Raw genomic sequence first — 57,671 nt, 5'->3', positions numbered from 1 at the left:
TTAAATCCGCGTCAACTATACATTTTGCAAACGTTAGTCAATGCTGAGGACGGATTGAAAATTCATGCTAACGGCGGCTATCCGAATGCAGAACAACAACGAGCGCTCATTTTTCCGGATTATTACACACCCCAAATTGATGATTTTGAGTTACAGTTATTGGAAATCATCTATCCAACCAAATTTGCTAAATTGCATCATTCTGACATCTTGGGTACACTAGCGAATCTTGGGATTGACACGAGTATTTTCGGTGATATTATCACGGATGGTGGCATTTGGCAGGTCATAGTGGCGGCCTCAATGACCGCGTTTTTTAAAACTCAAGTGGAACGGATTGGCAAAATTAAGGTTCATTTGAGTGAACGTTCGTTAACAGATGCTTTATTGCCACAAGTTGACTGGGAGCAGCTACCGGAATTGGTGACGTCATTACGTTTAGATACAGTCGTCGCTGCGGCCTTTAATCTTTCACGTAATCGGGCCAAGGGACTAGTCGAAGCAGGAAATGTGCGGTTAAATTGGATGACCAATACGCATGCTGATACTGTACTAGAGGCTGATGATATGATTTCGGTTCGGCACTTTGGTCGGGTTCGGTTGGATACATTAAATGGTAAAACTCGTAAAGATAAACTAAAAATCGACTTGTCAGTCGTGCGTCGTTAACTTATGCTTAGAGGTGTATGAAAACGTAAGTTAATTACGGATTTCGTTTCGGATGGAGGAAATCATTATGGCATTAAGCCCAATGGATATTCATAATAAGGAATTCACACGCAAGGGCCGCAACGGCTATGCCGCTCAGGAGGTTGATGACTTTCTGGACGAAGTGATTGCCAGCTATCAACAAGTCTTGAATCAAAATAAAGATCTGCAGGATCAACTGGATAAGGCGAACCATAATTTGAGCCAGTATGACGAGATGAAGAACTCGTTGAACCAATCAATTTTGGTCGCGCAAGAAGCTGCGGATAAGGTTAAGCAGGAAGCTAATAATCAGGCCACAAATGTATCTCGTGAAGCCCAACAACAGGCGCAAGCGGTGGTCGCTGAAGCCCAGGCGAAAGCGGGTCAGATTACTGCTGAAGCCGCCAATAATGCGACGCGGTTGAATAATGAAAGCAATGCACTTCGGGCTGAAACCAAGACCTTCCAGCAACGACTGGCGGCGATGGTCCAAGCACAATTAGATCTGGTTAATTCTGATGACTGGAACCAATTACTTGAACCAACTGGTCTGCAAAGTTATCCTGAATTGCAAGCGGCTATTAACCATAGTCAGCCGACTCATTTGGCGCCAAGCACACCAAGTGAACCAGAGACGCCTGCTGCTCAATCACAGACAGTGGTCATTTTCCCTGATAGTGATCAAGACAGCAACAATTCGGCGGCCAATGATTCGGCGCCGGATTCAGATGCGCCCCAAGCATAATGTCATTGTAGCCACTAAGAACAGCGATTAGCGGGTGTCCGTACAGCGAGCAACCATCTGGTGAGAGGTTAGCCGGCACCATCCGTATAATTGATCCTCTTAGTGTTAGTGTTGACTGAACTCTCAGTAGATGGGAAAGTAGGTGAACCCGGCTCCGACCGTTATCCGGACGATTAAGGAGTTTTGCTGCATTGAATGGCCGGATTTAGCCGACTGTCAAGGCGTTAGCGAAGCTTAAATTTAGGTGGTACCACGTTAACTCGTCCTGAACAGGGACGAGTTTTTTGTTGTTGCGATGAATTTTCAGTCATGATGTCATGAGGAAAGGAAGTTTGTGCATGCGGATTAAGGAAACGCTCAATTTAAATAAGACCGGTTTTCCGATGCGGGGAAATCTTCCCGTTACCGAGCAAGAACGGCAAAACGTCTGGGCAGAAAACAAAGTTTATGAACAACGTCAGAAGTTAAATGAAGGGAAACCCTCGTTTGTGCTGCATGATGGTCCGCCATATGCGAATGGCGATATTCATATTGGTCATGCTTTGAACAAAATTAGTAAAGATATTATCGTTCGTTTCAAGTCAATGAATGGTTTTCGGGCGCCTTACGTTCCTGGTTGGGACACGCATGGATTACCAACGGAACAAGCCTTGACCAACCAGGGTGTGGACCGAAAGTCGATGACGACGGCTCAATTTCGAGAATTATGTCGACAATTTGTTTTAAAGGAAATTGATAAGCAGCGAACTGGTTTTAAACGTCTGGGGGTCGCTGGTGATTGGGATCATCCATACATTACGTTGCAACCCGAATACGAGGCCGCGCAAGTGCGCGTCTTTGGTGAATTTGTTAAAAAGGGCTACATTTTCCGCGGCCAAAAGCCCGTCTATTGGTCATGGTCCTCAGAATCTGCATTAGCAGAGGCTGAAGTCGAGTATCATGATGTGGAGTCACCATCGATCTTCTTTGCGGAACAGGTTAAAGATGGTCACGGCTTGCTAGATAATGACACGTATTTTGTGGTCTGGACGACAACCCCATGGACGATTCCGGCCTCTGAAGGGATTACAGTCTCAGCTTCGTTTGACTACTCAGTCGTTCAGCCAGCTGGTGAAACGCGCAAATTCGTGGTGGCGACGCAATTAGTCAATGATGTGGCGGAAACACTTGGCTGGGAAAACGTGAAAACTTTACAGACGCTCAAGGGTAGCCAATTAGATCAGATGACGGCTAACCATCCATATTACGATCGTGAATTGATGGTCATGAACGGTGGCTTCGTTACTTTAGATGCTGGTTCTGGATTGGTCCACACGGCACCTGGTTTTGGGGAAGATGATTTCAATATTGGAACCAAGTATGGTTTACCAGTTTTTGCTCCCGTCGATGCGCAAGGCAAGATGACCGATGAAGCACCTGGCTTTGAAGGGGTCTTTTATGAGGATGCTAATCAGCTGAGCATGGATAAGTTAGCGGCTAATAACCTGTTGCTGAAGCATATTCCATACGTCCATAGTTATCCATTTGACTGGCGAACGAAAAAGCCAATTATTTTCCGGGCCACACCACAGTGGTTTGCCAGTGTTTCTTCGTTTAGAGATCAAATTCTAGATGCATTAGATGGTGTTAAATTCCAGCCAGAATGGGGCAAACGGCGGTTGTACAACATGATTAAGGATCGTGGTGACTGGGTCATCTCCCGTCAACGAGCTTGGGGGGTACCATTGCCAATCTTTTATGCTGAAGATGGTACGCCGATTATGACCGAAGAAACGATTAACCATGTTGCGGATTTGTTTGGCGAGCACGGTTCTAATTATTGGTTTGAGCATGATGCTAAAGAGTTGCTCCCGGCAGGATTCACATCACCACATTCACCTAATGGCGAATTCACGAAAGAAACTGACATTATGGATGTCTGGTTTGATTCTGGCTCTAGCCATCAGGCCGTTTTGGCTGCCCGACCAGAATTAACGTACCCTGCTGATCTTTATTTAGAGGGTTCTGACCAGTTCCGTGGTTGGTTTAACTCCAGCCTGATCACATCAGTGGCTGTTTCCGGACAAGCCCCATATCGAGGTGTGGTCAGTCAAGGATTTACTTTAGACAAAGATGGTAAAAAGATGAGTAAGTCCATCGGTAATACCATTGCCCCAGCAGACGTTGTCGATAAGATGGGGGCCGAGATTTTACGTCTGTGGGTGGCATCTGTCGATTCTTCTGCCGATGTCCGCGTGTCAATGGATAGCTTTAGTCAAATCTCCGAAAGCTACCGAAAATTACGTAATACCATGCGCTTCATGCTGGCGAACGTGACGGACTTTGACCCAGATCATAACGCGGTGCCGTATGCCGAATTAGCTGGTGCCGATCGCTATTTGCTTAGCCGTTTAAATGAACTTGTGGAAACGATCAAAGCAGATTACGATCGCTATGATTTCATTGCTGTTTACAAGGGTTTATTGGCTTTTGTAACCAATGATCTATCGGCCTTTTATCTGGATTTTGCCAAAGACATTCTTTATATTGACGCGGCTGATTCTCGGACAAGGCGCAGCATGCAAACAGTGTTGTATCAAGTACTAGTGCGGTTGACCAAATTAATGACGCCGATCTTGCCGCATACTAGTGAAGAAATCTGGGGCTTCTTGCATGAGTCAGAGCCTTTTGTGCAATTAGCTGAGATGCCAGCAGTAGAACCTGAATGGCAAGATGAGGCGCTAATTGGTCGTTGGGCAGATTTCATGGCCTTACGTAACGATGTCTTGAAATCCTTAGAGACAGCGCGGGATCAAAAGCTGATTGGCCGACCAATGGAAGCAGCCTTGACGTTATATGTCAGTGAGCATAACGAAAAGATGCTGGCCAATTTGCATAGTAACGTGGCTCAATTGTTGATTGTGTCGCAATTAGATATCAAGCCGTTGGAAGAAGCTACGAGCCAAGCAGATCAGTACGAAGATGTTGCTGTGGTTGTGGAACATGCTGATGGTGAGGTATGTCAACGGTGTCGGATGATTAAAAAAGATGTTGGCAGCGACGACGCTTATCCAATGTTGTGTGCGCGTTGTGCTCACATTGTGCGGACCGAATTCCCAGAGAGCATTAATGACGGACTGGAAAAGTAATCTGATGATGCGTTAAACCGAAGTTAAAAAAAATCCCTCATTTGCCGGTTTGTTCGGCAAATGAGGGATTTTTGAGTACAACCACGATTAGGATTCACTGATGCGCATGGCTGAGCGATGTTGTTCGACAAACGTTTTAGTATAGGCAGTCAAGTCAATGTCAAAAAAATCGGCAATGAAGAAGAGGTTACCCATGGAAACGTTCGTGCCGTTTTCATAACGCGACAACATACCGGCTGACAAATTTAATTGATACCGGTCGTTTAACGCCGCGGCTAACTGGCGTAATGTCAGGTGCTGTTTAAGCCGTTGTTCTCGAAGCATGTCGCTTAACAAGTCAGCCACCTCCAAAAATTCATTGATTATCTGAGTAATGTTTCCAGCGACATATGCATTATACCGACTCCTTTAAAAAACGCAAACGGGCGTGTAGTAAAAGGTTTTATTGGAATAAGTTTTACGAGCAGCCCATGCACTTGGAATACTAGTAGTACCAAGTTGTTATTCATTTATGTGCATAAAACGAGCGCCGCCTTATTATTAGGCTGAACAAAACTAATAGGTGTGGCCCAATCCGGTTACAACCGGTTGTTTTTAAAATAGACGCGCTATTTTTAAATTTTTTCAAAAGATCCTCAAATTGAAGCCGACGCGAATGATCATTAAACGGTTACGACTGGAAAAAAGTTGGGGTTTTGCCTATACTAAAACTCAAGTCACATGTGGAAAGAAGAACAACATGGCAAAGTTAACGGATGGCCGTGAACACGGCATCGTCAAAACATTTGATCAAGAGAAAGGCTTTGGCTTCATCGCAGTAGCAGGCAACCCAGATGTATTTGTCCATTTTTCAGCGATTGAAACACCAGGCTTTAAGACATTAACGCCGGGTGAAACAGTAGAATTTGTTGTTGTGGAAGGGACCCGTGGCCCGCAAGCTGCTAAGGTGACCAAAGTCGAAAATGGCGACCAGTAGGGCAGCCCAGCTACTTACTGTAAAAAATGAGGAGGATTGCAATGGATTTTGAAGAGACAGTCATTGGTGTCTCGCCTAAGTATCATGGGGCGATCATTGACGTTGAGAATCAAACCGTACAACTGCCAAACGGTGAAACGGCTCACCGAGATGTCGTGCACCATGCCGCGGCCGTGGCTATGTTAGCACTAACTGAAACAGGTAAGGGGCTGTTTGAGGAACAATGGCGTGCACCAATTGAACAAGTCACCATTGAAATTCCGGCAGGGAAACTTGACGATCGTGATCGAGATAATCCTGAAGCAGCGGCCATTCGTGAGCTTAATGAAGAGACTCGCTATGCAGCAGGTGCGATTGCCCAGGTCAGTCAATTTTACACATCAGTCGGGTTTAGCGACGAATTTATGACATTGTATCTCGCCACTAAATTAACACCGGTAACGACCGCCCTCCCACAAGATGCGGATGAAAATATTACCTTGCACGAATATACGTTAAGTGAAGCTAAACAACTTTTAACCGATGGCAAGATCGTGGATCAAAAGACCGTCACAGCAATCTACTATTGGCAACTATTAGATGCTGGTTTAGTCACACCGGGACAATCGTTAATTTAGAAAATTGCTTGACTCAAAGTCTTTACGAAGCAAGTGAACTGTTCAAAAAGCAAGAGGAGAGATAGATGAGTGAACAACCCCAAGACTCACAGGCGCCGTTGACTCGCGAGCAATATCGACAGCAAGAGACTAGGCAACCTACGTCAGAAACCAGCTCACTAAGTGGCGAGTCGCGGCAGGAAAAACGAGTCACGCGAGCGAAACGACGTTGGTGGCCCTTTGGTCAAAAAAATGCTGTCCCTCATGTAGCTAGCGAGGGGGAGCCTGAGGCACAGCGGGCCGCCACTCAGTCATTGACTGGGGAACAGAAGCGTCAGCGGCTCGCCCATCGTTTGAATGTTACGATTATGATATTAATTGGCTTGATTTTATTGGTTTACATCATTTTACGATTTGTCGGTTAGTTATCGGAAATTGGCAGACGAAACAAGAATTAAGAGGGAGTAATCGATTCATGAAATTTGGGATTTTATGTGCGATGGATGAAGAAATTAAGAGTTTGCTCGCGCATCTAACGGATCAACAAACGACCGCTATTGGTCAAGTTGACTTTTATACTGGCACGATCAGTGGGCATGATGTGGTGTTGGTTCGTTCTGGAATTGGTAAAGTAGCGGCCGGCTTGACAACCGCCTTGTTGATCACTAACTTCGGGGTTGATATCGTGATTAATAGCGGTTCAGCGGGGGGCATTGGAAGTGATTTAGCCGTTGGCGATGTTGTGATCGCTGATCAGACTGCCTATTGGGATGTTGACGCGACTGCGTTTGACTATGTTTATGGGCAATTGCCCCAGCAACCGGCTCGTTTTGATGCGTCAACGAAGTGGGGTACCGCGATTGAGGCGGCTGCCAAAGCAACCGGTTTGGCCACCAAGCGTGGCTTGATCGTGACAGGGGACTCCTTTGTGGCTAGTGAACAAACGATCAGCCAAATCAAACAGCATTTTCCAGAAGCTTTGAGCTGTGAGATGGAGGGGGCCGCAGTTGGTCAGGTCGCCCATCAATTTAATGTGGCTTACTTGGTTATTCGCGCTATGAGTGATACTGCGGATGGCAACGCAGGGGTCTCGTTTGACGAGTTTATTATTGAAGCTGGTCAAAAATCCGCCGCGATGCTGTTAAATTTTTTTGAGCACGTCTCGGCCAACTAGGCGTAACGTTATGCAAAAAATGTAGGAGGACTAGTTGTGAAGCAAATTTATTTAGATAATGCGGCGACGACCCCGATGAGCGATGAAGTCATTGAAACGATGATGGACCAAATGAAGAATGACTTTGGCAACGCCAGTTCCGTGCATTCTTTCGGTCGGGCAGCACGGGCCGTGTTAGATGATGCTCGCCACGTCATGGCACAAAGTATTAATGCGGATGATAATGAAATTGTGTTTACGGCGGGTGGTACGGAAAGCAACAACACCGCCATCACCCAAACGGCGCTGGCTCGTCAGAAATTAGGTAAACGCATCATTACGACGGCCATTGAGCATGAGTCAGTGATGAAAACCACTGCTTGGCTAGCGACTCAAGGATTCGATATTGTCTATTTACCTGTGAATGCGGCAGGAGAAATTAACATGGCCGATTTGAAGGCCGCCTTAAATGAAGACACGATCCTTGTGTCGATTATGATGGGAAATAATGAAGTTGGCTCGACCATGCCGATCCATGAAATTGGTGAATTATTGAAGGACCATCAGGCTTGGTTTCATACGGATGCAGTTCAAACCTTTGGCCTACTGGATATTGATGTGAAACGTGATCATATTGATTTGCTATCTACTTCGGCGCATAAAATCAATGGTCCCAAGCAGATGGGCTTCTTGTATCGTCGTGAAGACCTTAATTTTCCTAGTTTTATGAAGGGTGGCGACCAAGAAGATAAGCGCCGAGCCGGTACAGAGAATATTCCAGCAATTGCTGGATTTGCCACGGCAGTCAAGGCGATTACATCGACAGAGAAGGCGGCGCGTCAGGCTAAATATGCCGGTTTTAAACAGACGGTTATCGACGGTTTAACAAACGCCGGCGTTGATTTTGAAGTTAACGGTAGTTTGCAACCGGAGAATTTACAACACGTCTTGAATTTATGGATCAAAGGTGTCGAAAATGACGTGACGTTAACTAACCTTGATTTAGCGGGAATTGCTGTCTCGGCGGGTTCTGCTTGTACGGCGGGGTCTATCGATCCCAGTCATGTTTTAGTTGCGATGTATGGCGAAGATCAGCCGCGGGTCATGCAATCCATTCGTTTGAGCTTTGGCCGCTATACAACCAATGAGGATTTACAAGCCTTTGTTCAAGCCATTGTGATGATGACTAAACGTTTGCAGGCGCACAATGTAACGATTCATGATTAATTTTAGGAGATGAGACCTCGATGGCTTTCCAACAAGAAGTACAAGTGGCTGGTGATCCTCAAGTTTATGCATTAAGTACTGAATTAAAGCGGTATACGTTACGCGATTTAGGCTTTCGCGAAACCAACGCTGGTGGATTTTTGCTTGAACGGCCGCTGGACGCAAGTGTGGCTTTAGCACGCGCGATCAAACTTAGAATGTTAGTTAATAAGGATCTTTCTGGGTTTAAACTCAGTACGGTAAATCCCAGTGGAACCGGCAACGTGAACATTTTTACGAATGCAAACGCCGCTGTGTTGACAGAACAATATCAATTTCAAATTAATGACCTAATTGAACGAAAAGTGTTGCAAAAAGTTGCAGTCGATGCTTAAATGGGTCGTTTAAAACGTGGTAACCTGATGTGGGTTGGCACGTTTTTTGGGTTCAAGTTGGCCAGCGGTGAACCACGTTATACAAGTCCAATCTGACTTTGGTGCAATGACACCCCTAAAAGTTGCCGTCATCATGGTTCGCGCTCTTGCGTAAACGTGCTCACTAGGCCTGAGTCTTGTGCACAACCAACAACCACAACCGGGCAAACATCGCCCAATTGTGATTGTCCGTTGTTGCTCAGACTCAAAACGGCCTGGTTCGCGCTCTTGCGTAAACGCGCTCACCAGGCCTGAGTCTTGTGCACAACCAACAAGCACAACCGGGCAACCACCGCCCAATTGCGATTGTCCGTTGTTGCTCAGACTCAAACCGACCTGGTTCACGCTCTGACTTGAAAATAGTAAGTACACCGCGGTATACTGGTGGAACTGATAATTGCGACCTTCAAATCGTTGATTCTCAGAATCTATTTGAAATGATGGTGAGACCATGGTTGATCAGACTATTGATCATTCGCACACGCGTGTTGTCGTCGGCATGAGTGGTGGGGTGGATTCGTCAGTGACAGCACTACTGCTAAAGCAGCAGGGCTACGATGTTGTCGGTGTTTTCATGAAAAATTGGGACGATACCGATGATAATGGCGTTTGTACGGCGACCGAAGATTATAAGGATGTAGCGCGGGTTGCTAATGAAATTGGCATTCCATACTACTCAGTCAACTTTGAAAAGGAATACTGGGACCGCGTCTTTACGTATTTCTTAGATGAGTACAAAAAGGGCCGAACACCAAATCCAGACGTTGTTTGTAACAAGGAAATCAAGTTTAAAGCGTTCTTAGATTATGCGTTGGAGTTAGGCGCTGATTACATCGCGACTGGTCATTATGCACGCGTGACGCATGATGTGGATGGTCACAGTCATTTATTGCGTGGCTTAGATAGCAACAAGGATCAAACGTACTTTTTGAGCCAGTTATCTTCTGAACAGTTGGACCGTGTATTATTTCCATTGGGTGATTATGAAAAGCCACAGGTGCGTCAAATTGCCGAAGAAGCTGGTTTGGCAACGGCTGAAAAGAAGGACTCTGTGGGGATTTGCTTTATTGGTGAGAAGAACTGGAAAGGCTTTTTGAATCAGTATTTACCAGCCCAAGAAGGTCAAATGATGACCTTAGATGGCGAGGTAAAGGGGACTCATTATGGCCTGATGAACTACACCATTGGTCAACGCAAGGGCCTGGGGATTGGTGGCCAAAAGGAAGGCGACGAGCCTTGGTTTGTGATTGGTAAGGACTTGAGTCAAAACATTCTGTATGTTGGTCAAGGTTTCAATAATCCCCACCTCTTGGCCACGAGCTTAAGTGCCTCTGATCTGAACTGGGTCAATGACGTGACCGACAACGATTTTCATGTCACCGCGAAATTCCGTTACCGGCAAAAAGATACTGGTGTCACAGTTCATCTAAATGAGGACCAAACGACTGTTACGGTGACATTTGATCAACCAGTTCGGGCGATTACGCCAGGACAAGCCGTCGTATTTTACAATGGCGACGAGTGCTTAGGTAGTGGCATTATTGATGCAGCCTATAATCAGGTTAAGCAACTCCAATATGTATAAGGCATGTTAGGCCAACAGTCACCAGCTTTCGGGAAATCGAAAGTGGTGGCTGCTTTTTTTGGATTGACAATGGACTTTAGGGTCACAGTAGTGCTAGCGCAACGGGTTTGATTTCCTCGTTAAAAATGGCATAATAAAAGCATTCAAACGCGAAGGGACGGGGCTGACATGACACGCATTTTTTTCATTCGTCACGGTAAAACGCAGTGGAATTTAGAAGGGCGCTATCAGGGCGCTAATGGTGATTCACCGCTATTACGGCGCAGTTATGAAGAAATTGCGTTACTAGCTGATTATTTAGCGGATGTAAAGTTTGCTCACGTGTATGCCAGTCCAATTAAACGAGCTCGTCTCACTGCCATCCACTTAATCAAGGGGCTCGCTCAACCATTGTCGCCCACTTTAGATTCTGGGTTACGCGAGTTTGAGTTGGGCAAGTTAGAAGGCATGTATTTTGAGGACGTGAAGGAACAATATCCCAAGCAGTACGATGGGTTTCGGTATCATGCCGATCGTTATGATCCAACGGTTATCGGTGGTGAAACATTTGCGCAGGTGATTGCGCGGATGGATCAAGTGATTTCTCGGGCTGTTGCCGCGCATCCTCAGGATGATGCCAATCTATTAGTGGTTTCTCACGGTGCGGCTTTGAATGCGGGAATCAATGGTTTATTGAATATTCCAATGTCACAAATGCGAGCCGCTGGTGGCTTGGCAAACACGAGTACGACAATTTTAGAATCAACTGATGGTGGCCAAACTTTCACCCAATTAGCACGTAATCTGACAGCTTATTTAGCAGAGCAACCAGATGCGACAAGTACCATTTAAGTAATGAAGCCATTTTTAAGAAAGGATGGGTGAGATGAGCGAGAAAGATGGGCAACAGGCGCAAGCAGCCGCCAGTGCCACGGTAAAGAAGCTAGTCAAAGCCATTGATGCCAATCCCCAGGATGCCCAGTTGATTTACCAACTAGCAACTGTATTAACAGAAATGCAAGATTACGAACAGGCCGAAGAGCTGTTAATGAAGATGTTAGGGCAATTTCACAGTGACCTAGCTGCCACTGATTTGCTCACGTATGGGTTAGGCAATGTGTATTATCAGGCTGCGGCTTATGACCAAGCGGCACAGATGTTTGCGAAAGTACAGACGGATCAACGTAAATTAGATGCCTATTTAATGTTGGCCGAAACCTACATGCAACAAAAAGACTACCAAAAAGCTTTTGCCTTTGCCTTGACTGTGCATGACCAACGGGCAACGGATCCAGCGGTAAATGCGTTATTAGGTGACATTCTGTTAGCAATGGGCAATTTTCATCAGGCGGCAGATTTTTACGATCAAGCGCTGGCGAAGCAGGCATCTGATGGGCAGTTGAACTTTAATCGTGGCTTAGTTGCGATGGCGTTAGGGCAAGATGAGCAACCATTTATGGCGCAGGCTAAAAAGTTAGATCCAGCGTATGTGGCCCAATCAGCCCAACGCATTAACGATATTGCGACGCTCATCCACAAGCATGAACCTGCAGATCATGATGAAGAACAGTAGGTGATCAATATGGCCACACAAGGGACACTTTTTGAGGAAAATTCAACTTTTGAACCAGATTACGTGGTCGGCAAAGTTGCCGCCATTTTTTTTAGCAGTCCTGACTCCTTTTATAAAGTTTTATTGGTGAGAGTGGATCACAGCAGTCTGGACTGGACGGATGACGAGGTTGTCGTGACCGGCTCTTTTGGGGATGTAGCAGAAGAGACGACATATCGATTTATCGGTAAAATGATTGAACATCCTAAGTATGGTAAACAATTTGCCGCCAGCAATTATGAAAATGAAACGCCGACGACGAAAACCGGTCTCGTCAAATATCTATCTTCGGACCAATTTCCAGGACTGGGCAAGAAGACTGCAGAACGGTTAGTAGATACATTAGGAACAGACCTAATTGACAAGATTATTGCGGACCCAGCAGTCTTAACATCACTGGGATTAAAGGCCGAGGTACGCGAACATTTGGTCTCGGTGCTGACGGAAAATCATGGGACTGATCAGATCATTATCGGATTGAATGGTTTAGGTTTCGGTAGTCAGTTAGCAGCGACGATTTTTGAAGCGTATCGACAGGATACGATGCGCGTTATTCAAGAAAATCCGTATCGACTGGCTGAAGATATCAATGGTGTCAGCTTCAAACGAGCGGATCAGATTGCCGAACAACTGGGTTTTGATGCAGATGCCCCTGGACGGTTACGAGCGGCCCTGCTGGAAACCATTACAAACCTGTGCTTTTCCGCTGGTGATACTTACGCGGCATTAACGCCGGTATTAAACGGGGCCACTTCGTTACTAGAGCAGGCACGTCCCGTGCAAATTTCACCTAATGATTTGGCAGATCAACTCTTAGCCTTAGCCAAAGATCAAAAAATTGTTGGGACCAAGCAACAGGTTTATTTAAAGTCGTTATACGATAGTGAATGGGGCGCCGCTGAGCAATTGGTTCGGCTCCATCAGCAGCAAGTAACCGTCGTTGATGACGACACGGATTGGAATCACGAGATTCGTTGGGTCCAAAAGCAATTAGATATTGATTACGACGCAGATCAAGTGGACGCTTTGAAGACGGCAATCACCGCACCTATTTCGCTACTGACCGGTGGTCCGGGGACTGGTAAAACGACCATTATCAACGGACTAGTGGCGCTTTTTGCACATTTACATGATGTTTCCTTGGATGTGAATGAATATGAGTCTGGCACTTTTCCCATTTTATTGGCGGCCCCGACCGGTCGAGCGGCCAAACGAATGAGCGAGGTAACTGATTTGCCAGCTAGCACGATTCATCGATTGTTAGGCTTGACGGGTCGCGAAACCAGCGATGCGGAAACGAGTGGACATGAATTAAGTGGCGGGCTGTTAATTGTCGATGAGATGTCGATGGTCGATACCTTCTTATTTAAGACGCTGATGGCGGCCATTCCAGACGGGATGCAAGTTGTTTTGGTCGGAGATCGCGATCAATTGCCATCAGTTGGGCCAGGGCAAGTGTTTGCCGATTTATTAAATTCCGCTTGCTTGCCGGCAACACAACTAACGACGATCTACCGACAGGCGGATGCCTCATCAATCATTCCACTGGCGCACGCCATTAAGGCCGGTCATTTACCTGCTGACTTTACCGTCAATCAAGCCGACCGAAGTTTTTTTGCGGCCGATCCCAACCAGGTTGTGCCGCTGATTAGTCAGGTGGTAGAACGAGCGAAAGCACGCGGATTTGCTAAAAGTGACATTCAGGTACTAGCTCCTATGTATCGCGGCGCTGCCGGAATTAATGCGCTCAATGCCGCTTTACAGACGATCCTTAATCCGCCGCGATCGGCGAAAACGAAACAATTAACGGCTCACGGTGAGCAATTTCGGATCGGTGATAAAGTTCTTCATTTGGTTAATAGCCCCGAACATAATGTATTTAATGGTGACATGGGCGAAATCGTGGGCATTGACTTAGCAAGTGATAAAACTAATGAAGACAAAGTCGATAAGCTAACCCTAGCTTTTGAACAGACGGAAGTTGAGTACACGCGCCAACAATTTGATCGGATCACACTAGCTTATTGTGTCTCGATTCATAAGGCGCAAGGGTCACAATTCAAATTAGTGATCTTGCCGCTGGTGCCTCAATTTCGGCGAATGTTACAACGTAATTTGTTATATACAGCGGTGACACGCGCCCAGCAATGGCTGATTTTGGTTGGCGACGAGCATTCCTTTAGTGAAGCGGCCCACAACGAATCCGCCAACCGCCATACGACATTACCTGAACGATTACGTCAAGTATTTGGTCAGTCGACGGAAACTGCAACAGAAAATCAGGCAACATCGAAAACGCCGAAGCGGGTTCAACTTGCTAATTCTGCTCCAATAATTCATGACGAACCAGCTGAGCGGGCGGGGACAGTTTTAACAACTGCATTAGTCTTGAGTGGTACAGTGGATCCAATGATTGGCATGGCGGGGATTACGCCAGCTTCATTTGCCGGGTCACGGACTGATACGCAGTCAGTGGACAATTAAAAACCGAGGGGAGAGGCAGATGGCACAGAATGCAACAACCGCAGCACAACAAGATACCGCCATTGCTGAGCACTGGCGGGTGAATACCGGTTTATTTTTAGCGGCGCAAAACTTTTTTCTGTTTGGTTCCTCTTCAGTTTTCTTTGCAATCCTGTGGTACATTGCCTTGAAGGCTTCATCAGGAACGTGGATGATGTTGGCTACATTGGCCCAGAGTTTACCGCAAATTTTGGTCTCTTTGTGGGCCGGCGTGTGGGCTGATCGTTGTAATCGACGTAATTTATTAATGTGGGCAACTGGCATGGTTACGGTGGTGACGTTGGGCATCGCTTTGATGTTTTATTTTGGGTGGCGCGATTTGTGGTTGTTGCTTCTAATTGCAGCCGTTCGTTCGTTAGGCACCGGGGTTGAGATGCCGGTTGGGAACGCTTTATTACCGCAGTTAGCGCCGCGAGCTCAACTGACGCGGATGAATGGGTTAAATCAGTTAATCAACGCCGGCTTACTACTCATTACTCCAATTGTGTCGGGGCTTATTTTAAGTCGTTTGGGGATTATCTTCATTTTCGTCGTCGATGTTGTCACGGCCTCGATTGGTTTACTGCTACTAGCTGGAATTCGAATTGCGCCCAGTGTGGTGGCCTTTCAGAAAAATAGCGCAGGGATGGTAACATCTACCTTGGCTGAAATTGGCAGCGGCCTACGCTTCACGTTTGCACATGGTTTCATGCGCTGGTTTATGATCCTAATCGCCTTATCCTTTGTGTTGATTGCGCCAAGTTCACAGTTATCGACATTATTTGTGAAGCAAACCTTTGGCAGCAAGGTCATGTTGCTGACGTTAAACGAATTGTTATGGACGGCAGGAGCCACGCTTGGGGGTATTTGGATCAGTAGCCACCACCAATTACCCCATAAAATTCGAATCATTGCCGTCGCATTAGGCGTTTCTGGCGTAGCCTTTGCGGCAATGGGCATTGCACGACCATTCGCTTGGTATCTGTTCTTCATGTTTATCAGTGGCATTGCGATGCCGATTATCACTGCCACTAGCAATATCCTGATTCAAGAAGCGGTCACACCCAACATGATGGGCCGGGTTTTCTCAATTTTTCAAATTGTCTCGACAGGCATTTATCCTATTGCCATGTTATTCTTTGGTCCCTTAGCGGACGTGGTTGCGATCAAATGGATCTTCATGGCTAGTGGACTGGTCTTAATCGTCGTCGCCTGGTACTTCAACAGGGTCCTCCAACGAATTGGCGCACCGGGTCGTGAGGATTAATCGGTGAGCTCGGGCGCAGGTGGCGTGACTCACGCTCTAATGTAAACGTGTTCGCCATCACTGAAGACTGTGCACAACTAGCAATCACTACCGGGTGAAGCCCACTCGTCCATGATTTCCAGTTGTTGCTCGGACTCAAACCAGTCTTACTCACGCTCTGGGGGGGTGTTCACCCTCGGTTTTTTTTGCGATAATAGGCATATTGAACAAAAGCAGTGGAGGCAATCATGAGCGAACAACACACCAATGGTGATATTAAACTATTTGCATTAAACACAAACCGCGCGTTGGCTGAAAAAATTGCAGCCTCAATCGATATTCCGTTAAGCCCTGCGACGATCAGCACATTTGCCGATGGTGAAATTGCGATCAGTATTGACGAAAGTGTTAGAGGTTGTGAAGCGTACGTCATCCAATCCGTTAGTGATCCAGTCAACAGTTCCTTTATGCAAGTAATGATCATGGTGGATGCATTACGTCGGGCTAGTGCAGGACAAATTAATGTGGTCTTGCCTTATTATGGTTATGCACGCGCCGATCGCAAGGCTCGCTCTCGAGAACCAATTACGGCTAAGTTGGTCGCTAATTTTTTGGAAATCGATGGCGTAGATCGCGTGTTGACCCTTGATCTACATGCCGAACAGGTCCAAGGCTTCTTTAACATTCCGGTGGACCATTTGTTAGCAGCACCATTATTGGCAAAATATTTCTATACTCATGATTTATTAGATAATGTGGTGGTTGTCGCCCCTGATCATGCCGGCGTGTCACGGGCTCGCAATTTTGCAGAATTGTTAAAGGCTCCCATTGCGATCATTGATAATCGCTCTGAAGATAAATTTGATCCAGAACCTGACTCTATTATTGGTGATGTCCAAGACAAAAATGCGATTATCATCGATGACATGATCGATACGGCGGATCGGATGGCTTTGTCCGCCAATATTTTAAAATCCGGCGGTGCTAAACACACATATGCGGTGGCCACACACCCGATCTTTTCAGGCAATGCGGCGGCCACTTTGGCTAATTCACAGCTAGATCGAGTGATTGTGACGGATTCAATTGGGGTGCCAGTTGAAAAGGCGTTTGATAAGCTTGTTGTGATTTCAGTCGCTGATCTGATGGGGGAAGCCATTATGCGGATCCATAATAATCAGCCCGTTGACGAACTTTTTATCAGTAAACAAAATCCCGATGTGAAATTACGGTGAGGGTTGTGATTTACATCGGTAATTGAAGAGATTCGCGCAAATCCAATCAGGATTTAGCGCGTTTTTTTTATTGGAGTTTCAAAAAAACGTTATAAACATTTTTTTACCTTAACTTGTCTAAATAAATCCCTACGCGCCTGATAACCCATCGGCGCGGAAATCAACCACTCGTTTTCATCTTTAAAATGAGCTAAAATAAATAATTGAATTGATTAGTTAAGATTTTGTCAGCAATTGACAGCACAGTGGCGAAGGGGGAGTAATAAGATGTATCAAGCAGATGAACAACGTTATAACAAAATGCCCGTTCGACGGGTTGCAGATACTGGGTTTATGTTGCCTGCCATCAGTTTTGGACTTTGGCGTAACTTAGGCGATCAACAACCATATGCCAATAGTCGAGAATTGATTTTGTCGGCTTTTGATCAAGGCATTTTTAGCTTTGATAACGCCTCAAACTACGGACCCAGTAATGGATCAGCTGAAGAAACGTTTGGCCGAGTTTTTGAGCAAGATTTGAAGCCTTATCGAAATGAGTTGGTCATTACAACCAAAGCTGGTTTCCACATGTGGCCTGGACCGTATGGTGAATTTTCATCACGGAAAACGCTGATGAACGCGTTGGATCTTTCATTGAAACGCATGCATCTGGACTACGTCGATGTCTTTTATATGCATCGTTTCGATCCCAAGACTTCATTAGAGGAACAGGTTGAAACATTGGATCTGATGGTACGGCAAGGTAAAACATTGTATGTCGGCATCTCTAATTTTGATGCAAAACAAACCGCGGCGATCACGAAGTTGTTTAAGGCTCATCACACACCATTTGTGGTGAATCAGAGCAGTTACAATATGATCAACCGAACTGTTGAAACAGACGGCTTATTAGATGTGTTACGAAATGATCAACGGGGCTTGGTTGCGTATGGTCCGCTTGCGGAAGGATTGCTCACGGATCGATACTTGCAAGGAATTCCTGATGACATGCCGATTCATTGGAGTAATCAATGGGCCTTGGATCAAGGCACGGATAGGTTAGTAAAGAAGCTCAATGATTTGAATCAAGTTGCTAGCGACCGGGGGCAAACCCTTGCGCAAATGGCGTTGGCCTGGTTATTGCATGACGATGTCGTGGCCAGCGTTGTGATCGGGGCTAGTCACATCGACCATTTATTGAACAATCTGAAAGCAGTCGATCAAATGAGCTTTACAGATGATGAATTAGCCCAGATCAATACAATTCTTGACCGATAAAAATAATTATTTTAATGAGAAACCAAAAATTAGTCTCATGATTTTCTCAACTTTCTCATTGACAGGTGATTTTCAATGCGCTACTATCTTAGTTAATTTCATGAAACCGAAACAATACGAACAGGAGAGTAGCCTTTGTAAAGCTATCCAGAAAGCCTGAGTTGCTGAAAACAGGCGAGTGGCGCAAAGACGAACATGGCCTGTGATTGGTTTCATCGAGCGCGTTGCGTAAGATGAAAATGACTTGGCGCCCATTATCGCGCACACCTTAACCAACTGGGGAGTTCTAGACCCCCAGGAGGCGTCGGTTGGTGAGAGACTAAATGTGAATTTAGTCTGAATTTAGAATGGTAACGCGGGCTGCTCGCTTCTAATCAATTTGATTAGAAGCGAGCTTTTTTAGTCGGCAAGTCATCATCGGTTGTCTTAATGAAGTGGTCATTAACGTCATGATTGATTTTAATTTAAGTGAAAATTGAGGAGGAACAGTGTGATGAATAAAAAGGCAAAACGGGTATTATTAAGTTTAACAGCGGTTTTTGCACTTATTTTGGTTCTAGCTGGTTGTGGGAAATCAACTAGTAAGCAAACGACGACCATTAAAGTGGGCATCGTCGGAACTGACGATGAAAAGATTTGGAAGCCGATTGCCAGCAAAGTTAAAAAGGATGGGATTAATTTAAAAATTGTGACATTCACAGATTACACCCAGCCCAACCAAGCCCTAAATGACAAGCAAATTGATATTAATGCCTTTCAGCACTACTATTTCTTGGATCAATGGAACAAGGCGCACAAGACAGACATTACCTCAGTGGGCAAGACTGTTGTTGCACCTTTAGGCTTGTTTAGCAAAAAGATTAAGAAGATCAGTGCGTTTAAAAAAGGCGATTCAATTGTGATCCCGAATGACGCAACGAATGAAGGCCGGGCCTTAAACCTATTGAAGAATGCCGGCTTGATCAAGTTAAACCACACAAAACTACCAACGACTAAAGATATTACTAGTAATCCTAAGTCATTAAAAATCACGGCGGTTGCTGCTGATCAAACACCGCGTTCATTAGATTCCGTCACTGCCGCCGTTGTCAACAATACATTTGCGGTTGATGCAGGATTGAACATCAAGCATGCGGTTTACGCTGAAAAGATTGATCAGAACGTTAAGCCTTACATCAATATCATTGCTGCGCGCAAAGCAGATAAAAATAAGCGAGCAATTAAAGAAATCGTTAAGGCTTACCAGAGCGAACGGAATGCTAAGCTTATTCAAAAAGACTTCCATGGCACCGAGTTGCCAGCATGGAATTTGAAGATTGCCAAATAATTTTTAATTAATCGCCAAGCCGGACCTACGATATCGGTTTGGCCTACATAGAACAAGCGAAAAACTTTTTAAATTAGTGTTTGTTTAACGAGAAAGGATATGAATTATGGCAGAAGCAACCCCGATGATCGAACTAAGCGGGATCGATGTGACATTTAAAGAGGCTGATCGAACGGTTTCAGCCGTTAAGCAGGTTGACCTGACCGTTAATAAGGGCGATATTTACGGTATTGTGGGCTATTCAGGCGCTGGTAAAAGTACGTTGGTCCGTGTGATCAATCAACTTCAACTACAGACCAATGGCACGGTCACTGTTAATGGCCAGCGGCTTGACCAGTTGCATGGCAAGGCTTTACGTCAAGCGCGGACGAAGATTGGCATGATCTTTCAACATTTTAATTTGATGAATGAAAGAACGATTGGCGACAATGTCCGTTTTCCACTATTGTTGGGAACGACGTTAAGCAAACAGCAGCAACTGGATAAAGTTGATGAATTATTGGCGTTAGTAGGTTTGTCTGATAAGAAGAATGACTATCCGGCACAGTTGTCTGGTGGTCAAAAGCAACGGGTCGCCATTGCACGTGCTTTGGCAAATGATCCAGAAATTTTAATTTCTGACGAGGCAACTTCTGCGTTGGATCCCAAAACTACCGGTTCTATTTTAGCTTTATTAAAGCGGCTAAATGAAACCTTAGGCTTAACAGTAGTGCTAATTACACATGAAATGCAGGCAGTGAAAGCTATCTGTAATCGAGTCGCGGTGATGCAAAGTGGTGAAATTATTGAGCGTGGCGATTTATTGACGATTTTTTCAAATCCGAAAGAACAGCTAACGCAAGAATTTATCGAAACATCAACGCAGGTTGATTCGGCACTGGCAAATGTCGTCTCACAACCACGGATTCAGCAACTGGGCGTTGATGAACGATTAGTTGTCCTTTCATATGCTGGGGCTTCGACTGATGATCCCTTAATTGCGCAGTTGTACGAGCAATTTAAAGTCACCCCGAATATCCTTTTTGGAAACGTCGAGATTCTACAGAAAACGCCGGTCGGTACGTTAGGCTTAGTCTTAAGCGGGACTGCAGTTGACGATGCGTTGGCTTATGTTAAAGGGCAAGGCGTTCACGTTCGTGTCATTGATGTGCCGAAATATCGAGCGGAATTGGCTAACAAAGCGGCCAAAGCAAATCGCGGGGAGGGTGACGCATGAATACATTAATTGCAAGCGGGTTCTGGACGTCATTGATGCCAAATGTGATCGCAAATAAAGACGTTTTCATTCAATCGACTTGGGAAACTATTTACATGACGTTGGTTTCCGGTCTAGTTGCTGGCATTTTAGGATTATTGATGGGAATTATTCTAGTTGTGACTGCTCCAGGAGGCATCCTTGCTAATCCCAGCATTTACTGGATTCTCGATAAATTGGTCAATATTTTTCGATCCATTCCATTCATTATTTTGTTAGCAGTGATTGCACCGTTTACACGACTGATTGTCGGGACATCAATTGGAACCACTGCGGCGCTCGTTCCACTAACGATTGGGTGTGCGCCATTTTATGCTCGGCAAGTTCAAAATGCTTTATTTGATGTTGATCGAGGGATTATTGAAGCGGCTGAAGCAGTGGGTGCTTCGCCCATGCAAATTATCTTTCGCGTGTATCTGCGCGAGGCATTGCCAGATCTCATTCGGACTTCTGTCGTGACAATTATTTCGCTGATTGGACTGACTGCCATGGCAGGTGCCATCGGCGGCGGTGGTTTAGGGAACACGGCAATTAGCATTGGTTATGACCGATTTGAAAATGATATTACCGTTATGGCCATGATCATCATTTTGGTCATCGTTTTCTTAGTTCAAATCGTGGGTGACTGGTTTGCCCGGCGGACAGATCATCGTTAAACTTCGCTCAGTTACAAGACTCAGCCATTTTTAGTCTGCTTTGGATCAATCTTGATGCTTTAACCGAGTGAATCGACAAGACCAGTCGCTGAAACTTCGATGAACGGATTTATTCGAACTTGATTGTAAATTATCTTTTAGTGAGTGACGTTGACAACAGGAAATTGCCAAATTGTGCGCAAACAGTTGGTTGTACTCGGCCATCATGGTAGACTGGCCATAAGTAACCCGCAAAGGGATGAGGCATTTAAAAACGAAGTGGTCGCGGGCAATTGAAGCTCACCACAATAAGGAGTCTTTTAAATGAACTGGAATTCAACGCGTCGAATGTTCGACTGGTACAGTTTTGCTTTAGGGATCTTGTTCGTCATTGCCGGCTTGATGACCTTTTTTAATCCGGCTTCAAGCTTATTAGCCATCGTTGTCATGTTTGGAATCGTTGCACTCGTGGCGGGTATTTATCAAGTGTGGTTTCATGATGATGTTCGTCGATTACTGGGTCGCGCACCCATCTGGCTGCTGGTTAGTGGCATTATTGATATTGTGATTGGGGCTTTTTTAATCCTTCACTTAGGTATTGGTATGCGCATATTGCCATACTTTTTCGCCGTTTGGTTTATTTTCGACTCGTTAGCTGGACTGATTACGGCCAGTCTCTTACGAACTTTTGACAAGAATTACTTTTGGATTAGCGTGATCCTCGACATAGTTGGGATCATTTTGGGCTTTCTATTGTTATTCAAACCGGTAGTTTCCGCTTTAACATTGGCCACATTAGTTAGTCTATATCTGTTGGTCTATGGGGCCTATCACATTATGCGGGCATTTTAGAAAAATAATTAGTTGAGCGCCTGACTTATTTTAAAGTCAGGTTTTTTTGTACATCGTCGACGTAATTAATGTTTGTCATATATTTGTAAACATAGTTAAATATTTGCTGGTAAATCGATATAATTAGGCATCTTGTGGCATACAAAAACTATTCTGATGCTGACAGTCACCTGCAAAGTGAGTCCTTCTTTGGCATAATAAACAACAGAGTGCTAAACACTCAACTAGATTCTGGAGGGAATTTATGATGTTTAAACAACAAGCAAGGGGTTGGCAGCATTACATATCTCTGGTGCTAGTCGCCATGATTGGTATGTTAATGGTGGTTGGGACGACTAACGCACAGGCAAAGCACCACAAAAAGGCTGACGCAACTTCAGCAAAATCATTTTGGCAGGATAAAAATTATCGAGGTACGTTTAAACGGACGAGTACCCTAGGCAAACATAAAGTTTTGACCAACCGGTTAAGCATTACCTTCTCGAAAGATGGTCGCTATGTACAGCGCGTGACGACACCTTTAGGTATTTCTGGAATTCAAGAGCAAGTGACTGATGGGACCGTGAGCTTGAAGAAAGGGAATCAGTTGGAATTAACGCCACTGACCACCGCCACGATCGTTTATAAAACCAAAGCGGATCAAGCGGCCCACAAACCCGCAAACTATCACCAAAGTGGGAAAGACTTTAATAGCAAGCTCGTTTTTGCTCCTGATGGTCAGCCGCAACGCTATCAAGTTAATCGTAAAGTGAAAACAATCAAAGGGAGTGATGTTAAGCCTATGATTGCGATGAAAGTAGCTCATGATCAGCTTGTGTCTGCCAAAACGGCGATTGATCAATTACAAAAATAGGTGTTGAGACTAGTATTATGCCCCCGATAGCGGTTACAATATCACTGAAGGAGTTGTGATAGGAATGGCAGAACATGATCAGCAACACCCGAAAAAAATTGAGGGCAAGGTTTACGATTACAAACGGATTTTGGTGGGGGTCGATGACTCACCAGATGCGCAGCTTGCATACCAGTACGCAGTTAAACAAGCCAAGGAGGACAAGTCTGAATTGGTAATTGTTAGTATCTTGGAGGAACAAGACGTCAATGTCTTTACAGCACTGAGCAAAGAAATGTTGGATCAGCAACGTTCCGGAATTCAAGAGCGGCTGGAGTCTTATCGCAAGACAGCAAAAAATTCAGGGGTTAAATCCGTTAAAACCATTATTGCGGAGGGCGATCCTGGTGAGACGATTGTTAAACAAGTGATCCCACAAGTTGATCCGGATTTAGTCATTGTCGGTTCTTTATCGCGACAAGGCGTGGCAAAATACTTTGGTAGCCAGGCTGCCTATGTTGCGAAATATTCACCGGTTTCTGTATTGGTGGTTCGCTAGAACTGAATTTAAAAAATTCACATAAAAAAAGCGGAGCAATTTTGCTCCGTTTTTTTAACGCCATTATTTATTTAGGCTTTATCAACAGCGTGACCGCCGAAACCATTACGTAGAGAAGAAACAACCTTACCAGTAAAAGTATCATTCTCTAATGACCGATAACGCATCAATAGGGACATCGCAATAACTGGTGTCGCAACTTGCTGGTTCATTGCTTCTTCTAGCGTCCATTTACCTTCGCCAGAAGAGTGCATCGTTCCTTTAATGTTATCGAGTTTAGCATCGTTAGCAAAGGCTTCTTCTGCAAGTTCCATGAGCCATGAACGAACCACTGAACCACTGTTCCAAAGCCGAGCAACAGCTTCATTGTCATAGTCGAAGTCACTGTGTTCAAGGACTTCAAAGCCTTCACCGATCGCTTCCATCATCCCATATTCGATCCCGTTGTGGACCATCTTCAAGTAATGACCAGAACCGGCCTTACCGGTGTAAAGATAGCCGTTCTTTTGCGCGATTCCTTCATATAGTGGCCGTAAAGTTTCGAAGGCAGCAGCGTCGTTACCACCAATCATAAAGTTTCCATCATGGCGGGCGCCTGACTGGCCACCTGAAGTACCACAATCAAAGAAATTGATTCCTTTAGCTTCAGCCTTTTGCGCATCAGCAACGGAGTCTTTCCAGAAGGAGTTCCCACCATCAATGATAAAGTCACCGGCATCTAACAAATCGAGTAAGCCATCAATCGTTGTTTCCGTTGGTTTGCCAGCAGGTACCATGACCCAAACAATCTTTGGTGACGGTAATTTAGCAACCATGTCTGCCAAGGAGTCAGCGCCTTGCGCGCCAGCCGAAACAGCTTGATCAACAAATTCCTTGTTTAAATCAAAACCAACCACTTCGTTATCGTGGTCCATCATGTTTTCCGCAAGGTTTAAGCCCATTTTTCCTAAACCGATTAACCCTAATTTCATAAATGAAATCCCTCTTCCTTATCTGAATGAACGTTACGAGCTTAAGTATATGAAAAAAGTTTGCAAAAATCAATAATAATTCTGAAAATCAATTTCAAAAACATTTTTTCACAAGTTTCTTGGTTGGATCAGTTAAAGCCGCCTTATTACAGCATATTGGCAGATCCAAATGTTTTGATTGCTATGACCAATTAATTGATTGTGAATAAAAGTTTGAGAGTTCTTTAAGGTGATTAGACTTTGCTGTAATCATCTTGTCATTTGATTGTCACATGCGTAGACTAACGATATATACATGGGGGAGAACAGAAAGTTTGGAGGCGGTTCGATGCAGAGTGCCGGCGAGCGATCGCTTGAATATTACATGGGACTGAGCTACCAGATTGTCATTAACTCCGTGGAAGAGGGTTCTGGTAGACATTATTTTGCGCTTAGTGTGCCCGATCTGACTGGACTTGGTGTTGCGGCTGACACCATTTCTGAGGGAATTCGGGAATTAAATGAAGCAAAGCGCATGTGGTTTGCAACCAACTTAAAGTTGGAACGGCCGATCCCAGAACCTAGTCCTGATCCACAATAAGGGATCTATTCTAAAATTGGTTTCACTCCTAAGGCGACCGTGGCTGGCCGCTTTTTTTGTTGTATAAATTTGTTTTCCACTAATACTTATAACCCTCAGTTTATTTTACTTCGATTATTTAAACCCGTTGTTTGCCATTTTTTTGCAGTTATGGCGTTTGTTACTTTAGCAATTAATCGTGAATAAATTTGCTTTCTTGAACCTGCCGGCATGATCTTAAACGAGATTAGATAAATTTGGAGGCTGGATGATGTTAATTAGACAGGCATTCATCAATAATGCGAAGTCTGCTCAGGATTTACGGGTTGAAGATGGTGTGTTTACGGAAATTGCAACACATTTGTCAGCAAAAGATCATGAGACGGTGATTGATGCCACTGGCAAATTACTTTTACCACCGTTAGTCGATCCCCACGTTCATTTAGATGCCACGCAAACCGCGGGTGATCCAGAATGGAACCAGACAGGAACCTTGTTTGATGGTATTCGGATTTGGTCTGAGCGTAAAAAGACGTTATCCATTGAGGATGTTAAGCAACGCGCCAAGGTCACACTGCGCAAGCAGATCGGGAATGGTATTCAGGTTGTGCGTTCACATGTGGATGTAACAGACCCCAATTTAACCGCACTTAAAGCCTTGCTAGAAGTCAAAGCTGAATTGGCTGATGAAATTGAACTCCAGTTGGTGGCTTTTCCGCAAGAAGGAATTTTGTCATTTCCTCAAGGTAAAGCGTTGATGGAAGAAGCTGTCAAATTAGGCGCAGATGTCATTGGCGGCATTCCTCACTTTGAATTTACGCGCGAATATGGGATTGAGTCGCTACATTTCATCGGTGATTTAGCGCAGAAATACGATCGCCTCATTGATGTCCATTGTGATGAAATTGATGATCCCGCATCCCGTCATTTGGAAACCCTTGCCACAATTGCCTATGAGACTGGTCTAGGTGATCGAGTAACGGCCAGTCACACGACGGCACTTGGTTCTTACAATAATGCTTATGCATATAAATTGTTTCGACTCCTCAAAATGGCCGATATTAATATGATCGCAAATCCATTGGTTAACACAAATTTGGGTGGTCGTTTCGACACTTATCCCAAACGTCGCGGGATGACGCGAGTCAAAGAACTGGATGCTGATGGGATCAATGTTGCTTTTGGTGAAGACGATGTTCGTGATCCTTGGTATCCAATGGGTAACGGGAATATGCTGGATCCGGTTTCAATGGGGCTGCATGTTGGTCATCTGATGGGGTATGACGAGATTAACAACAGTTATCAATTTGTCACCACACATGCGGCCAAAGCTCTCCATATCTTGGACCACTATGGGATTGAGATCGGTAAGCCCGCCAACTTCATCATTTATAATCAGGCTGATTTTTATAACACACTAAATGAACATGCAGAAGTTTTATATAGTGTTCGACAAGGGCGAATTATCGCGCAGACGACGCCTAAAGTGACAAAGTTGAATTTTTAAAGTAACGAATTAGCCGCAGTTGACGCGGTGGTCAAAATTTCACAAGCACTTTGATACCTTTGTGAAATTATTTTTTTAAAAAATGAAACAGGCTTGTCAATATGTCAACACCAGGCATCAGCAATGATTAAATTGCTGATGCTTTTTTCACTAATTTTAATTCAACAAGTGAAAGTGTGCTAAAATAAGCGCATTACACGGTTAAGAGAGGCTAAGACATGACAGAAGAGAAAGCACAACGATTTGGCGCGGATGCAGTGGTCGAAAGTTTGATTAATCATAACGTCAAGTACGTCTTTGGCGTACCTGGAGCCAAAATTGATCGATTATTTGAACGTTTAGCGCATCCTAATAACGCGAAGGCGCCCAAATTGATCGTGACCCGCCATGAACAAAATGCTGCCTTTATTGCGGCTGGCATTGGTCGTTTAACAGGCGAACCTGGTGTTGCAATCACGACGTCCGGCCCCGGGGCTAGCAATTTGGCAACAGGGCTTGTAACCGCAACAGCTGAAGGAGATCCCGTCGTTGCCATTGGCGGTCAGGTGCCACGACGCGATTTGCTACGCTTGACGCATCAAAGTATGGCTAATGCGGCTTTATTCAAACCAATTACGAAGTTTTCAGCTGAAATTCAAGACCCTGAGAACATTTCAGAAGTTATCGGTAATGCGTTTGAGGCTGCCACGGCTGGCAAACAAGGTGCCAGCTTCGTTTCTTTACCCCAGGATGTTGATGATGCACCAGTTATGACTCCAGCACTTGAACCTATGCAAGCACCCGTGTTGGGACCTGCTAGTCCTGCTGATGTGAACTTATTAGCGCAAGAAATTCGTGCTGCCAAGTTACCAGTAATTTTGGCCGGGATGCGGGCATCTTCCGCACAGGTTACGAACGCGATTCGTAAATTGGTAAAAGCTGCTAATTTACCAGTTGTTGAAACATTTCAGGCAGCTGGTGTCATTTCGCGTGAGTTAGAGGAAAAACATTATTTTGGACGTGTGGGTTTATTCCGCAACCAACCTGGTGACCGGTTGCTAAAACAAGCAGATTTAGTTATTGCGGTTGGGTATGATGCCGTTGAGTATGAACCACGAAATTGGAATGCAGAGAAGCAAGCACGGATCGTCACTATCGATGCCACGGCTGCGCAATTAGATCAAAATTATCAACCTGAAACTCAACTGGTCGGTGATATTGCCCAAAGTTTGGCAATTTTGCAGGCGAACATCAAGGGCTACCAACCTAACGAGGCTGGTCAAAAAGTCTTAGCTCAGTTACACGATGAGTTGACGCAACGTGATCGAGATTACGTGCAGGCGCCAGATGCAACTAAAGTCGAGCCGCTGGCACTGGTGGCTGCGCTTCAGGACCATGTCAGTGATGAAATGACAGTCTCCGTGGATGTTGGCAGTCACTATATTTGGATGGCACGCCACTTTCGTAGTTATCAACCACGTCATCTACTCTTTAGTAATGGCATGCAAACACTTGGCGTGGCCTTGCCATGGGCCATTGCGGCGGCATTGACGCGACCTGACGCACAGGCAGTTTCAGTTTCTGGAGACGGCGGCTTCTTGTTCTCTGGTCAGGAATTGGAGACCGCAGTTCGTTTGGGATTGAATATTGTTCATATTATCTGGAACGACGGTCATTACGACATGGTTAAATTCCAAGAAGAGATGAAATATAAAGTGGATGCGGGAGTTGACTTTGGCTCGGTTGACTATGTCAAATATGCGGAAGCTTTTGGGGCAACCGGTCTACGAGTAACCAAGCCAGCTGATTTACAAGCCGTGCTTGATCAGGCATTTGCGACTAAAGGACCAGTGATCGTCGATGTTCCAGTGGATTATTCACACAATCGGGCATTAGGCGAAAGTCTGTTACCAGATCAATTCTAAGGTTTCTTTAAATTCACACGAGGGGGAAATGAAATGAAAGAGACGACGACCTTGTTTCAACATGGGACGTTAGCACTACTCATTCCGGGATTGTTTGCCGGTACGTTGTCAGCTGGCGACTTAGTCAAGCACGGTGATACTGGAATCGGTACTTTGGATGCGCTAAACGGCGAGGTGATTGTCATCGATGGGCAAGTGTATCAGGCCGCTGAAGATGGTCACGTTTATTCGGTGCCGGATACGGCAATGATGCCATTTGCTTCCGTTCACTTTAGTGATATCAACCAACCTAAGATATCGCTTGAGGGGTTAAATCAAGACCAATTTTCGAATTGGTTAATCGAGGATCGGCATTTGAAAAATGCTTTTGCAGCGATTACGCTTCATGGTCAATTTTCCATGGTTCACGTGCGAGTTGCGCCAAAACAAACCGTGCCATTTCCACCGTTAACGGCGGCAACCGCGCACCAGCCAGAATTCACGCGTGAACAGGTGAGTGGCACAGTGGTTGGTTATTTTGCTCCAGACTTGTATGCGGGTGCCACAGTTGCCGGGTGTCACTTGCACTTTATTAGCGATGATCGTCAATTTGCCGGCCATTTACTTGATTTCCAGTTAATTGGTGGCGAAGGTGGCGTGCAACTTTTGCCAAACCTATTGCTCCATTTGCCGACTGACAATGCGACGTTTATGAACGCCGATATTGAACTTAACGGTTTAAATGACGCCATTAACCAGGCTGAACATTAATTAGCGTTTATAAAATTAGTCATCAAAATGCCCATCCTTTACGCACAAGGATGGGCATTTTGTCGTGGCATAATTCTAATCTAATTTTCCGGCGATAATTTGATCAATGACATTTAAAACGCCATCATCATTGTTTGAGTCAGTTCGGCGCGGTGCTTGTGCTAACACATCCGCGTGTGCATTGGCCATTGCGTAACCGTGTTCGGTCATGAGCAACATATCCAAATCGTTTTCATTATCACCAAAAGTGACAATTTCATTATTAGTAATGCCATAACGTTCTTGTAAATGTACCAAACCGGTTGCTTTAGTGATCCCGGCCACCCCGATATCCTCAGTATTGAAGCCGGAGTTCATGGCTGCTAAGCTATCATCGAGGTGGGCAACCAAAGCAGAAATTTGTTGACTTGGATCGATCTCTTGATCAAAGCTGACAGCGACTTTGACGAGTTGATCATCGAGCGAGCGCGGATCTAACTCATAAAGATGGTCAATACGTTGCAGGTCGTTATAATAACGTTTGATAAGTTCAAAGATTGGTTGAGGAACACTAGCATCCACGTAGGCACGGTTAACACCTGACAGGGTCGTCAACGCCGTTTGCGTACCAAATAATTGCTTGATCACACTCAATGTATCCGTAATTTGGTGATCAGGGATTTTGCTTGCAAACAACAATTCATCGCGAGCGTGAACAATGGCGCCGTTGTCAGAGATAAAGTCCATCTCATCTTTAAATGGCGTAAATCGTTCAACTAACCGTTGATACTGGGACCCACTGGCAGCAGCGAAATGAATACCTCGCTGACGTAAAGCCACAAACTGCGTGGCAAACCGATCGCGATCATAGTCGTTGTCATCGTTTAAAAATGTACCGTCCATGTCTACGGCAATGAGTTTTATCGGCATGAGGAACTCCTTTAATGGTGAATTTAATAATAAATTGATGATTAAACAAGGAAATCAGTCACGATTTTCTGATAAATCAAGCCTAAATGCAAGTAGTCACTTAAGTCAACAGATTCATTGACTTGATGAGCCGCCTCCCAACGTCCGGGGCCTAGCACAATAATGGGGAAGTGGTGATCGGCTTTCGTATATTCAGAGGCATCTGTAGCACCGTGAATGACATTTAGTTTGGCGGGTTGACCTGTGATTGCGGTAACCGCGGTTTTGGCTAATTCAACCAACGAAGACTGTTGATCAGAAATGACGGGGAAGAAACTAAAATCGATGGTTAGGTGCAAGTTGATCAGGGGGTCTTGGTTGAGCTGATCCACGACACTTTGCAATCGTGTGATTACTTTGTGGTTGTCGAAATCTGGAATTGGCCGGATGTTGCCTTCCAAGTGAGCATGGCCCGGAATAGAGTTCACTTGATCGCCACCGCTAATCACCGTCACTGAGTGCACAACTGGGCCGAGCACATCACTCACTGGCACATCATCAAAGGCATGTGCTTCGGCGTTGATGAAGGCATTGAGAGCCGAAATCGCGTTAATGCCTTTTTCTGGCATTGAAGAATGCACGGATTTACCGTCTGCGTCCACAGCATAATCAATTGAGCCGTTATGGGCAAAAATAATTTGATCACTCGTGGGTTCACCAACAATCATGGCATCAACGTGATCCACATAGCCAGCTTCGGTCAGCATCCGTGAACCAGGAGCGCCATATTCTTCGCCAACGGTCGCTAGGAATTGAAGTTGTCCTCGTTTAGGTAGCCCGGCATCGTGAAGCTCGATCAACGTGGTTACCATGGCAGCGAGGCCGCTTTTCATATCAGCAGTACCTCGACCAAACATTTTTCCATCAGTAATTTGGGCCGAAAGCGGATCAGCCTGCCAGCCGTCAGACGCATTGGCGGCCACGGTATCTAAATGGCCTGTTAACATGATGGTTTTGCCAGGTTGAGGACCCTTTAATGAAACAAACAGGTTTACTCGGCCATCCTGATATGGAATCTTCTTGGCATTAAGCCCGTGAGCTGCTAAAACTTCAATGATTTTATCGGCAACTGCTTCTTCATGTCCATTGCGCGAATCAATTTTAACAAGTTCAGCTAATAAATTAATTTGTTCGGCCGCTTCCATCACATTTCCCCCTTGTATATTGACATTAGTCTATTTATAGCACTTATGTTGAGTCTGGGTAACCTTTGGCTAGCAAAAATGAAACAAAACGCTTGGGGCAATCTGAAACATCAATGGTTGGTCTCACTCGGCAATAAAAAGGGTCGGCTATTTAAAAAAGTGACCGATCTTTGTACAAATTCCTAAGAATTGTGCAACCGTTTGATGAAAACTATACCAATTGTTTTTGATCCGCGTGGTTGTGCGACCTAAGAAAGCCCGGTGAATTATGATATATGAGACCAATTTGCTAATTTCATGATTTTTTAATAAAAAGGGGGTTGCTGATTAGCGAGGCATCCATTAGGGTGTTATGCATAGACCAATTTAAATAATTATGTTTAAAAGGCCTATCCAATAAGCTAAAAAGGGTGATACCAATGGATGAATCAAGAATCAATCGCTTAGGTGTAGAATTATATGCCGATGGCGCTAATATCGAAGACATGGTGGACGCTTATAAATCTGGTTTGGTGACTGGATTTACGACGAATCCATCCTTAATGAAAGAAGCCGGCGTAACTGACTACGTAGAATTTGCTCATCAGGCGGTTGCTGCCATTCCAGATTTGCCGATTTCCTTTGAGGTTTTTGCAGACGATCCAGAGGATATGGCCGCCGAAGCTGAAATTATTAGTCATTTTGGCACGCATGTCTTCGTCAAGATTCCAGTCATGAACTCCCGGGGAGAATCCACGATTCCACTGATTCACCGGCTCTCTCATGATGGCATTAAAGTTAATGCGACCGCCATCTTCACAGAAGAGCAGGTTCGTGCAGTCCGTGACGCTTTAGACGAGGAGACGGGCGGTATTGTGTCCGTCTTTGCGGGGCGGATTGCTGACACGGGCGTAGATCCACGACCACTAATGTCTAAATACGCCGATATTGTGCACTTTAAGCCAGGTTTGAAGCTACTCTGGGCCAGCCAGCGGGAAGTATACAACATCATGCAAGCGGCTCAGACACATACCGACATTATCACGTGTACCCCTGGTTCGTTGAAAAAGTTGGCTTTGCTTGGCAAGCCTCTAGCAGAATATTCTTTAGACACGGTTAAACGTTTTAAAGCTGACAGCCAAGCACTGGGTTTTGAAATTCTTGCAAAGTAATCAAAAGATTAAGTTAGTTACACTTTGCGTTGATGTAACCTCACTGAAACGCCGACGTGACGAAATTTGCGAAATAAGCTGAATAAATGTAAAACGACGATCATGCGCTAACTGGGAAAGCGCGTGATCGTCGTTTTGTTTGATAAATTTGTGCTCGTTAATAACAGAACAGCGACTCATTTACTAACGAGGTTCTCAATCCCGCAGTCGAGATAGGCGCTAGCATCGGTTGGATCAATACTCGGCAAAATGATTTGAATACCACCGGCCTTGGTGATCGCTTGAATCACGGGTTGTGGTGCATACGCGGCGTTGCGTTGATTAATGATATTAGTTGCTTCTGTTAAGGTATCAGCGGGAATAGCGATACGTGGTTTCATAAACGAAAATCCTTTCCCAATTCATAATTAATCAATGGTGAATTTGTTCATTTATTTTTAATGTTATACCCGTTGGGGTTGAAAAAGTCGGGTAACGTGAGACGCAGTTTGTTGGCCAAATGGCGACGACGTTTATATAGTGTTGGTCGCGAAATCTGATATTTAGTTGCGAGGACCGTTAAGTTTAAGGGTTCTGTGAGTAAGTCACCCAGAAATTGACGCTCGTCTTGGTCAAGTCGTGTCTGAATGAGCTGGCACAAGTCACTTGTTTCCAACTGGTGAGCTACGTCGATTTGGGGATCCGGCTGGGTTGAATGATCGGGTAGTGATGTTTGGTGCTGGGTTGTTACCGTCTTTTTTCGTAGATAATCCAGTAAACGCCAATAGAGTCGTTGATAAGCATACCGGTGTAAAGCCGCCGGATCGTGGTCATCAATTTGTGAAACATACTCCATAAAGACATCGACATAAATCAGACGACCTTCTGATAACAGATCTTCGTAATCTTGATGCCTGGGACTGATGTGAAGGCGTTTTAAGACGCCGTAAACGACTCGAAAATTATTGGGATCGGCGACAAAATTAAAGGCGGCATCAGATAAAGAATGTGACATGGGCGACTTCCTTTTTCTAACGGAACGATTCCGTTGATGATCCAAAGGCCTTTGGTCACCATCACTGTACTAAATTCCGAATCAAATGCGCGACTGCGGGTTTGATTTATCGGAGTTACATCCATTTGAACGTCAAGATTCCTAATGCAAATGGACTCAAGCCGGGATTTTATCAGCTAATTAATGGTCAAATTACGGATTTCGCGTTAAATCTTAATTGTTTTTCGTACCGAATTTAAGCTGAAACGCGGTATGATGGACTTAATTCTAAAGACAAAGAGGTTTAATCATGAGTGTGGCAACCCCCATTAGTAAGCCAGAACAACAAGTATTCCATGACTATGAAATTCCCGTTCATGAGCCATTAAGCACCTTTAAAAGTTTGGCCGCGGTGACGACGATGGCCGGTGAATTTGAAGGGCACGCTGTTGACTTGACGGACCTGCTGAGTGACTATGTTGCGGCACAACTGGATTTTAATCGACTGGTTGATATTATTAATCAGGAATGGTGGAGCCAGTTGCAAACGTGGCATAAGTTGACAGGGGATCGTCTGTCAGCGAATGTGCAAAAACATGCGGCCGCCTTTGGACCATTTGAACAAGAGCGGCAACGATTAGCGGCCCAAGCTCAGGCTGGATTTCCTAAAGAGATCCTCCAAAAGCCGCGTGAACAATGGCACGCCCAAGATCTTTTTGCCTATGATTACATGATGTTTCAAGTCGATTTAAAATGGGAATTCTTCAATATCATGGAGATTATGGCGCAGTTAAATCCTGATGTGAATATGGAAACAATCGCGACCGAAATTCAGAGTCAGTTAGCCCCCAAACATGGTCCTAAAGAACGACGCGTTGATTTTGGCAGTCATAATTCTCCGGAGGATAAAGCATGAATTACATTGAACCTTTAAGCCAGACAGATAAGAAGTGGCTCCACGAACGCGAATTGCGGGTGGATGCACCGCTGGCTAAGATCAATGGCTTAACCGGCCTGCATCTGAATGGGTTAATTGATGGTCAGACGATTGCCGTAGATGAATTGATGGCGAATGCCTTCATTTGTCAGCTAGCGGTCAGCGATTTAAGTCAAAGCTACCAGCGATTAGAAACAGCTACCGATGCTGAGGCTGCTTTGATTGCCTTTTCAGCGGCTAGCCAACAGATTCATGAACGACTTCATAAGATCATGCAGCATTATGAAGCGGTTCTAAATGATGGGCAATTGTTACATGATCAAGTGCGGGCTAATTTTTACGCCGCGGAACCGGACGGCGTGATGGCCTCAATCACGGACGGAAAGGCCACCAACCAAATGCTCGCATTTCATGCGTTACTTGGAATGAGTGCGGATGCTCAATGGTTGATGGAGATGGCTTTGCAATTCCTGCATCGGTTAAATCCCGCACTTACAACGACACAATTGCAAATGATCAGCACGCAAATTGCGGACTTGGTTGCCGCCGGTTAGCGACAACACAGATTTAATGTAAATAAACACAGTTCGGCGCATTTGCTCATTGGAGCAATGCGCTTTTTTACTGGCTCGCAGCGAGTAGGCGGATAACTTTTTGCTAGCTGTGAAAATATGTTCTAAAAAAACAGTGGACATTATTTCATGCAGGTTGTTATACTGTAACCAAGCGAATGAAAGGGGTTACATAATATGACATTCACACGAGCACAACTAGCAAAATACATGGATCACACAATGTTAAAACCTGAGGCCACTGCTGATATGATCGACCAGACCGTTGCAGAAGCCCGCCAATATCAAACCGCGTCTGTTTGTATCAACCCATACTGGGTTACTCGCGTTCACGAAGGATTAGCCGGCACTGACGTTGCCACCTGCACGGTTATCGGTTTCCCTCTGGGTGCCAATACGACTGCTGTTAAGGTGTTTGAAACAAAAGAAGCCATTGACAATGGCGCTGATGAAATTGACATGGTGATTAACATCGGTGAGTTAAAGGCGCAACACGACGAGGCAGTTTTGGCCGATATTAAAGCAGTTGCAGAAGCGACTCACCAACAAGGCAAATTACTCAAAGTGATCATTGAAAATGCACTGCTCACGGATGAAGAAAAACGTCGGGCATCTAAACTAACGGTGGCCGGTGGGGCGGACTTTGTTAAGACTTCTACTGGTTTTGCCGCTTCTGGCGCCAAAGTTGACGATGTTAAATTAATGCGTGAGGCAGTCGGTCCTGATTTTAAGATTAAGGCGGCTGGTGGGATTCATACCTTAGCAGATGCAGAGGCGATGATTGCCGCTGGCGCTAATCGTTTAGGTGTTTCAGCCTCGGTGGCAATTTTGAACGAAATTACACCATCAGTTTAATGCGATAAATTTAACTGAAAATGTAAGCGTTTACGATACAGGGAGGGGTTTAACATGGCTTATCAACGAGTTTTTGCGATTGTATTAGATTCAGTTGGAATCGGTGAAGCACCGGATGCTGCAGCCTTTGATGATGTGGGCCCTGACACACTTGGACATGTGGGCGAATTCTACCAAGGAAAATTGGCGCTGCCTAATTTAGCTAAACTAGGATTAGGTAACATTCGGGCTGATCGACCGATTGCTGGGGTTGCTCCAGCTGTCAACGCACTGGGTGCATTTGGCAAGATGCAAGAAGTTTCCGCCGGTAAAGATAGCATGGATGGACACTGGGAGATGATGGGATTACCGGTTAAACAACCGCTATCCACTTTTCCTGAAGGGTTCCCAAAAGCTTTGATTGACAAAATCGCGGCTTTTTCTGGCCGTGACGTGATCGTTAACCGGCCGTATTCCGGCACGGATGTTATTCACGATTATGGTGAAGAACAAATGCGAACGGGAGCATTGATTGTCTATACGTCCGGAGATTCCGTCTTACAAATTGCAGCTCACGAAGATGTTATTTCAGTGGCTGAATTATATCGAATTTGTGAATATGCGCGTTCCCTGGTTAACGGACCAGAATGGACGATTGGCCGGATTATCGCCCGACCATATGTTGGCCCAGATAAAGATCATTTTACTCGTACTGCTAATCGGCACGACTTCAGCCTGGAACCAACGGGGCCCACTGATCTGGATCGCTTGAACAAAGCGGGCCTGGATGTGATTGGTATTGGCAAAATCAACGATATTTTTTCTGGACATGGGATCACTCGTGGCTATCATAATGAAAGCAATATGGACGGAATGGATCATGTCGATGAAGTCATGGCGAGTGATTTTCACGGCTTTTGCTTTACGAACTTAGTTGATTTTGACGCAATGTATGGTCATCGTCGTAATCCGAAAGGCTTCGGTCAGGCCCTAATGGACTTTGATCAGCGCTTGGGTCGCGTTTTAGCAAACTTAAAGGACGATGATTTACTATTAATCACGGCCGATCACGGCAATGATCCTGGCTTCAGAGGGACTGATCATACGCGAGAATTCGTGCCACTATTGGCTTATTCACCAGCGATGGCTAAGCCAAATCAGACATTAGGGATTCGATCGACGTTTGCAGATTTAGGCGCCACCATTTTAGACAACTTTAGCGTGGATGGTGCAGCTAACGGGACGAGTTTCTTGGCACAATTAAGCACAAATACACACGAGGTGACAAAATGAGTACACATATTGGTGCCCAAATGGGCGATTACGCTGACACAGTTCTATTACCTGGCGATCCCTTACGAGCAAAATATATTGCGGAGCATTTCCTAACAAATGTCAAACAGGTTAATGAGATCCGTAACGCCTTTGGCTATACTGGGGAATATCAAGGCCATCGGGTGTCCGTGCAGGGTTCAGGAATGGGGATTCCGTCAATGTCCATTTACATCAATGAACTCGTTCAGTTTTATGGGGTCAAAACGATTATTCGCGTCGGTTCTTGTGGCGGCATGGCGCCAGATGTACATTTACGTGATGTGTTATTGGCATCAGGATCGAGTACCGATTCGGCCGTCACTGCAAATACGTTTGGACCAGGCGTCCACTACGCACCATTAGCTGATTTTGGTTTGCTCGATACAGCCTATCATGAAGCGCAAAAGATGGGAATCACACCCAAAGTCGGTGACATTTTCGCCGCCGATCGTTTTTACAACGACGAGTTAGACATGAAGAAATTAGCGGATTATGGTGTGATTGGTACTGAAATGGAATCAGCTGGCTTGTACTTATTAGCAGCCAAATTACATTTCCGTGCATTATCTGTGCTAACTGTCAGCGATCTCATCTTTGGTGATGAAAAAACGACCGCCGCTGAGCGCGAACAGACATTTAATGATATGATTAACATCTCATTGGCAACCGCGATTGCCGAATAAAGATTGTTAACGGCGGTGGATCGAAGGTCAGCTTCGGTTCACCGCCGTTTATTGAATAACATTGCCCTGACCTGGTGGGTGAAAAAGGAGATTCACGCTGTGGAGAATGATCCAGATAAGTTAAATAACGCCTTAAAAGTAGCGCGTTTATACTATCAGAATGATTGGAGTCAAAGCGATATTGCGACTGAATTGCAAATTTCTCGGGCGACCGTGTCTCGATTGTTGCAGTATGCAAGAGATACGGGGGTTGTGCGGATTCAAATTATGGATCCGCAACTACCGATTACCACGTTAACTGCGGCTTTAAGAGCGCGTTATCAATTAAAGGATTTGGTCATTGTCCCGACGACGCCAGAAGCGGGCAATACGCTGCTCACCCAGGTCGGCGCCGGAGCGGCCAATTACATTGAATCCATTGTAAAAAGTGATGACATCATTGGGATCGGCTGGGGAAAAACAATTCATCAGGTTGCTAACCAATTGGATCCTAAGGATGTTGGCGGCGTGACCGTGGTTCAGATGAAGGGTAGTGTGGCCAATTCAAATAGCAACAACTATGCGTTTGAAAGTGTCAATACGTTTGCAAATGCTTTTAGAACGCAGCCACAGTATTTGCCATTACCAGTGATCTTCGACCACCAGCAGACTAAGGAATTGGTCGAGCAAGATACTCATATTCGCCATATTATCGAGCTTGGTCGTAAAGCAAATATTGCCGTTTTTACGGTTGGTACGGTGAGAGATTCGGCCTTACTGTTTAAACTTGGTTACTTCACAGCCACTGAACAATATGCCTTGCAACAGCGGGCAGTCGGGGATGTCTTTTCTAGATTCATTGACGTTAACGGACAAATTGTGGATGCGGACATCAACCAACGAACAATTGGGATTGCTTTGGATGAGTTGCCAGAAAAGGAACATAGTATTTTAGTAGCCGCAAATTCGGCAAAGGTACCAGCCATTCATGGTGCATTAACGGCGCATTATGCGAATACGTTAATTGTTGATCAAGCAACCGCCGCTGATTTAGTGGATTATGGCAAGCACGTCAGGACGAACTAGCAAGCCTTAATTCGTATGAGCTAATTAAATGAATTTTGAGACATGACCCTTAGCGATATCCGGAATGTTACATTTTTTTCGAAGAATTAGAGACCTCAGCAATAAATCAGGTCGTAAAAAATGAATTTGTGTTGATGTGAGTCATGATTTCATCATTAGGGCTAATCTGATTAGCTAAGAATAGGTTTGTAGATTAAGCTAGTTTTCAAAAGATGATTGTCTTCAATAGGTAAACTGGCACTAGCGCCGCTAGAATAATATAAGAATTTCAGACTGAACTATAAAATGTGCAAAGACAAAGAATAACGCATCATTAAGTTGAAGAATCATACATAAATTTCATATGTATCACAGGTGTTGTCATGTATGATTGATGAAACAGCGATTCTTGAGTTCAGGCGTATGTCTGTGCTCAGGAGACGCTGTTTCGTTTAACTGCTTGTAGTTGAAAGACTTGCTTTAAAAGATTTGCTTTAAAAGTTGCTGGAATTCGCGGATGCGGATAATAAGTCGACTGTACAAAGTGCTTGTCCATTGGTGTTCAGGATTAAAGCAGACTTGCTCACGTTCTGACATAAACGCTTTCGCAATTACTGAAGACTGTGCCTAACCCAAAACAATGTTCGGTTCAAATGCGTCCAATCATAATTCCCAGTTACTGATCCTCTACCGTGATGGTCAACGGGCTTAATCTAATGCCAATATAATGGCTGGATATGCTATGATAAAGTGGTCTATAACAATGTAGTAAGCGTTTACAATTATTAGGAACGGTTGGGTGATAGCAATGGCAAAACGGGTCACAATTAAAGATGTTGCCAAAGCAGCGTCCTTATCGATTACAACGGTTTCACAGATTTTAAATGGTAAAGGTGATCGTTTCCCAGAAGCGACACAAGAGAAGGTTTTACATCTGCGTGATGAGCTCGGTTACGTGCCCAACTTTAACGCGCGTAATCTCATCAGTCACTCCATGCAGACCGTGGGGATTATCGTACCTAATTTGGTCAATCCATTTTTTAGCATGTTTTTACGGGGAATTCAGGATGCGATGTTTGATCAAAATTGTGTGCCGATTTTTCTCAGTGCTGACCATAACGAAACCTTGGAAAAGTATTATCTGCGAACCTTGGTGGAACGAGATGTCGATGGGGTAATCATCGCTAGTTCGGCAATTGGTAACGCCGAGATTAATGATTTATTGAAGCGCAATCAAATTCCTTACCTGTTATTCGATCAAAACGACCCACAAAACGAAGGGGATCGGATTATCGTGGATGACGAGCGTGGCGGAGAATTGGCCACGAATCATTTAATCGAAGCTGGTCATCGTAAAATTGCGGTTGTACTACCAGATCAACCATCACAAAATGTTCGGATGCGACTAGCCGGTTATCGGAGCGCGATGGTGCGTCGCGGTTATGCTGTGGAGGATGCCTTAATCTTTACAACGGATTTGTCAAAGCACGGTGGTCGGCAGGTAGCAGCGGCCTTGATTAAGTCTTCGGCCACGGCTGTCTTTTGTTCGAATGATGAAATTGCTATCGGATTGATTCGTGGCTTGCGGGATGCGGGCAAGCGGGTACCGGAGGACATCTCGATTGTCGGTTATGATGACATTGATTTAGATGCCTACATTACGCCACTATTGACAACTGTCCATCAGCCAGTCTATGAAATGGGTGAGTGGGCCAGTCAGATGATTATGAAGCGTCTGCGAGAGCCTAATGGGCCTGCTCAATTAAAGGTCGTCGATGTTTCTTTGATTGAACGAGATTCTGTTCGAGGGTTGTAAGCCTTTGCAAAATATGCTATCTTTTTGATACAGGTTTAGTAAAACGTTTTACAAATTGATTTGTCACGGTAATTGACGGTTGATGTTTAGGAGTTGACCGCCGTTTTTACGCTAGAAATGTGGTAAATTGATGATTAGAACTAATGTAATCACGAATAAATTGTTTGAAAAAGGGGATCATGATGACAAACAAGGTTGTTGTATTAGGAAGCTTAAATGTTGATTCCATTCTACGCATCGCTCGCTTACCATTACCTGGCGAAACGATGGAAATGAATGATAAAAGTTCTGCACCAGGTGGGAAGGGCGCGAACCAAGCTGTCGCTGCTGCTCGAGCCGGTGCTGATACTTCTTTTATCGGTAAGGTCGGGGCCGACGATGCAGCTGAAGTATTGCGCGATGCTCTAAAATCAGATGGCATCAGTACTGAACACGTGACGACAGATGAAAATCGTGGTTCTGGACAGGCGTTTATTTTGTTACAAGAATCTGGGCAAAACTCGATTTTGGTCTATGGTGGTTCGAACCAGGCATTGCGCCCAGCTGATGTAGATGCCGCTAAAGACTTGATTAAAGATGCCGACTTCTTAATTTCTCAATTTGAAACGCCAATTGACACGACAACTTATGCGTTTGAATATGCTCAAAGCGTTGGGGTAACCACGATTTTGAACCCAGCGCCGGCAATTCCAACCATCCCAACAGATTTATTGAAGGTTACCGATTTATTGTGTCCTAACGAAACAGAGTCGGCTACGTTAACGGGCATTGAAGTGACGGATGCAACCTCCATGATTTTAAACGCGGCTAAATTTGCCCAGATGGGCGTTAAGGAACTCATTATCACCGTTGGTTCTCGTGGGGCTTTCTATGCAAATCAAATGGAAAGTGGCTTTGTGGATGCATTTAAAGTTAAGGCGGTTGACACTACAGCGGCTGGTGACACCTTCTTAGGGGCACTTAGTTCACAACTGAAAACTGACTTTAGCAATATGCGTGAAGCAATCGTCTTTGCTAATCACGCATCATCCATTACCGTGCAACGATTGGGTGCTCAACCATCGATTCCGACATTGGCAGAAATTCAAGCCGAATACGATCAGTAAGATAAAGAATGTTGCACGACTAACTTTCACGATTTTTTAGCGTGAAGGTTTTTTTGTTTAAAGACCTTTTTTAGTCCTAATTATCGTGAAATAGCTTAAATTAATCAGCCGTTTAAACGAAGATTTTAACCCACTAAAAAATTTACTCTAATGAAAGCATTCAAAGATTAGGTTGGATGTTTTTTTAATTTCAATTAGTATGACAATGATGATGCTAATATGACGTTATGAATGATAACAATATGCAGAGTTCACAGTTGCAAACGCTTCCATAAATTGATACACTAAGCGAGTAAAAGTTTGTAAATCGTTTTACAAGCGGTTTTTAAAAATTAAACAAGGCGGTGAACTGGAATATGAAGAAAACGACAGTGATAAATTCTGATTTATCACGTGTTATTTCCCAAATGGGTCACTTTGACACGCTAGCGATTGGGGATGCTGGGATGCCTGTCCCAAAGGGAACAGAAAAGATTGATTTGGCTGTTACCAAAGGACTACCGAGTTTTATTGATGTTTTGACGAATGTATTGTCTGAACTGGCCGTTCAGCGAATTTATCTCGCGGAGGAAATGAAAGTTCAAAATCCCCACCAATTAACGGCAGTAAAAGCATTATTACCAGATGTTGAGATTGTCTTTATTCCTCATGATCAAATGAAGGCTGATCTGAGCCAGGCACATGCATTTGTCCGAACCGGGGAAATGACGCCTTATTCCAACATTATTTTAGAGAGTGGCGTGACATTCTAACGGGAGGTTGCTCAAATGGAAATTGACATGCAACACATTTCAAAGTCTTTTGGTCCCAATGTGGTGCTAAAAGACGTCAATTTTTCCGTCACAGGTGGCGAAGTCCATGCTTTGATGGGAGAAAATGGTGCAGGTAAATCGACGATGATGAACATTCTGACCGGTTTATTGGAGCCAAACGGTGGTGTGATCAAGGTCGATGGGCAAGAGACACATTTTGCCAACGCCTTGGAGGCAGAACAACATGGGATTGCATTTATTCATCAAGAAATGAACAATTTTGTTGAAATGCCGGTTTTGGATAACATGTTTTTGAACAAGGAAATTAAGAGTCGCTGGGGGTTTATTGATAACGATAAAATGAAAGCGCTTGCTAACGCCTCCTTAGATCGGTTAGGGATGAAAGTAAATCTAGAGCGACCAATTGGCGAACTATCGGTTGGGCAGCAACAAATGATTGAAATTGCCAAGTCCTTAATGACCGATGCCAAAGTGATTATTATGGATGAACCAACGGCGGCCTTGACGGAAAACGAAATTCAGAAATTATTTACCGTGATCAAATCATTAAAGGCTCAAGGCGTCGGTATTATCTATATTTCTCATCGTATGGAAGAATTATTTGCCATTTCTGATCGAGTAACTGTCATGCGTGATGGGTTAACCATTAATACGTATAAGACTGCCGAAACAAATGTTCAACAGATCGTTCACGATATGGTTGGCCGTGATTTAGGTGATTTTTATCCTGATCGGAATCCTAAATTTGGCGATACGATGATTAAAGTGAACGGCTTGACTAGCAGGGGGGTCTTTAAAGATATCAGCTTTGCGGTTCGCTCTGGTGAGATTCTGGCCTTCTCTGGTTTGATGGGCGCTGGGCGTACAGAGATTATGAGGGCAATCTTTGGGATCGACAAACTCGACGCGGGAACTATTGAAATTAATGGCGAAACGGTTCAAATTAGCAACCCTAACGAAGCGATTGCACACAATGTGGGGTTTTTAACCGAAGATCGGAAATCTGAGGGATTGATCCTCGATGATTCGATTGCTGACAATATCGATCTTCCTAGTATCGATGGTTTTACCAAACATGGCTTAATTGACCGTAAAGCGGATCGAGAATTTGTTGAATTATTGATGAAACGTCTGACCGTTAAAGCGACGAGCGCTGATGAGGAAGCAGGTAGTCTCTCCGGTGGAAATCAACAAAAGGTTGTCCTCGCCAAGTGGGTTGGCTCAGGGTCACAAGTGTTGATCTTAGATGAACCGACGCGTGGGGTCGACGTGGGCGCCAAACGGGAAATCTACGATTTGATGAATGAACTGACGGATCGGGGCACCGCGATCATCATGGTTTCTAGCGATTTGGATGAAGTTCTTGGATTTTCAGACAATATCGCCGTGGTCTATGAAGGTCAGCTAATGGGAATCGTCCCAACGGCCACCGCCAGTCAAGAAAGTGTCATGACGTTAGCAACGGGAGGAGAACGCTAATGGATAAGCAAACCGAAGCCAAAACAAAATTTAATTTCGGTGATTTTTATGCCAAACTGGGGCCGTTGGTTGCCCTGATCGTTTTAATTATTCTGGTCTCAATTCTGAATTTTTCATTTCTTGATCCATTGAACTTATTGAACTTATTACGGCAAGTTTCAATTAATGCCTTAATTGCCTTTGGGATGGAATTTGTTATTTTAACCGGTGGAATTGATTTATCTGTTGGATCAATTCTTGCCTTAAGTGGCGCGTTCACGGCCCAATTAGTATTGATGGGTGTGCCAGCCTTTTTCGCCTTCCTAATTGGGATGGTTACTGGTGGGATCTTTGGTGCGTTGAATGGGATTCTAATTGCTTATGGTAAAGCTGCGCCATTCATTGCCACATTAGCCACGCAAACGATTTTCCGTGGTGCAACCTATGTTTTCACCAACGGGAACCCAATTACTGGGGCCAAGATGAGCAGTAACTTTGGCTTTCAATTTTTTGGTCAAGGTTATCTCTTCGGCATCCCATTTCCGGTCTACATCATGGTTTTGTTCTACATCTTGGCTTATGTGCTCTTACACCGGACCACGTTTGGTCGCAAGACCTACGCGTTAGGTGGTAACCCTCGGGCTGCCTTCGTTGCTGGGGTTAAGAACAATAAGATGATCATTTGGGTTTATACGTTGGCCGGGTTCTTATCAGCGACAGCCGGGATGATCTTAACGTCACGGCTCGCCTCTGCGCAACCAGATGCTGGGGTTGCCTATGAAATGGACGCCATTGCGGCCGTTGTATTAGGTGGTACGAGCCTAGCTGGTGGTAAAGGGAAGATGTTTGGTACCTTGATCGGTGCTCTGATTATTGGGGTATTGAACAATGGGATGAACCTATTAGGAATTTCTAGCTTCTACCAACAAATCGTTAAGGGGATCGTGATCTTGGTCGCTGTCTTACTTGATCGAAAGCAAGCCAAAAAATAGGGGGAGACATACTCATGAAGCACAATAAACGCTATGTACTCAGTCTGATTGCTTTGTTTGCGCTTTGTTCTGTCATTTTGACAGGATGTAAAGCTGTTTCGCTAACGCCACCATCATTTGGCAATAAGCAGGTCACTAAGAAAGCCAAGGATAAGTTAAAAGTTGGTGTATCATTATCCACGTTGAGTAACCCATTCTTCGTATCGTTACGTAATGGGATCAATGATGTAGCCAAAAAGAATGGTACGACGACGGAAGTCTTCGACGCGCAAAATGACAGTTCTAAACAGTCGAGTGATATTGAAGATTTGATTCAGAAGAAAGTTGACGTCATTATCATTAATCCGGTGGACTCAGACGCGATTGTCCCGGCGGTTAAGGATGCCAATAATGCCGGTATTCCAGTGATTGCGTGTGATCGTGGTTCCAATGGTGGGAAGTTATTAACTACCGTAGCCTCTGATAATGTCAAGGCGGGACAGATGGCTGCTGATTACATGAAGAGTAAGCTGCCAAAGAACGCGCCGGTGGCTGTTCTTGAAGGAACACCTGGTGCCGACGCCGCGATCCAACGTGGTAAAGGATTCGATCAACACGCCAAGAACTACTTGAAGGTGATTACGAAACAAAGTGCCGACTTTGACCGGGCCAAGGGACTATCTACAATGGAAAACGTCCTGCAAGCCCACAGTGACATTCAAGGTGTCTTCGCTCAAAACGATGAAATGGCCTTAGGGGCTGTTAAAGCAATCAATAATCCATCGATGGTTGTTGTGTCAATCGATGGGGAACCACAGGGATTGACCGCTGTTAAACAGGGTAAAATTTCCGGTGATATTGCCCAATCGCCAAAAGTTGAAGGTGAATTAGCCATTAAGGCAGCTTACAAGCACTATGAGGGTAAGAAAGTGGCGAAGAATATTGCGTCACCAATTCACCTTGTGACTAAGGAAAATGTCGATCAGTATCGATAAGCTGATAATTGCTTGATTAGTTCAAAAACGATGTCTCTCAAGGGACATCGTTTTTTTGTTAAAAGTATGAAACATAACGGAGTTTTACTGTCGACCAACCTGAATTTTACGAACATTCGGCTGGAACGCCGTGGGCCTGCTCTAAGCTGATATCCGTTATGTTCAGGTTGGGCTACTTTCGGTTAACCCGCTTATCTTTCAAAGTTATACGTGATCTCCCTCTGAAATAATCGGCAACGACCTTGACACAGGTAATGATGAAATTTTGATCGATCCCGTGATAGATGAGGATCCGCATAGTGAGATGTGTTGTCGGTGTAATGATTGAAATCTTCATCCAACGCTCGTTTGCAAGTCCCAATGTCGTTGGTGGTTAAACAGTCAAGTTCTTCCACACAATACAGATACAATGTAGAACTGTACCGTAAATTTCCCTCTAACGGAACCAAAATCCTGATTGACATGAAGAAGATGCTTGTATTGCATCTTTTGGGAAAGTGCATGAGAATATTGTGAAGGCTTGGAGGTAATCCAAGGTTCAATATAATGTTGAGATATTACAATGGCGGAGGTCGTTTATGGATAGCCAACTAGCAGTCAAAGCAAATGCTATTGGGGAAAAATACGGTAATAGTTTTCCTCGCATGTACGTTAACACTACTGAAATTGAGTTGAAAATTGTTTATGCGGCATCTGCAAAAGAAGCTTCGGATCTTCAAATGAAGACTATCGAAGCAGCAAAGATAGAGTAATTCATTTAAAGTTGTCATGAAATGTAGGATTACTGAGAGGCTTTGATATAGGGCCTTTTTTTGTTTAGAAGCTTAGACCTGCAGCACATTCATCTGGAATGTTGCAAGTCAGCTCTGAACCTAGAAGGGCGACTTACCATCAGGCCTGAGCGTAATCGAGTTGCATTAATGAGTTTGACACAGATGATCCAATGTCCGTTATGTGCACGTCAGTCGACCTTTGAGTAAGTGCACGCGTCGTTCAAATTTATGATGGCATGTGACTGTGGTTGCAGCGATCTCAGGGTGAAACAATTACTAAAGAAAGCGTTTTCATTCTTCCGTGAGTATGCTAGGCTGAATTTGAGGAGTGTGATTTAGATGAATGAAGAACAGTTAGACTGGCGAACAGATCGAGGTGGTGAATATACTCGTGACACCGAAAAAGGCTCAATTGTAGATTTGCCGACTCGTCAGTACATCGTGTTGAGTGGGATTGGCAAGGCCGACCCCAATAACCGAGACTTCACTGCACGAGCAGATGCCTTATATCGGGTTGCAGATTACTTAGCCGCTGGACCGCAAAATAACTTAGAAGTAGAAGGCTTTCAGCCGTTTGTTCGTTACCCGCTACAAGCAATGTGGGAGCGGGTCACACCTGGCCGGGATGCGCAGTGGCGCTATCAATTGATGATTCGTCAACCGGAATTCATTACTAAAGAAATCCTGCAAACGGCAGAATTTGCAATTACTGACGTTGACCAGTCGTATCTTTGGGATATTCGAATGTTGCATTTTTCCGAAGGGTTAGAGGCACAAATTGGTAACGTCGGAATTTTATCTCATCTAGGTACGGCCAATACACGCTTACAAACCTTTATTCAAGGAGCTGGCTATCGTTCACTTGCTGCAGAAAGCTGGCACATGGAACTTTATCTGGATGACGTTGTTCGGACCAAAGGGGATCAGTGGCATACAATTCTGCGAAATGGAATTGAACCGATGGATGTAACAAAGGTGATGAAGCAAGGTCTGCCGATTATTCAAGGAAATTAACGTGATTTGAATGGAAACTGACGTCATATTGACGCTGGTTTCTTTTTTATTATGTAACATAACCGCGATTTTGGGAAATGATATGCTAGAATTAGTTTATTTAAGAAAGCGCTTACTTTAAGGCTATCGATGACTTTATCGATAGTAAATGAGGAGGAATTAAAATGTCAGGAGTCACGGTAAGCTGGATTGGTGCATTAATTGGTTTAGCATTAGCCATTTTTTTGATTTTGAGAAAATTAAATGCGGTATATGCATTGTTGGTTGGCACGATTGTTGGGGCGGTCATCGGTGGTGCCAATCTTGTTCAAACGGTCAACATCGTTGTGGCAGGAACCCAAAGTGTCATGGGCACAGTGGTCCGTGTTTTGGCGGCTGGTGTCTTGGCTGGGGTCATGATGGAGTCCGGGGCTGCTAACACCATTGCACGGACAATTGTTGATAAGCTGGGGGAAAGCCTGGCGATTGTTTCGCTAGCTTTGTCGACAATGATTATTACGGCAGTGGGGGTGTTCATTCCGGTTGCAGTATTGATTGTCGCTCCGATTGCTTTAGAGGTGGGGAGTAAGCTCAAAATTTCGAAGTTGGCGTTATTAGTTGCACTATCCGGTGGTGGAAAAGCGGGAAATATTATTTCTCCGAATCCGAATACGATTGCAGCAGCACGTGGATTTCATTTGCAACTTAGTGATGTCATGGTGGCCGATTTTGTCCCAGCTTTATTTGGATTGGCGATGGCGATTTTATTAGCAACCGTTCTGCGAAATCATGGTGAAGTAGCGACCATGGCGGACGTTGAAGCTAATCAAGTTTCTGGAACGGCAAGTATTTCTGACGAAGGTAAGCTACCATCTTTTCGTTCTGCGATTGTGGCGCCATTGGTCGCCGTTATCTTGTTACTAATTAATCCAATCGGCAGCATTGCACATATTGCAATTTTGCAAAAGTTCCAAGTGGATGCAATGTATATTTTGCCACTGGCCGGGTTATTAGGCATGTTTGCGATGGGACAAGGTCGGCATATTTTGGCTTACACGAAGTCAGGAATGGATCGAATGACGGATGTCGTCCTGATCTTGATTGGAGCTGGAGCTATCGGTGGCTTGATTACCGCCTCGACGTTACCAGCTGCGATTGTTAGCCTGATTAAAATGTCAGGTATTTCAGGAACCTTCTTAGCACCGATTGCTGGGATTTTGATGGCAGCTGCCACAGCTTCAACTTCAACAGGGGTTATTTTGGCCACGGGTTCTTTTGGGAAGGCAATTTTGTCGTTTGGCACAGCTCCATTAGCGGCGGCTGTGATGGTTCATACGGGGGCAACTGTGATTGATCATCTACCTCAGGGGAATTATTTCCACGTTACGGGAAATGCCATGAATATGGATTTAAAGGCTCGAATGAAGTCGGTTCCATATGAATCGGCTGTTGGATTAACGATGACAATTGTTGGTACCATTATGTATGGTTTTTTACTGTAATGATTTTTTCTAAAACGTTAATCGCTGGTGATTCATAATTTAGTTTTGAGAGGAGTTTATGATGAAAATTGTCATTGCACCTGATTCATTTAAAGGAAGTGCGACGGCTCAGCAAGCCGCAGATGCAATTGAAGTTGGCGTAAAACGGGTTTTTCCTGAAGTGGAGATTGAGAAAGTCCCAATGGCTGATGGCGGCGAAGGAACTGTTCAGTCATTGGTAGATGCGACGGGCGGAAAATTTAGAGATGTTACTGTGCTAGGTCCGCTTGGCCAGGAGACGACGGCTCGATACGGGTTGCTAGGAGACAGTAAAACGGCCGTTATTGAAATGGCGGCGGCTAGTGGTATTCAGTTTGTCGATGAGCATACAAAAAATCCATTGATTACGACAACCTATGGCACCGGGCAGTTAATGTTAGATGCATTGCACCATGGTAGCCAGCAGTTGATCTTAGGAATTGGTGGCAGCGCAACCACGGATGGTGGTGCAGGGATGGCTGAAGCACTTGGTGTGAAATTTTTAGATATTAATAATCATCCAATTCCTCGAGGTGGAGGCGGACTTTCTGAATTAGATCATATTGATTTGTCCGGAATTGACCCGCTGGTAGCGAAAGCACAAATTAGGATTGCTTCTGATGTAACTAACCCCTTGACAGGTAAAATAGGATCAGCAGCCATTTTTGGACCGCAAAAGGGTGCTACACCGGATATGATTTCGATCTTGGATGCGAATTTAAAACATTACGCTAAAGTAATTCAGCGAGATGTCGGGCGTAACATAGACCAAACACCAGGATCCGGTGCAGCCGGTGGTTTAGGAGCTGGCTTGTTAGCGTTCACTAATGCCAACCTTGAACGAGGTGTTGAAATTGTCCTTGAAATGACTCACCTCAAACAACGAGTGACTGGTGCGGATATTGTCTTTACTGGAGAAGGTGGCATTGATTTTCAAACGCAATATGGTAAAACCCCGATGGGAACGGCCCAGGCGGTCAAAGAAATCGATTCAAATATTACTGTGGTGGCGTTAGCTGGAAACGTTGGTGAAGGAATCGATCAACTATATGATCTTGGTATTGACGCTGTCTTTGGTATTTTACCCGGTGTTGAAGCGTTACCGGTTGCGATTGAACAAGTAAGAGAGAACTTGGCGAGAACTGCTGAGAATGTGATGCGGCTGTGGGGGAGAAAAAGATAAATGAGGATTTTATAGTGTAATCAATGTGAAATTTTCGATTTCGGTGAGTTTATGTTTAAGTAAAAAGATTAGTAATGGTTTGCTTCATAAATGGTCTGAATTTAGATTGTGTTCTAAATGTGGCGACAAAGGTGGTTGTTTAAATAATTTGAAAATAAGCCATTTTAAGCATAACTTTGAAGTATTATTTGATAATGATTGGTAAATCTATTAGGTTTCAATATGTAATATAACAGCTCAGGGCAGTATTGTTTTTTGAAAGCGTGAACAAAGCGTACAATCCTTTCTCAAACTAGTTGTTAATTCGGTTTTCAAGCTGTATGATGTGAACGTCAAGTAAAAAAATAGTAAAAGTTGGAATGGACTAATGGCAAAAAAAATAACAATTACAGATATTGCCACGGCAGCTAACATTTCACCAACAACCGTTTCACAGATTCTTAACGGCAAAGGTGAACGTTTTAGTGCTGCGACAAGACAGAAAGTTTTTGCATTACAGAAAGAGTTGGGATATTACAATACCGGCAATGATAAGTCATTTGAATCAAAAGTGACTGTTGGAATGATTGTGCCAAGTATTGATAACCCATATTATCGGGAGTTAATTCATGGTGTTCAGTCGGAATTAGCTAAACGCTATGCTGAACTTTCCGTTGAGTTTTCCAATGAGTCAGAAAAAATTGCCTATCACATTCATGAATTAACTGAGCGCCCCGTTGATGCGATTATCGTGGTAGGGGACAATGTCGATTTGGCATTCGTTCAAACGCTTTTGGCAAACACAGGCCTGGCGAATGTTGTTATGGATCGCCAGCAAGATAATGAATCGCCAGTTGCTGTGAATGAATTGGATGCAGGTAGCAAAGCGGCTGAGTATCTTTTAGATAATGGGCATCGGCAAATTGCTTTGCTAATGAAGGCTGGCAATTCTGAAAGCAAACTTCATCGCATCACAGGATTTTCAAATGGATTAAAGGAATATCATCTGGACCTAGATCCACGCTTGTTTATTGAGCAACCTGACGATTCAAAAGTTGATGGATTTAATGCAGCAAAACAGGTTATTGATAGTGGCGTCACAGCCGTCTTCGCTTTCTCAGATGAATTAGCGATTGGTCTAAATCGTGGGTTGCTCGCTCATGGGAAGCGGGTACCAGAGGATATTTCAATTTTAGGTTTTGATGATATTGAGATTACTCGCTATGTACAGCCCGAGCTCTCGACGGTTCATCAACCGATTCAAGAAATGGGAGCTCATTTAGTTGATAGGTTATTTACGAAGGACTCGTCGGGAAAGCTGACAAAGAAACTTTTTGAAGTTGTCTTGAAGAAGCGTGGGAGCATCAAACATATTTAAGTAGAAACATTTGAGCATAATTCTTTTTTAAAGCCACGGGTAAAGTTCAAGTAAAAGGCATTTTTTGAGAATATTTAGCGTTTTATAATAATGGTGTAACTCCTTGGTTATCAACGAGTTACACCATTATTTTTCTTGTAAAAAAAAGGTAAAGGAAAGCGGTTTCATTTTTTGCTTGTAAATAAAAATACAAGGTGGTAAAAATGAGTTGTAGCAATTTTTACTAGTAGTTTACTAGCAAACTTATTTCTTTCTAGGAGGTACGACATGAACGAATTAAAGATTGCGTCCACCGAAGAGGCTTCACAGCTTTTTGAAACTGAAAGAGAAGTCGTTTCAGCAAAAAATACCGATTTCGTGGATGTAGCTGCTGTTGTTGTCATGGATACTGACAATGACATAGTCCGGGCAGCGAATGAGACAAAGTTTGGGGTTCCAGTCTTTGTTATCACCGCGGATAGCTCAAAAATTGATGGTTCAATGATGGCTGAGATTTACCATATTATTGATCTTAATAATCAGTATGATCACCGTCTTTATAACCGTGAAATTGAAGCTGCTGCCGCGAAATATGAAGATGGTGTATTACCTCCATTCTTCAAGGCGTTGAAAGCCTATGTTGAACGTGGAAATATTCAATTTGATTGTCCTGGACATCAAGGTGGGCAGTACTTCCGTAAGCATCCAGCAGGACGGCAGTTTTATGATTTCTTTGGGGAAAATGTCTTCCGCGCTGATATCTGTAATGCCGATGTTGATTTAGGTGATTTGTTAATTCATGAGGGCCCAGCAATGGATGCTGAAAAGCATGCTGCACAGGTCTTTAATGCCGACAAGACTTATTTTGTTATGAATGGTACTACTACCTCAAACAATATCGCAATTACTGCGGCAATTGCCCCCGGAGACCTTGTTTTATTCGATCGGAATAACCATAAATCAGTCTACAATGCTGCGTTGGTTAAAGATGGTGGTCGCCCCGTTTATCTTGAAACGTCTCGTGACCCTTATGGATTCATCGGTGGGATTTATGCTCGCGATTTCGATGAGGATTATATTCGTAAGCAAGCCGCAAAAGTGGATCCTGAAAAGGCTAAACAAAAGCGCCCATTCCGTTTAGCAATTATTCAATTGGGAACATATGATGGAACAATTTACAATGCTAAGCAGGTTGTTGAAAGAATTGGTCATCTGTGTGATTACATCTTATTCGATTCCGCGTGGGTTGGTTACGAGCAATTTATTCCAATGATGAGAGATTCTTCTCCATTATTACTTGATCTGAAACCAGATGACCCTGGTATTTTGGTTACTCAATCGACTCATAAGCAACAGGCTGGCTTTTCACAAGCCTCGCAAATTCACAAAAAAGATGCACATATTAAAGGTCAAAAGCGTTACATCGATCATAAACGATTTAATAATGCGTACATGCAATATGCTTCAACGTCACCATTCTATCCACTGTTTGCCACATTGGATGTCAATGCTCGAATGCAAGAGGGCGAAGCAGGTAAAAAACTTTGGCATGATGCTCTAGTAACTTCAGTTGATGCTCGTAAGAACTTAATGAAGAATGCAACAATGATTCGTCCGTTTGTTCCTCCAGTAGTAAACGGTAAAAACTGGGAAGATGCTGATACAGAAGAAATTGTCAACAACATTGATTATTGGCGATTTGAAAAGGGGGCCAAGTGGCATGCATTTGATGGTTATGAAAACAACCAATACTTTGTTGATCCAAATAAGTTCCTGTTAACTACTCCAGGTATTAATGTCCAAACTGGAGAATACGAAGACTTTGGTGTTCCAGCGACTATTTTAGCTAACTACTTACGGGAACATGGGATTATTCCTGAAAAGAATGATTTAAATTCCATTCTCTTCTTAATGACACCTGCGGAAACACCCGCAAAGATGAACAACCTGGTTTCACAGATTGTTAAGTTTGAAGCCGAAATTAAAGCCGATGCACCGTTGGAACAAGTGCTGCCAAACTTGTATGCCCAGCATAAAGAACGCTATGCGGGTTACACAATTCGTCAACTTTGCCAAGAATTGCATGACTTTTATAAAGGTAATAATGCTAAAGAATATCAAAAAGAAATGTTCTTAGCAGATTACTTCCCTGAACAAGCGATGACGCCATATGATGCAAACGTTGAATTGCTACACAATAATGCCAAACTTGTTCCGCTTAAGGATATTGAGGGCGAAATTGCACTTGAAGGTGCACTTCCATATCCACCTGGTGTTTTCTGTGTTGTCCCTGGGGAAAAATGGAGTAAAGTTGCCCAGACCTACTTCTTGATTTTGGAAGAAGGAATTAATAGATTCCCTGGATTTGCTCCAGAAATTCAAGGTGTTTACTTCGAAAATGAAAATGGACATGTCAATGCTTACGGTTACGTTTACGATGCAGAAGCCGCAAAAGAAGAGGACTAGTCGCATTTGACGTGGTGAACAACTGTCCACCACGTTTTTTCTTTAAATTAGGATAGGGGTAAAAACATGGCACAAGAAAAGAAAAAGATGAGCGTGATTCAACTTACAATCATCACGGCCATTAATATGATGGGATCAGGAATCATAATGTTACCGACTAACTTAGCACAAGTTGGTACAATGTCGATTCTATCTTGGGTAGTTACAGCTGGTGGAGCTATGTGTTTGGCATATGCTTTCTCACGAGCGGGTATGTATACTAGAAATTCAGGTGGGATGGGAGGATATGCCGAGTACTCTTATGGTAAGGCAGGATCCTTCATGGCAAATTATACCTATGGTGTGTCGTTAGTTATTGCTAACGCAGCCATTGCCATTTCGGCGGTTGGCTATTTCGTTGTATTATTCCATTTGCATTTCACGCCTGTTGAAGTGGCCTTGGCAACAATCTTCACCCTTTGGCTGGCAACGGTAATGAATTTTGGTGGCGCAAGAATTACTGGGCAAATCAGTACGTTCACGGTTTGGGGCGTCATTATTCCTGTTGTTGTCATTTCATTAGCTGGATGGTTCTTCTTTAGTGGTCACATGTATGCGACTTCATGGAATCCACACAATCTTGGATTCTTTGATGGAATTAGCAAATCAATTTCCATTACTTTATGGGCCTTTTTAGGGTTGGAATCCGCTTCCGCCAATATGGATTCGGTTGAAAATCCAAAGAAGAATGTCCCAATCGCTGTCCTCGGAGGCACAATCGGTGCGGCGATAATGTACATTGTTTCGACAAACGTTATGCAAGGAATTGTACCGAATTCAACTTTGGCTCATTCGAATGCACCATTTGGTGTTGCCTTCAGTCAGATGTTTACCCCGGCTATCGGGAACGTCGTTATGGGACTAATGATTCTGTCTTGTTTTGGATCATTACTTGGTTGGCAGTTCACGATTGCTGAAGTATTCCGCAGTTCTGCACATGAAGGTTACTTTCCGAAAGTATTTGGGAAGACTATTGCAAATGGCACACCTGTAGCCGGAATGGTTATTATTACTATTCTTCAGTCATTGTTAGCTTTGATGACAATTAGCCCTTCTTTGTCAAAGCAATTTACAGTTTTAGTTAATTTGGCGGTGGTGACTAATGTTATTCCATACTTGTTATCAATGGGAGCGCTTAAAACAATGCAATTGGACGCCAAAGTTACGGCGTCTGCCCGGCGCACAACAAACATCGTTGCTACAGTTGCATCGATCTACAGTTTGTATGCATTGTACGCGGTCGGCGCTACAGAACTTGCATATGGTGCACTTGTAACGTTTGCAGGATGGACGTTGTACGGATTTGTCTCAAATAAATATGATCTAAAAAAAGCTTAGTTTGAAATTAACAGCATGTAGAATGGGTCGTTGGAAGGAGCATACTTCCGGCTCATTCTCTTTGCGTTTTACAATGCTATGTTAAAAAGCGGCAGTCTTTGTAGACGAAGGTGAGAATATGGACAGTAGTTTTCCCACAGCACTGACAATTTCCGCGCTGTATTCGACAGGAAATCGATACGCACAAGTGGACCTAAACACGTTTAACGTCCTTAAAGTGTATGGAATATCTGTTTTGACAGCAATTTTAGGTAATGATTTTTCTATCAACCAACATGAATTGGCTATTAGTTCGACGCCTGTCAATCGCCAGTTTGGTACAATATTGAATGAGTTTGATGTACCGAGTTGTAAAATTGGCTATTTACCGAATATTGAACTAATCACGGCGGTCGTTCAAGCTTGTCGTAATCAGAGTTTAGGAGTGGTTGTGTTGGATCCGGTATTGTTTTCTGATTCGGGAAAACCACTTTTATCGGAGGCTGCTTTTTCGACGTATATCAAAGCGTTACTTCCACTGGCTGATGTGATAACCGTAGACGTAACTGAGGCCGAAAGTTTAGTTAATTTTACAATTTTAAATGATGACGATGTGATTCATGCGGCTAATGAGCTTCGTGGAATTGGGGTTCAAAATGTATTTATCCATGGAGACCTTCCGGGAGTAAAAGGCGAGCCGGCTAGGGATTATGTTTTGCTCGCAAACGGGGACGACTTTTGGCTGACAGATGAAGGGAAAGCTCAAAAATATACTCGGTCTTTGAGTCAATTTGATGCCTTATCTGCTTGTATCACAGCAAAATTGGCTCAACAGGTTAAAGTAGAGATGGCTATAAGAAGTGCGAAAGAGTTTTCCTCAAAATTGCTGGTGAATCCTATTCATCCAGCCGAAAACGTTTCTTCGTTAAACTTCTGGAACTAGAAAGTGCCGCACATTGATTGTGCGGCACTTTCTCTAAAATTTACAAGCTCGCTAACTGTTCTATGGGGCATAGCTTAATTGATTTAAGATTTGGAATTCCTCGAAACGAACTAGACCGATAGCATATAAGTTAAAACCTAGCATATATCTTTCCTTAACCTCTCTGTCTAATTGATCTTGATCACGAATCAACAGCCCATTTTCTAGGCGGATAGCCATAGGAGAAATTGGAATAAGAACTTGACGATTTTGCTTAATCATGGCGAAGTAAAAGCCTTCATCAAAATGATGCGTTACCGTGAAGTGGCCTAGAAGGTATGGCCAAAAGATAACGTAATCCTCATGTTTATCAACGGCAAATAGTTGAGTTCCGCCTAATGATATGATGAGTTTTACTCCGGCCAATATTTGTTCGAAGGAGAAGGGATAATCTAACGATGTTGCTAAAAAGTTGGTAATTAATTCGTTAAAGCTATTTTCATTTGCTGAAGCTAAGTCTTCTGCTGAAGGAAATTGATTAAACGGAATAATTTCTTTAAGTGAGTTTGCCGTCAAACCGGTTGGTATTCCGGAAATTGTGATTATTTGATTTTGATCCAATCGTTGTGACTGGACGCGTAGTGATTGCCAAAGATTCATGATTAAGAAAGCCCTTTCATTAATTTAGTATCTTTATTGTAAAACAATGAACGCGAAAAAGTGGCTTTTTTTACTAGTTTTTTACTTTATTTCAAAGGGGATGGAATTATATGGGCCGCACATTGAGCATCAATCGAATTGTAATAATGGCGTTTCTTGTTAATACAATCTATTGTATGGTGTGGCCTTTAAGTACTGTGTACTTGACCGGTGAATTTAAGCTTAAGCTGTCAGTTGTTGGCATAGT

The 57,671-nt window shown here is 44.1% G+C and carries 54 protein-coding genes and 1 pseudogene (2 of these 55 only partly in view); 48 read left to right on the top strand and 7 right to left on the bottom strand.

Annotated features, from left to right (window positions below; translation table 11 throughout):
- From ACYQ0Y_RS02930 to ileS, 3 genes are all read left to right on the top strand, one after another.
- A protein-coding gene (locus ACYQ0Y_RS02930) for a YlmH family RNA-binding protein (protein WP_407882532.1) crosses the window boundary here: on the top strand, positions 1-669 show its 3' portion. Its footprint begins 120 nt before the window's first position; only the last 669 of its 789 coding nucleotides appear in the window; its start codon lies beyond the left edge, outside the window; its stop codon occupies positions 667-669.
- Positions 670-736: 67 nt separating this feature from the next.
- Entirely contained in the window at positions 737-1,435 is a 699-nt protein-coding gene (locus ACYQ0Y_RS02925; RefSeq protein ID WP_407882531.1) for a DivIVA domain-containing protein, read from the top strand.
- Positions 1,436-1,773: 338 nt separating this feature from the next.
- Entirely contained in the window at positions 1,774-4,563 is a 2,790-nt protein-coding gene (ileS, locus tag ACYQ0Y_RS02920; RefSeq protein WP_407882530.1) for an isoleucine--tRNA ligase, read from the top strand.
- Between the two features lie 87 nt (positions 4,564-4,650).
- On the opposite strand, the gene ACYQ0Y_RS02915 is transcribed toward ileS, so the two are convergent.
- Complete coding sequence (locus ACYQ0Y_RS02915) at positions 4,651-4,899, bottom strand: helix-turn-helix domain-containing protein (protein WP_407882529.1); 249 nt, start codon at positions 4,897-4,899, stop codon at positions 4,651-4,653.
- Positions 4,900-5,302: 403 nt separating this feature from the next.
- Here ACYQ0Y_RS02915 and ACYQ0Y_RS02910 point away from each other — a divergent pair, with 403 nt between their 5' ends.
- From ACYQ0Y_RS02910 to ACYQ0Y_RS02820, 19 genes are all read left to right on the top strand, one after another.
- The gene (locus ACYQ0Y_RS02910; RefSeq protein WP_407882528.1) at positions 5,303-5,539 is read left to right on the top strand and encodes a cold shock domain-containing protein; all 237 of its coding nucleotides are present in this window, start codon (positions 5,303-5,305) and stop codon (positions 5,537-5,539) included.
- Positions 5,540-5,580: 41 nt separating this feature from the next.
- Positions 5,581-6,156, top strand: a complete 576-nt coding sequence (locus ACYQ0Y_RS02905) for an NUDIX hydrolase (RefSeq protein WP_407882527.1) — start codon at positions 5,581-5,583, stop codon at positions 6,154-6,156.
- Positions 6,157-6,221: 65 nt separating this feature from the next.
- Positions 6,222-6,560, top strand: a complete 339-nt coding sequence (locus ACYQ0Y_RS02900; RefSeq protein ID WP_407882526.1) for a hypothetical protein — start codon at positions 6,222-6,224, stop codon at positions 6,558-6,560.
- Between the two features lie 50 nt (positions 6,561-6,610).
- Positions 6,611-7,309 (top strand): 5'-methylthioadenosine/adenosylhomocysteine nucleosidase, encoded by a 699-nt coding sequence (locus ACYQ0Y_RS02895; RefSeq protein WP_407882525.1) that lies wholly within the window; start codon positions 6,611-6,613, stop codon positions 7,307-7,309.
- 36 nt (positions 7,310-7,345) lie between these two features.
- Positions 7,346-8,515, top strand: a complete 1,170-nt coding sequence (locus ACYQ0Y_RS02890) for a cysteine desulfurase family protein (protein ID WP_407882524.1) — start codon at positions 7,346-7,348, stop codon at positions 8,513-8,515.
- 20 nt (positions 8,516-8,535) lie between these two features.
- Positions 8,536-8,889 carry a cysteine desulfurase gene (locus ACYQ0Y_RS02885; RefSeq protein ID WP_407882523.1) on the top strand — a complete coding sequence of 118 codons (354 nt, stop codon included), beginning with the start codon at positions 8,536-8,538 and terminating at the stop codon, positions 8,887-8,889.
- 490 nt (positions 8,890-9,379) lie between these two features.
- Complete coding sequence (gene mnmA / locus ACYQ0Y_RS02880) at positions 9,380-10,513, top strand: tRNA 2-thiouridine(34) synthase MnmA (RefSeq protein WP_407882522.1); 1,134 nt, start codon at positions 9,380-9,382, stop codon at positions 10,511-10,513.
- Positions 10,514-10,681: 168 nt separating this feature from the next.
- A complete protein-coding gene (locus tag ACYQ0Y_RS02875) occupies positions 10,682-11,344 on the top strand; it encodes a histidine phosphatase family protein (protein ID WP_407882521.1) in 663 nt (220 codons plus the stop codon).
- 34 nt (positions 11,345-11,378) lie between these two features.
- On the top strand, positions 11,379-12,065 hold the full coding sequence (locus ACYQ0Y_RS02870) for a tetratricopeptide repeat protein (protein ID WP_407882520.1): 687 nt from the start codon (positions 11,379-11,381) through the stop codon (positions 12,063-12,065).
- 9 nt (positions 12,066-12,074) lie between these two features.
- Entirely contained in the window at positions 12,075-14,588 is a 2,514-nt protein-coding gene (gene recD2, locus ACYQ0Y_RS02865) for an SF1B family DNA helicase RecD2 (RefSeq protein WP_407882519.1), read from the top strand.
- A gap of 19 nt (positions 14,589-14,607) precedes the next feature.
- Positions 14,608-15,873 (top strand): MFS transporter, encoded by a 1,266-nt coding sequence (locus ACYQ0Y_RS02860; protein ID WP_407882518.1) that lies wholly within the window; start codon positions 14,608-14,610, stop codon positions 15,871-15,873.
- 227 nt (positions 15,874-16,100) lie between these two features.
- Positions 16,101-17,087: a ribose-phosphate diphosphokinase gene (locus tag ACYQ0Y_RS02855; protein WP_407882517.1), complete on the top strand. Its 987-nt coding sequence runs from the start codon at positions 16,101-16,103 to the stop codon at positions 17,085-17,087.
- A 267-nt stretch (positions 17,088-17,354) separates the two neighbouring features.
- Positions 17,355-18,344 (top strand): aldo/keto reductase, encoded by a 990-nt coding sequence (locus ACYQ0Y_RS02850; protein WP_407882516.1) that lies wholly within the window; start codon positions 17,355-17,357, stop codon positions 18,342-18,344.
- A gap of 493 nt (positions 18,345-18,837) precedes the next feature.
- Complete coding sequence (locus ACYQ0Y_RS02845) at positions 18,838-19,671, top strand: MetQ/NlpA family ABC transporter substrate-binding protein (protein WP_407882515.1); 834 nt, start codon at positions 18,838-18,840, stop codon at positions 19,669-19,671.
- Positions 19,672-19,777: 106 nt separating this feature from the next.
- A complete protein-coding gene (locus tag ACYQ0Y_RS02840; RefSeq protein WP_407882514.1) occupies positions 19,778-20,887 on the top strand; it encodes a methionine ABC transporter ATP-binding protein in 1,110 nt (369 codons plus the stop codon).
- Positions 20,884-21,582: a methionine ABC transporter permease gene (locus ACYQ0Y_RS02835; RefSeq protein ID WP_407882513.1), complete on the top strand. Its 699-nt coding sequence runs from the start codon at positions 20,884-20,886 to the stop codon at positions 21,580-21,582. Before ACYQ0Y_RS02840 ends, ACYQ0Y_RS02835 begins: the two co-directional genes overlap by 4 nt.
- A gap of 303 nt (positions 21,583-21,885) precedes the next feature.
- A complete protein-coding gene (locus ACYQ0Y_RS02830; protein WP_407882512.1) occupies positions 21,886-22,413 on the top strand; it encodes an HdeD family acid-resistance protein in 528 nt (175 codons plus the stop codon).
- Positions 22,414-22,657: 244 nt separating this feature from the next.
- Positions 22,658-23,266: a hypothetical protein gene (locus ACYQ0Y_RS02825; protein WP_407882511.1), complete on the top strand. Its 609-nt coding sequence runs from the start codon at positions 22,658-22,660 to the stop codon at positions 23,264-23,266.
- Between the two features lie 64 nt (positions 23,267-23,330).
- Entirely contained in the window at positions 23,331-23,804 is a 474-nt protein-coding gene (locus ACYQ0Y_RS02820) for a universal stress protein (protein ID WP_407882510.1), read from the top strand.
- A gap of 71 nt (positions 23,805-23,875) precedes the next feature.
- Here the strand turns inward: ACYQ0Y_RS02820 and gnd are convergent, their stop codons facing one another.
- A complete protein-coding gene (gnd, locus tag ACYQ0Y_RS02815) occupies positions 23,876-24,775 on the bottom strand; it encodes a phosphogluconate dehydrogenase (NAD(+)-dependent, decarboxylating) (RefSeq protein ID WP_407882509.1) in 900 nt (299 codons plus the stop codon).
- A 328-nt stretch (positions 24,776-25,103) separates the two neighbouring features.
- Here gnd and ACYQ0Y_RS02810 point away from each other — a divergent pair, with 328 nt between their 5' ends.
- From ACYQ0Y_RS02810 to budA, 4 genes are all read left to right on the top strand, one after another.
- Positions 25,104-25,355 carry a type II toxin-antitoxin system HicB family antitoxin gene (locus ACYQ0Y_RS02810; RefSeq protein ID WP_407882508.1) on the top strand — a complete coding sequence of 84 codons (252 nt, stop codon included), beginning with the start codon at positions 25,104-25,106 and terminating at the stop codon, positions 25,353-25,355.
- A gap of 250 nt (positions 25,356-25,605) precedes the next feature.
- On the top strand, positions 25,606-26,841 hold the full coding sequence (codA, locus tag ACYQ0Y_RS02805) for a cytosine deaminase (protein WP_407882581.1): 1,236 nt from the start codon (positions 25,606-25,608) through the stop codon (positions 26,839-26,841).
- Between the two features lie 218 nt (positions 26,842-27,059).
- Positions 27,060-28,745 carry an acetolactate synthase AlsS gene (gene alsS / locus ACYQ0Y_RS02800; RefSeq protein WP_407882507.1) on the top strand — a complete coding sequence of 562 codons (1,686 nt, stop codon included), beginning with the start codon at positions 27,060-27,062 and terminating at the stop codon, positions 28,743-28,745.
- A 33-nt stretch (positions 28,746-28,778) separates the two neighbouring features.
- Positions 28,779-29,495 carry an acetolactate decarboxylase gene (gene budA / locus ACYQ0Y_RS02795; protein ID WP_407882506.1) on the top strand — a complete coding sequence of 239 codons (717 nt, stop codon included), beginning with the start codon at positions 28,779-28,781 and terminating at the stop codon, positions 29,493-29,495.
- Positions 29,496-29,570: 75 nt separating this feature from the next.
- Here budA and ACYQ0Y_RS02790 read toward each other — a convergent pair whose 3' ends face one another.
- Positions 29,571-30,404 (bottom strand): Cof-type HAD-IIB family hydrolase, encoded by an 834-nt coding sequence (locus tag ACYQ0Y_RS02790; protein WP_407882505.1) that lies wholly within the window; start codon positions 30,402-30,404, stop codon positions 29,571-29,573.
- A gap of 41 nt (positions 30,405-30,445) precedes the next feature.
- The gene (locus tag ACYQ0Y_RS02785; RefSeq protein WP_407882504.1) at positions 30,446-31,588 is read right to left on the bottom strand and encodes an ArgE/DapE family deacylase; all 1,143 of its coding nucleotides are present in this window, start codon (positions 31,586-31,588) and stop codon (positions 30,446-30,448) included.
- A gap of 419 nt (positions 31,589-32,007) precedes the next feature.
- On the opposite strand from ACYQ0Y_RS02785, the gene ACYQ0Y_RS02780 reads away from it, so the two are divergent.
- Complete coding sequence (locus ACYQ0Y_RS02780) at positions 32,008-32,739, top strand: transaldolase (protein WP_407882503.1); 732 nt, start codon at positions 32,008-32,010, stop codon at positions 32,737-32,739.
- Between the two features lie 206 nt (positions 32,740-32,945).
- Here the strand turns inward: ACYQ0Y_RS02780 and ACYQ0Y_RS02775 are convergent.
- Positions 32,946-33,119 (bottom strand): annotated as a pseudogene (locus tag ACYQ0Y_RS02775) (gamma-glutamyl-gamma-aminobutyrate hydrolase family protein); the annotation flags it as partial.
- Between the two features lie 47 nt (positions 33,120-33,166).
- Positions 33,167-33,733: a sigma-70 RNA polymerase sigma factor region 4 domain-containing protein gene (locus tag ACYQ0Y_RS02770; RefSeq protein WP_407882502.1), complete on the bottom strand. Its 567-nt coding sequence runs from the start codon at positions 33,731-33,733 to the stop codon at positions 33,167-33,169.
- A gap of 289 nt (positions 33,734-34,022) precedes the next feature.
- On the opposite strand from ACYQ0Y_RS02770, the gene ACYQ0Y_RS02765 reads away from it, so the two are divergent.
- The 20 genes from ACYQ0Y_RS02765 to thiD all read left to right on the top strand — a co-directional run bounded on the left by ACYQ0Y_RS02765 (position 34,023) and on the right by thiD (position 56,785).
- On the top strand, positions 34,023-34,628 hold the full coding sequence (locus ACYQ0Y_RS02765; protein WP_407882501.1) for a hypothetical protein: 606 nt from the start codon (positions 34,023-34,025) through the stop codon (positions 34,626-34,628).
- Positions 34,625-35,203 (top strand): hypothetical protein, encoded by a 579-nt coding sequence (locus ACYQ0Y_RS02760; RefSeq protein ID WP_407882500.1) that lies wholly within the window; start codon positions 34,625-34,627, stop codon positions 35,201-35,203. The genes ACYQ0Y_RS02765 and ACYQ0Y_RS02760 overlap by 4 nt, the downstream gene beginning before the upstream one ends.
- 195 nt (positions 35,204-35,398) lie before the next feature.
- Complete coding sequence (deoC, locus tag ACYQ0Y_RS02755) at positions 35,399-36,076, top strand: deoxyribose-phosphate aldolase (RefSeq protein WP_407882499.1); 678 nt, start codon at positions 35,399-35,401, stop codon at positions 36,074-36,076.
- 54 nt (positions 36,077-36,130) lie between these two features.
- Positions 36,131-37,348 carry a phosphopentomutase gene (locus tag ACYQ0Y_RS02750; RefSeq protein WP_407882498.1) on the top strand — a complete coding sequence of 406 codons (1,218 nt, stop codon included), beginning with the start codon at positions 36,131-36,133 and terminating at the stop codon, positions 37,346-37,348.
- Entirely contained in the window at positions 37,345-38,052 is a 708-nt protein-coding gene (gene deoD / locus ACYQ0Y_RS02745; RefSeq protein ID WP_407882497.1) for a purine-nucleoside phosphorylase, read from the top strand. Before ACYQ0Y_RS02750 ends, deoD begins: the two co-directional genes overlap by 4 nt.
- A gap of 99 nt (positions 38,053-38,151) precedes the next feature.
- Positions 38,152-39,117 carry a DNA-binding transcriptional repressor DeoR gene (gene deoR / locus ACYQ0Y_RS02740; RefSeq protein ID WP_407882496.1) on the top strand — a complete coding sequence of 322 codons (966 nt, stop codon included), beginning with the start codon at positions 38,152-38,154 and terminating at the stop codon, positions 39,115-39,117.
- A 787-nt stretch (positions 39,118-39,904) separates the two neighbouring features.
- Positions 39,905-40,912: a ribose utilization transcriptional repressor RbsR gene (gene rbsR, locus ACYQ0Y_RS02735; RefSeq protein ID WP_407882495.1), complete on the top strand. Its 1,008-nt coding sequence runs from the start codon at positions 39,905-39,907 to the stop codon at positions 40,910-40,912.
- 182 nt (positions 40,913-41,094) lie between these two features.
- Positions 41,095-42,018, top strand: a complete 924-nt coding sequence (rbsK, locus tag ACYQ0Y_RS02730) for a ribokinase (RefSeq protein ID WP_407882580.1) — start codon at positions 41,095-41,097, stop codon at positions 42,016-42,018.
- Between the two features lie 356 nt (positions 42,019-42,374).
- Complete coding sequence (gene rbsD / locus ACYQ0Y_RS02725; RefSeq protein WP_407882494.1) at positions 42,375-42,770, top strand: D-ribose pyranase; 396 nt, start codon at positions 42,375-42,377, stop codon at positions 42,768-42,770.
- Positions 42,771-42,785: 15 nt separating this feature from the next.
- On the top strand, positions 42,786-44,270 hold the full coding sequence (locus tag ACYQ0Y_RS02720) for a sugar ABC transporter ATP-binding protein (protein ID WP_407882493.1): 1,485 nt from the start codon (positions 42,786-42,788) through the stop codon (positions 44,268-44,270).
- Positions 44,270-45,241, top strand: a complete 972-nt coding sequence (locus ACYQ0Y_RS02715) for an ABC transporter permease subunit (protein ID WP_407882492.1) — start codon at positions 44,270-44,272, stop codon at positions 45,239-45,241. The genes ACYQ0Y_RS02720 and ACYQ0Y_RS02715 overlap by 1 nt, the downstream gene beginning before the upstream one ends.
- Positions 45,242-45,255: 14 nt before the next feature.
- Positions 45,256-46,215 (top strand): substrate-binding domain-containing protein, encoded by a 960-nt coding sequence (locus tag ACYQ0Y_RS02710; RefSeq protein WP_407882491.1) that lies wholly within the window; start codon positions 45,256-45,258, stop codon positions 46,213-46,215.
- 578 nt (positions 46,216-46,793) lie between these two features.
- Positions 46,794-46,967, top strand: a complete 174-nt coding sequence (locus ACYQ0Y_RS02705) for a hypothetical protein (RefSeq protein WP_407882490.1) — start codon at positions 46,794-46,796, stop codon at positions 46,965-46,967.
- A gap of 360 nt (positions 46,968-47,327) precedes the next feature.
- On the top strand, positions 47,328-48,002 hold the full coding sequence (locus ACYQ0Y_RS02700; RefSeq protein WP_407882489.1) for a hypothetical protein: 675 nt from the start codon (positions 47,328-47,330) through the stop codon (positions 48,000-48,002).
- 164 nt (positions 48,003-48,166) lie between these two features.
- Complete coding sequence (locus ACYQ0Y_RS02695; RefSeq protein WP_407882488.1) at positions 48,167-49,483, top strand: GntP family permease; 1,317 nt, start codon at positions 48,167-48,169, stop codon at positions 49,481-49,483.
- A gap of 61 nt (positions 49,484-49,544) precedes the next feature.
- Positions 49,545-50,684, top strand: coding sequence for a glycerate kinase family protein (locus ACYQ0Y_RS02690; protein ID WP_407882579.1), 1,140 nt, complete (start codon positions 49,545-49,547; stop codon positions 50,682-50,684).
- Positions 50,685-51,051: 367 nt separating this feature from the next.
- Positions 51,052-52,041 (top strand): LacI family DNA-binding transcriptional regulator, encoded by a 990-nt coding sequence (locus ACYQ0Y_RS02685; RefSeq protein WP_407882487.1) that lies wholly within the window; start codon positions 51,052-51,054, stop codon positions 52,039-52,041.
- Between the two features lie 267 nt (positions 52,042-52,308).
- On the top strand, positions 52,309-54,486 hold the full coding sequence (gene speC / locus ACYQ0Y_RS02680; RefSeq protein WP_407882486.1) for an ornithine decarboxylase: 2,178 nt from the start codon (positions 52,309-52,311) through the stop codon (positions 54,484-54,486).
- 66 nt (positions 54,487-54,552) lie between these two features.
- Positions 54,553-55,863, top strand: a complete 1,311-nt coding sequence (gene potE / locus ACYQ0Y_RS02675) for a putrescine-ornithine antiporter (protein WP_407882485.1) — start codon at positions 54,553-54,555, stop codon at positions 55,861-55,863.
- A 118-nt stretch (positions 55,864-55,981) separates the two neighbouring features.
- Entirely contained in the window at positions 55,982-56,785 is an 804-nt protein-coding gene (thiD, locus tag ACYQ0Y_RS02670; protein WP_407882484.1) for a bifunctional hydroxymethylpyrimidine kinase/phosphomethylpyrimidine kinase, read from the top strand.
- A gap of 60 nt (positions 56,786-56,845) precedes the next feature.
- On the opposite strand, the gene ACYQ0Y_RS02665 is transcribed toward thiD, so the two are convergent.
- Positions 56,846-57,424, bottom strand: a complete 579-nt coding sequence (locus ACYQ0Y_RS02665; protein WP_459935456.1) for a hypothetical protein — start codon at positions 57,422-57,424, stop codon at positions 56,846-56,848.
- 110 nt (positions 57,425-57,534) lie between these two features.
- Between ACYQ0Y_RS02665 and ACYQ0Y_RS02660 the strand changes: the two genes are divergently transcribed.
- Positions 57,535-57,671: the beginning of an MFS transporter gene (locus ACYQ0Y_RS02660; protein WP_407882482.1), read on the top strand. It continues 1,048 nt past the right edge of the window; only the first 137 of its 1,185 coding nucleotides appear in the window; its start codon is at positions 57,535-57,537; its stop codon lies beyond the right edge, outside the window.

The sequence above is a fragment of the Furfurilactobacillus curtus genome, assembly GCF_054657915.1.
Note: the sequence above shows the minus strand (reverse complement) of the source record. Positions and strands in the feature narration are given on the sequence as shown.

Excerpts from the sequence above, each read along its gene's own strand:
- ACYQ0Y_RS02925 (WP_407882531.1), top strand. The coding sequence starts at position 737 with ATGGCATTAAGCCCAATGGATATTCATAATAAGGAATTCACACGCAAG.
- ileS (WP_407882530.1), top strand. The coding sequence starts at position 1,774 with ATGCGGATTAAGGAAACGCTCAATTTAAATAAGACCGGTTTTCCGATG.
- ACYQ0Y_RS02910 (WP_407882528.1), top strand. The coding sequence starts at position 5,303 with ATGGCAAAGTTAACGGATGGCCGTGAACACGGCATCGTCAAAACATTT.
- ACYQ0Y_RS02905 (WP_407882527.1), top strand. The coding sequence starts at position 5,581 with ATGGATTTTGAAGAGACAGTCATTGGTGTCTCGCCTAAGTATCATGGG.
- ACYQ0Y_RS02900 (WP_407882526.1), top strand. The coding sequence starts at position 6,222 with ATGAGTGAACAACCCCAAGACTCACAGGCGCCGTTGACTCGCGAGCAA.
- ACYQ0Y_RS02895 (WP_407882525.1), top strand. The coding sequence starts at position 6,611 with ATGAAATTTGGGATTTTATGTGCGATGGATGAAGAAATTAAGAGTTTG.
- ACYQ0Y_RS02885 (WP_407882523.1), top strand. The coding sequence starts at position 8,536 with ATGGCTTTCCAACAAGAAGTACAAGTGGCTGGTGATCCTCAAGTTTAT.
- mnmA (WP_407882522.1), top strand. The coding sequence starts at position 9,380 with ATGGTTGATCAGACTATTGATCATTCGCACACGCGTGTTGTCGTCGGC.
- ACYQ0Y_RS02875 (WP_407882521.1), top strand. The coding sequence starts at position 10,682 with ATGACACGCATTTTTTTCATTCGTCACGGTAAAACGCAGTGGAATTTA.
- ACYQ0Y_RS02870 (WP_407882520.1), top strand. The coding sequence starts at position 11,379 with ATGAGCGAGAAAGATGGGCAACAGGCGCAAGCAGCCGCCAGTGCCACG.
- recD2 (WP_407882519.1), top strand. The coding sequence starts at position 12,075 with ATGGCCACACAAGGGACACTTTTTGAGGAAAATTCAACTTTTGAACCA.
- ACYQ0Y_RS02860 (WP_407882518.1), top strand. The coding sequence starts at position 14,608 with ATGGCACAGAATGCAACAACCGCAGCACAACAAGATACCGCCATTGCT.
- ACYQ0Y_RS02855 (WP_407882517.1), top strand. The coding sequence starts at position 16,101 with ATGAGCGAACAACACACCAATGGTGATATTAAACTATTTGCATTAAAC.
- ACYQ0Y_RS02850 (WP_407882516.1), top strand. The coding sequence starts at position 17,355 with ATGTATCAAGCAGATGAACAACGTTATAACAAAATGCCCGTTCGACGG.
- ACYQ0Y_RS02845 (WP_407882515.1), top strand. The coding sequence starts at position 18,838 with ATGAATAAAAAGGCAAAACGGGTATTATTAAGTTTAACAGCGGTTTTT.
- ACYQ0Y_RS02840 (WP_407882514.1), top strand. The coding sequence starts at position 19,778 with ATGGCAGAAGCAACCCCGATGATCGAACTAAGCGGGATCGATGTGACA.
- ACYQ0Y_RS02835 (WP_407882513.1), top strand. The coding sequence starts at position 20,884 with ATGAATACATTAATTGCAAGCGGGTTCTGGACGTCATTGATGCCAAAT.
- ACYQ0Y_RS02830 (WP_407882512.1), top strand. The coding sequence starts at position 21,886 with ATGAACTGGAATTCAACGCGTCGAATGTTCGACTGGTACAGTTTTGCT.
- ACYQ0Y_RS02825 (WP_407882511.1), top strand. The coding sequence starts at position 22,658 with ATGATGTTTAAACAACAAGCAAGGGGTTGGCAGCATTACATATCTCTG.
- ACYQ0Y_RS02820 (WP_407882510.1), top strand. The coding sequence starts at position 23,331 with ATGGCAGAACATGATCAGCAACACCCGAAAAAAATTGAGGGCAAGGTT.
- gnd (WP_407882509.1), bottom strand. The coding sequence starts at position 24,775 with ATGAAATTAGGGTTAATCGGTTTAGGAAAAATGGGCTTAAACCTTGCG.
- ACYQ0Y_RS02810 (WP_407882508.1), top strand. The coding sequence starts at position 25,104 with ATGCAGAGTGCCGGCGAGCGATCGCTTGAATATTACATGGGACTGAGC.
- codA (WP_407882581.1), top strand. The coding sequence starts at position 25,606 with ATGTTAATTAGACAGGCATTCATCAATAATGCGAAGTCTGCTCAGGAT.
- alsS (WP_407882507.1), top strand. The coding sequence starts at position 27,060 with ATGACAGAAGAGAAAGCACAACGATTTGGCGCGGATGCAGTGGTCGAA.
- budA (WP_407882506.1), top strand. The coding sequence starts at position 28,779 with ATGAAAGAGACGACGACCTTGTTTCAACATGGGACGTTAGCACTACTC.
- ACYQ0Y_RS02790 (WP_407882505.1), bottom strand. The coding sequence starts at position 30,404 with ATGCCGATAAAACTCATTGCCGTAGACATGGACGGTACATTTTTAAAC.
- ACYQ0Y_RS02785 (WP_407882504.1), bottom strand. The coding sequence starts at position 31,588 with ATGGAAGCGGCCGAACAAATTAATTTATTAGCTGAACTTGTTAAAATT.
- ACYQ0Y_RS02780 (WP_407882503.1), top strand. The coding sequence starts at position 32,008 with ATGGATGAATCAAGAATCAATCGCTTAGGTGTAGAATTATATGCCGAT.
- ACYQ0Y_RS02770 (WP_407882502.1), bottom strand. The coding sequence starts at position 33,733 with ATGTCACATTCTTTATCTGATGCCGCCTTTAATTTTGTCGCCGATCCC.
- ACYQ0Y_RS02765 (WP_407882501.1), top strand. The coding sequence starts at position 34,023 with ATGAGTGTGGCAACCCCCATTAGTAAGCCAGAACAACAAGTATTCCAT.
- ACYQ0Y_RS02760 (WP_407882500.1), top strand. The coding sequence starts at position 34,625 with ATGAATTACATTGAACCTTTAAGCCAGACAGATAAGAAGTGGCTCCAC.
- deoC (WP_407882499.1), top strand. The coding sequence starts at position 35,399 with ATGACATTCACACGAGCACAACTAGCAAAATACATGGATCACACAATG.
- ACYQ0Y_RS02750 (WP_407882498.1), top strand. The coding sequence starts at position 36,131 with ATGGCTTATCAACGAGTTTTTGCGATTGTATTAGATTCAGTTGGAATC.
- deoD (WP_407882497.1), top strand. The coding sequence starts at position 37,345 with ATGAGTACACATATTGGTGCCCAAATGGGCGATTACGCTGACACAGTT.
- rbsR (WP_407882495.1), top strand. The coding sequence starts at position 39,905 with ATGGCAAAACGGGTCACAATTAAAGATGTTGCCAAAGCAGCGTCCTTA.
- rbsK (WP_407882580.1), top strand. The coding sequence starts at position 41,095 with ATGACAAACAAGGTTGTTGTATTAGGAAGCTTAAATGTTGATTCCATT.
- rbsD (WP_407882494.1), top strand. The coding sequence starts at position 42,375 with ATGAAGAAAACGACAGTGATAAATTCTGATTTATCACGTGTTATTTCC.
- ACYQ0Y_RS02720 (WP_407882493.1), top strand. The coding sequence starts at position 42,786 with ATGGAAATTGACATGCAACACATTTCAAAGTCTTTTGGTCCCAATGTG.
- ACYQ0Y_RS02715 (WP_407882492.1), top strand. The coding sequence starts at position 44,270 with ATGGATAAGCAAACCGAAGCCAAAACAAAATTTAATTTCGGTGATTTT.
- ACYQ0Y_RS02710 (WP_407882491.1), top strand. The coding sequence starts at position 45,256 with ATGAAGCACAATAAACGCTATGTACTCAGTCTGATTGCTTTGTTTGCG.
- ACYQ0Y_RS02705 (WP_407882490.1), top strand. The coding sequence starts at position 46,794 with ATGGATAGCCAACTAGCAGTCAAAGCAAATGCTATTGGGGAAAAATAC.
- ACYQ0Y_RS02700 (WP_407882489.1), top strand. The coding sequence starts at position 47,328 with ATGAATGAAGAACAGTTAGACTGGCGAACAGATCGAGGTGGTGAATAT.
- ACYQ0Y_RS02695 (WP_407882488.1), top strand. The coding sequence starts at position 48,167 with ATGTCAGGAGTCACGGTAAGCTGGATTGGTGCATTAATTGGTTTAGCA.
- ACYQ0Y_RS02690 (WP_407882579.1), top strand. The coding sequence starts at position 49,545 with ATGAAAATTGTCATTGCACCTGATTCATTTAAAGGAAGTGCGACGGCT.
- ACYQ0Y_RS02685 (WP_407882487.1), top strand. The coding sequence starts at position 51,052 with ATGGCAAAAAAAATAACAATTACAGATATTGCCACGGCAGCTAACATT.
- speC (WP_407882486.1), top strand. The coding sequence starts at position 52,309 with ATGAACGAATTAAAGATTGCGTCCACCGAAGAGGCTTCACAGCTTTTT.
- potE (WP_407882485.1), top strand. The coding sequence starts at position 54,553 with ATGGCACAAGAAAAGAAAAAGATGAGCGTGATTCAACTTACAATCATC.
- thiD (WP_407882484.1), top strand. The coding sequence starts at position 55,982 with ATGGACAGTAGTTTTCCCACAGCACTGACAATTTCCGCGCTGTATTCG.
- ACYQ0Y_RS02665 (WP_459935456.1), bottom strand. The coding sequence starts at position 57,424 with ATGAATCTTTGGCAATCACTACGCGTCCAGTCACAACGATTGGATCAA.